Source organism: Mesotoga sp. UBA6090 (assembly GCF_002435945.1).
In the GTDB taxonomy this organism is placed as follows: Bacteria; Thermotogota; Thermotogae; order Petrotogales; family Kosmotogaceae; genus Mesotoga.
In genome coordinates, this window is the sequence record NZ_DIXC01000069.1 from 1 (window position 1) to 56,693 (window position 56,693).

63 protein-coding genes (1 of these 63 running past the window's edge) are annotated in these 56,693 nt (G+C 46.9%); 37 read left to right on the plus strand and 26 right to left on the minus strand.

Features of this window, described 5'->3' with window-relative positions; genetic code table 11:
- From B3K42_RS11045 to B3K42_RS11090, 11 genes are all read left to right on the plus strand, one after another.
- Positions 1-968: hypothetical protein (locus B3K42_RS11045; protein WP_292598798.1), on the plus strand; the 968-nt coding region annotated here is incomplete at its 5' end.
- Positions 969-1,023: 55 nt separating this feature from the next.
- Entirely contained in the window at positions 1,024-1,155 is a 132-nt protein-coding gene (locus tag B3K42_RS11050) for a hypothetical protein (RefSeq protein ID WP_258367213.1), read from the plus strand.
- A 293-nt stretch (positions 1,156-1,448) separates the two neighbouring features.
- On the plus strand, positions 1,449-1,724 hold the full coding sequence (locus tag B3K42_RS11055) for a hypothetical protein (protein ID WP_110990258.1): 276 nt from the start codon (positions 1,449-1,451) through the stop codon (positions 1,722-1,724).
- Positions 1,725-1,754: 30 nt separating this feature from the next.
- On the plus strand, positions 1,755-1,907 hold the full coding sequence (locus B3K42_RS11060) for a hypothetical protein (RefSeq protein ID WP_181419044.1): 153 nt from the start codon (positions 1,755-1,757) through the stop codon (positions 1,905-1,907).
- Positions 1,908-2,074: 167 nt separating this feature from the next.
- Complete coding sequence (locus tag B3K42_RS11065) at positions 2,075-2,371, plus strand: DUF3467 domain-containing protein (protein WP_110990259.1); 297 nt, start codon at positions 2,075-2,077, stop codon at positions 2,369-2,371.
- A gap of 4 nt (positions 2,372-2,375) precedes the next feature.
- Positions 2,376-2,705 (plus strand): hypothetical protein, encoded by a 330-nt coding sequence (locus B3K42_RS11070; RefSeq protein WP_110990260.1) that lies wholly within the window; start codon positions 2,376-2,378, stop codon positions 2,703-2,705.
- On the plus strand, positions 2,689-2,967 hold the full coding sequence (locus B3K42_RS11075; protein WP_110990261.1) for a hypothetical protein: 279 nt from the start codon (positions 2,689-2,691) through the stop codon (positions 2,965-2,967). The genes B3K42_RS11070 and B3K42_RS11075 overlap by 17 nt, the downstream gene beginning before the upstream one ends.
- 16 nt (positions 2,968-2,983) lie before the next feature.
- Entirely contained in the window at positions 2,984-3,409 is a 426-nt protein-coding gene (locus tag B3K42_RS13870; RefSeq protein WP_181419045.1) for a recombinase family protein, read from the plus strand.
- A gap of 67 nt (positions 3,410-3,476) precedes the next feature.
- Positions 3,477-3,848, plus strand: coding sequence for a recombinase family protein (locus B3K42_RS11080; RefSeq protein WP_110990263.1), 372 nt, complete (start codon positions 3,477-3,479; stop codon positions 3,846-3,848).
- A gap of 13 nt (positions 3,849-3,861) precedes the next feature.
- On the plus strand, positions 3,862-4,455 hold the full coding sequence (locus tag B3K42_RS11085) for a hypothetical protein (protein ID WP_110990264.1): 594 nt from the start codon (positions 3,862-3,864) through the stop codon (positions 4,453-4,455).
- A 408-nt stretch (positions 4,456-4,863) separates the two neighbouring features.
- A complete protein-coding gene (locus B3K42_RS11090; RefSeq protein ID WP_258367214.1) occupies positions 4,864-5,130 on the plus strand; it encodes a hypothetical protein in 267 nt (88 codons plus the stop codon).
- On the opposite strand, the gene B3K42_RS11095 is transcribed toward B3K42_RS11090, so the two are convergent.
- The 4 genes from B3K42_RS11095 to B3K42_RS11110 all read right to left on the minus strand — a co-directional run bounded on the left by B3K42_RS11095 (position 5,127) and on the right by B3K42_RS11110 (position 9,767).
- Entirely contained in the window at positions 5,127-5,588 is a 462-nt protein-coding gene (locus tag B3K42_RS11095; RefSeq protein WP_110990265.1) for a GNAT family N-acetyltransferase, read from the minus strand. The two genes, B3K42_RS11090 and B3K42_RS11095, sit on opposite strands and share 4 nt — an antisense overlap.
- 141 nt (positions 5,589-5,729) lie before the next feature.
- Positions 5,730-7,577: an ABC transporter ATP-binding protein gene (locus B3K42_RS11100; protein ID WP_220026577.1), complete on the minus strand. Its 1,848-nt coding sequence runs from the start codon at positions 7,575-7,577 to the stop codon at positions 5,730-5,732.
- On the minus strand, positions 7,570-9,294 hold the full coding sequence (locus tag B3K42_RS11105) for an ABC transporter ATP-binding protein (protein ID WP_110990266.1): 1,725 nt from the start codon (positions 9,292-9,294) through the stop codon (positions 7,570-7,572). The genes B3K42_RS11100 and B3K42_RS11105 overlap by 8 nt, the downstream gene beginning before the upstream one ends.
- 50 nt (positions 9,295-9,344) lie before the next feature.
- Positions 9,345-9,767, minus strand: a complete 423-nt coding sequence (locus tag B3K42_RS11110) for a MarR family winged helix-turn-helix transcriptional regulator (RefSeq protein WP_110990267.1) — start codon at positions 9,765-9,767, stop codon at positions 9,345-9,347.
- A gap of 192 nt (positions 9,768-9,959) precedes the next feature.
- Between B3K42_RS11110 and B3K42_RS11115 the strand changes: the two genes are divergently transcribed.
- The 11 genes from B3K42_RS11115 to B3K42_RS11165 all read left to right on the plus strand — a co-directional run bounded on the left by B3K42_RS11115 (position 9,960) and on the right by B3K42_RS11165 (position 22,181).
- Positions 9,960-11,204 carry an MFS transporter gene (locus B3K42_RS11115; protein WP_110990268.1) on the plus strand — a complete coding sequence of 415 codons (1,245 nt, stop codon included), beginning with the start codon at positions 9,960-9,962 and terminating at the stop codon, positions 11,202-11,204.
- A gap of 125 nt (positions 11,205-11,329) precedes the next feature.
- Complete coding sequence (locus B3K42_RS11120; RefSeq protein WP_110990269.1) at positions 11,330-11,620, plus strand: hypothetical protein; 291 nt, start codon at positions 11,330-11,332, stop codon at positions 11,618-11,620.
- Complete coding sequence (locus B3K42_RS11125) at positions 11,613-12,050, plus strand: GNAT family N-acetyltransferase (RefSeq protein WP_110990270.1); 438 nt, start codon at positions 11,613-11,615, stop codon at positions 12,048-12,050. The genes B3K42_RS11120 and B3K42_RS11125 overlap by 8 nt, the downstream gene beginning before the upstream one ends.
- Positions 12,047-13,024, plus strand: coding sequence for a 2-hydroxyacid dehydrogenase (locus B3K42_RS11130; RefSeq protein ID WP_110990271.1), 978 nt, complete (start codon positions 12,047-12,049; stop codon positions 13,022-13,024). Before B3K42_RS11125 ends, B3K42_RS11130 begins: the two co-directional genes overlap by 4 nt.
- Before the next feature lie 110 nt (positions 13,025-13,134).
- Positions 13,135-15,513: an HD domain-containing phosphohydrolase gene (locus B3K42_RS11135; protein WP_292598807.1), complete on the plus strand. Its 2,379-nt coding sequence runs from the start codon at positions 13,135-13,137 to the stop codon at positions 15,511-15,513.
- A gap of 61 nt (positions 15,514-15,574) precedes the next feature.
- Entirely contained in the window at positions 15,575-16,519 is a 945-nt protein-coding gene (locus tag B3K42_RS11140) for a decaprenyl-phosphate phosphoribosyltransferase (protein WP_181419046.1), read from the plus strand.
- Positions 16,520-16,532: 13 nt separating this feature from the next.
- A complete protein-coding gene (locus B3K42_RS11145; protein WP_110990273.1) occupies positions 16,533-16,904 on the plus strand; it encodes a DMT family transporter in 372 nt (123 codons plus the stop codon).
- Positions 16,905-16,917: 13 nt separating this feature from the next.
- On the plus strand, positions 16,918-18,000 hold the full coding sequence (locus B3K42_RS11150; RefSeq protein WP_110990274.1) for a DUF362 domain-containing protein: 1,083 nt from the start codon (positions 16,918-16,920) through the stop codon (positions 17,998-18,000).
- A gap of 24 nt (positions 18,001-18,024) precedes the next feature.
- The gene (locus B3K42_RS11155) at positions 18,025-19,323 is read left to right on the plus strand and encodes a hypothetical protein (RefSeq protein WP_110990275.1); all 1,299 of its coding nucleotides are present in this window, start codon (positions 18,025-18,027) and stop codon (positions 19,321-19,323) included.
- Between the two features lie 16 nt (positions 19,324-19,339).
- A complete protein-coding gene (locus tag B3K42_RS11160; protein ID WP_110990276.1) occupies positions 19,340-20,647 on the plus strand; it encodes a hypothetical protein in 1,308 nt (435 codons plus the stop codon).
- A 166-nt stretch (positions 20,648-20,813) separates the two neighbouring features.
- Positions 20,814-22,181 (plus strand): hypothetical protein, encoded by a 1,368-nt coding sequence (locus B3K42_RS11165; protein ID WP_110990277.1) that lies wholly within the window; start codon positions 20,814-20,816, stop codon positions 22,179-22,181.
- Here the strand turns inward: B3K42_RS11165 and surE are convergent.
- From surE to B3K42_RS11240, 15 genes are all read right to left on the minus strand, one after another.
- The gene (gene surE / locus B3K42_RS11170; protein WP_110990278.1) at positions 22,178-23,005 is read right to left on the minus strand and encodes a 5'/3'-nucleotidase SurE; all 828 of its coding nucleotides are present in this window, start codon (positions 23,003-23,005) and stop codon (positions 22,178-22,180) included. The genes B3K42_RS11165 and surE overlap by 4 nt on opposite strands.
- A 68-nt stretch (positions 23,006-23,073) precedes the next feature.
- Positions 23,074-25,125, minus strand: a complete 2,052-nt coding sequence (locus B3K42_RS11175; protein WP_258367218.1) for an ABC transporter permease — start codon at positions 25,123-25,125, stop codon at positions 23,074-23,076.
- Positions 25,109-26,212 (minus strand): sugar ABC transporter substrate-binding protein, encoded by a 1,104-nt coding sequence (locus B3K42_RS11180; protein ID WP_110990280.1) that lies wholly within the window; start codon positions 26,210-26,212, stop codon positions 25,109-25,111. Before B3K42_RS11180 ends, B3K42_RS11175 begins: the two co-directional genes overlap by 17 nt.
- Before the next feature lies 1 nt (position 26,213).
- Positions 26,214-28,526, minus strand: a complete 2,313-nt coding sequence (locus tag B3K42_RS11185) for a xanthine dehydrogenase family protein molybdopterin-binding subunit (RefSeq protein ID WP_110990281.1) — start codon at positions 28,524-28,526, stop codon at positions 26,214-26,216.
- The gene (locus tag B3K42_RS11190) at positions 28,519-28,992 is read right to left on the minus strand and encodes a (2Fe-2S)-binding protein (RefSeq protein WP_110990282.1); all 474 of its coding nucleotides are present in this window, start codon (positions 28,990-28,992) and stop codon (positions 28,519-28,521) included. The genes B3K42_RS11185 and B3K42_RS11190 overlap by 8 nt, the downstream gene beginning before the upstream one ends.
- Positions 28,989-29,825 carry an FAD binding domain-containing protein gene (locus B3K42_RS11195; protein WP_110990283.1) on the minus strand — a complete coding sequence of 279 codons (837 nt, stop codon included), beginning with the start codon at positions 29,823-29,825 and terminating at the stop codon, positions 28,989-28,991. The genes B3K42_RS11190 and B3K42_RS11195 overlap by 4 nt, the downstream gene beginning before the upstream one ends.
- Positions 29,815-30,651, minus strand: coding sequence for an FAD binding domain-containing protein (locus tag B3K42_RS11200; RefSeq protein ID WP_110990284.1), 837 nt, complete (start codon positions 30,649-30,651; stop codon positions 29,815-29,817). The genes B3K42_RS11195 and B3K42_RS11200 overlap by 11 nt, the downstream gene beginning before the upstream one ends.
- Before the next feature lie 32 nt (positions 30,652-30,683).
- Positions 30,684-31,274: a nucleotidyltransferase family protein gene (locus B3K42_RS11205; protein ID WP_110990285.1), complete on the minus strand. Its 591-nt coding sequence runs from the start codon at positions 31,272-31,274 to the stop codon at positions 30,684-30,686.
- Entirely contained in the window at positions 31,267-31,740 is a 474-nt protein-coding gene (locus B3K42_RS11210; protein ID WP_110990286.1) for a (2Fe-2S)-binding protein, read from the minus strand. Before B3K42_RS11210 ends, B3K42_RS11205 begins: the two co-directional genes overlap by 8 nt.
- A complete protein-coding gene (thrC, locus tag B3K42_RS11215; RefSeq protein WP_292598815.1) occupies positions 31,737-32,969 on the minus strand; it encodes a threonine synthase in 1,233 nt (410 codons plus the stop codon). The genes B3K42_RS11210 and thrC overlap by 4 nt, the downstream gene beginning before the upstream one ends.
- Positions 32,966-34,045 (minus strand): 4Fe-4S binding protein, encoded by a 1,080-nt coding sequence (locus B3K42_RS11220; RefSeq protein ID WP_292598817.1) that lies wholly within the window; start codon positions 34,043-34,045, stop codon positions 32,966-32,968. The genes thrC and B3K42_RS11220 overlap by 4 nt, the downstream gene beginning before the upstream one ends.
- 12 nt (positions 34,046-34,057) lie before the next feature.
- Positions 34,058-35,356, minus strand: coding sequence for an amidohydrolase family protein (locus tag B3K42_RS11225; protein ID WP_292598819.1), 1,299 nt, complete (start codon positions 35,354-35,356; stop codon positions 34,058-34,060).
- Positions 35,347-36,729 carry a dihydroorotase gene (locus B3K42_RS11230; protein WP_292598821.1) on the minus strand — a complete coding sequence of 461 codons (1,383 nt, stop codon included), beginning with the start codon at positions 36,727-36,729 and terminating at the stop codon, positions 35,347-35,349. Before B3K42_RS11230 ends, B3K42_RS11225 begins: the two co-directional genes overlap by 10 nt.
- Positions 36,726-37,715 (minus strand): ornithine carbamoyltransferase, encoded by a 990-nt coding sequence (locus tag B3K42_RS11235; protein ID WP_292598823.1) that lies wholly within the window; start codon positions 37,713-37,715, stop codon positions 36,726-36,728. Before B3K42_RS11235 ends, B3K42_RS11230 begins: the two co-directional genes overlap by 4 nt.
- Before the next feature lie 16 nt (positions 37,716-37,731).
- Positions 37,732-38,937, minus strand: coding sequence for a YgeY family selenium metabolism-linked hydrolase (locus tag B3K42_RS11240; RefSeq protein WP_349680973.1), 1,206 nt, complete (start codon positions 38,935-38,937; stop codon positions 37,732-37,734).
- Between the two features lie 204 nt (positions 38,938-39,141).
- On the opposite strand from B3K42_RS11240, the gene B3K42_RS11245 reads away from it, so the two are divergent.
- Positions 39,142-40,065 carry an ABC transporter ATP-binding protein gene (locus B3K42_RS11245; RefSeq protein WP_292598827.1) on the plus strand — a complete coding sequence of 308 codons (924 nt, stop codon included), beginning with the start codon at positions 39,142-39,144 and terminating at the stop codon, positions 40,063-40,065.
- Positions 40,066-40,192: 127 nt separating this feature from the next.
- On the opposite strand, the gene B3K42_RS11250 is transcribed toward B3K42_RS11245, so the two are convergent.
- The gene (locus B3K42_RS11250; RefSeq protein ID WP_292598829.1) at positions 40,193-41,119 is read right to left on the minus strand and encodes a glycerophosphodiester phosphodiesterase family protein; all 927 of its coding nucleotides are present in this window, start codon (positions 41,117-41,119) and stop codon (positions 40,193-40,195) included.
- Between the two features lie 71 nt (positions 41,120-41,190).
- Between B3K42_RS11250 and B3K42_RS11255 the strand changes: the two genes are divergently transcribed.
- From B3K42_RS11255 to B3K42_RS11270, 4 genes are all read left to right on the plus strand, one after another.
- Positions 41,191-42,321, plus strand: coding sequence for an MFS transporter (locus B3K42_RS11255; protein WP_292598831.1), 1,131 nt, complete (start codon positions 41,191-41,193; stop codon positions 42,319-42,321).
- A 280-nt stretch (positions 42,322-42,601) separates the two neighbouring features.
- The gene (locus B3K42_RS11260; protein ID WP_292598833.1) at positions 42,602-43,897 is read left to right on the plus strand and encodes an ABC transporter substrate-binding protein; all 1,296 of its coding nucleotides are present in this window, start codon (positions 42,602-42,604) and stop codon (positions 43,895-43,897) included.
- Between the two features lie 64 nt (positions 43,898-43,961).
- Complete coding sequence (locus tag B3K42_RS11265) at positions 43,962-44,843, plus strand: carbohydrate ABC transporter permease (RefSeq protein ID WP_292598835.1); 882 nt, start codon at positions 43,962-43,964, stop codon at positions 44,841-44,843.
- Positions 44,844-44,859: 16 nt separating this feature from the next.
- Complete coding sequence (locus B3K42_RS11270) at positions 44,860-45,690, plus strand: carbohydrate ABC transporter permease (RefSeq protein ID WP_292598837.1); 831 nt, start codon at positions 44,860-44,862, stop codon at positions 45,688-45,690.
- A gap of 180 nt (positions 45,691-45,870) precedes the next feature.
- Here the strand turns inward: B3K42_RS11270 and B3K42_RS11275 are convergent, their stop codons facing one another.
- Together B3K42_RS11275 and B3K42_RS11280 are read right to left on the minus strand one after the other, a co-directional pair.
- Positions 45,871-46,113, minus strand: coding sequence for a hypothetical protein (locus tag B3K42_RS11275; RefSeq protein WP_292598839.1), 243 nt, complete (start codon positions 46,111-46,113; stop codon positions 45,871-45,873).
- A 56-nt stretch (positions 46,114-46,169) separates the two neighbouring features.
- Entirely contained in the window at positions 46,170-46,643 is a 474-nt protein-coding gene (locus tag B3K42_RS11280) for a flavodoxin domain-containing protein (RefSeq protein WP_292598841.1), read from the minus strand.
- A gap of 233 nt (positions 46,644-46,876) precedes the next feature.
- On the opposite strand from B3K42_RS11280, the gene rpsF reads away from it, so the two are divergent.
- The 10 genes from rpsF to B3K42_RS11330 all read left to right on the plus strand — a co-directional run bounded on the left by rpsF (position 46,877) and on the right by B3K42_RS11330 (position 53,105).
- Complete coding sequence (gene rpsF, locus B3K42_RS11285; RefSeq protein ID WP_292598843.1) at positions 46,877-47,368, plus strand: 30S ribosomal protein S6; 492 nt, start codon at positions 46,877-46,879, stop codon at positions 47,366-47,368.
- Between the two features lie 3 nt (positions 47,369-47,371).
- Positions 47,372-47,833 (plus strand): single-stranded DNA-binding protein, encoded by a 462-nt coding sequence (locus B3K42_RS11290; protein WP_292598845.1) that lies wholly within the window; start codon positions 47,372-47,374, stop codon positions 47,831-47,833.
- A 15-nt stretch (positions 47,834-47,848) separates the two neighbouring features.
- Entirely contained in the window at positions 47,849-48,082 is a 234-nt protein-coding gene (rpsR, locus tag B3K42_RS11295; protein WP_292598847.1) for a 30S ribosomal protein S18, read from the plus strand.
- 48 nt (positions 48,083-48,130) lie between these two features.
- Positions 48,131-48,586, plus strand: a complete 456-nt coding sequence (rplI, locus tag B3K42_RS11300; protein ID WP_292598849.1) for a 50S ribosomal protein L9 — start codon at positions 48,131-48,133, stop codon at positions 48,584-48,586.
- A 1-nt stretch (position 48,587) separates the two neighbouring features.
- Positions 48,588-49,439, plus strand: coding sequence for an MBL fold metallo-hydrolase (locus tag B3K42_RS11305; protein WP_292598851.1), 852 nt, complete (start codon positions 48,588-48,590; stop codon positions 49,437-49,439).
- Between the two features lie 33 nt (positions 49,440-49,472).
- Positions 49,473-49,916, plus strand: a complete 444-nt coding sequence (locus tag B3K42_RS11310) for an NfeD family protein (RefSeq protein ID WP_292598853.1) — start codon at positions 49,473-49,475, stop codon at positions 49,914-49,916.
- Between the two features lie 21 nt (positions 49,917-49,937).
- Entirely contained in the window at positions 49,938-50,870 is a 933-nt protein-coding gene (locus B3K42_RS11315) for an SPFH domain-containing protein (RefSeq protein ID WP_292598855.1), read from the plus strand.
- Between the two features lie 8 nt (positions 50,871-50,878).
- Positions 50,879-51,427 carry a hypothetical protein gene (locus B3K42_RS11320; RefSeq protein ID WP_292598857.1) on the plus strand — a complete coding sequence of 183 codons (549 nt, stop codon included), beginning with the start codon at positions 50,879-50,881 and terminating at the stop codon, positions 51,425-51,427.
- 62 nt (positions 51,428-51,489) lie between these two features.
- Complete coding sequence (gene pdo / locus B3K42_RS11325) at positions 51,490-52,134, plus strand: protein disulfide oxidoreductase (protein WP_292598859.1); 645 nt, start codon at positions 51,490-51,492, stop codon at positions 52,132-52,134.
- A gap of 11 nt (positions 52,135-52,145) precedes the next feature.
- Positions 52,146-53,105 (plus strand): NAD(P)/FAD-dependent oxidoreductase, encoded by a 960-nt coding sequence (locus tag B3K42_RS11330; protein ID WP_292598861.1) that lies wholly within the window; start codon positions 52,146-52,148, stop codon positions 53,103-53,105.
- A 52-nt stretch (positions 53,106-53,157) separates the two neighbouring features.
- Here B3K42_RS11330 and B3K42_RS11335 read toward each other — a convergent pair whose 3' ends face one another.
- From B3K42_RS11335 to B3K42_RS11350, 4 genes are all read right to left on the minus strand, one after another.
- On the minus strand, positions 53,158-54,102 hold the full coding sequence (locus B3K42_RS11335) for a S66 peptidase family protein (protein WP_110990288.1): 945 nt from the start codon (positions 54,100-54,102) through the stop codon (positions 53,158-53,160).
- Between the two features lie 175 nt (positions 54,103-54,277).
- A complete protein-coding gene (locus B3K42_RS11340; RefSeq protein ID WP_292598863.1) occupies positions 54,278-54,607 on the minus strand; it encodes a hypothetical protein in 330 nt (109 codons plus the stop codon).
- 816 nt (positions 54,608-55,423) lie between these two features.
- Entirely contained in the window at positions 55,424-56,170 is a 747-nt protein-coding gene (locus B3K42_RS11345) for an amino acid ABC transporter ATP-binding protein (protein WP_292598865.1), read from the minus strand.
- On the minus strand, positions 56,167-56,693 hold the 3' portion of the coding sequence (locus B3K42_RS11350; protein ID WP_292598867.1) for an amino acid ABC transporter permease. Its footprint extends 208 nt past the window's final position; only the last 527 of its 735 coding nucleotides appear in the window; its start codon lies off the right edge, out of view; the stop codon is at positions 56,167-56,169. The genes B3K42_RS11345 and B3K42_RS11350 overlap by 4 nt, the downstream gene beginning before the upstream one ends.

Consider the following 56,693-nt stretch of genomic DNA (forward strand, 5'->3'; position numbering starts at 1 on the left):
GGGAATTCACTCTTGCAAAAAACAAAAAGGGGGCGAATGGTATGAGAAAGATTGTTTTGGCTATTGTTGTCGTACTCATTGCTATCTCAATTAGCTTTGGCTTGACCTATGCAACAACCGATGAAGGAGACAGAGTTCTGCTGTTTTCGGATGGTACATGGATTTATTCAGCACAGACATCGCGCTGGAGAGAAGTGCTTACTGTTGCAGGATCATCTTCGAAAATGTCAAGGACGTTTACGGTCAATTCTGATTCTTGGAGAATCAAGGCAAGCACAGATAAAGACTTCTTGACTATCTATCTTCGAGACTCCAATGGAGACATATTGAGTAAAGTTCTGAGCTTCAATGTGCCAGGATCTGATGTTTCTTACAGATATGAGAAAGGTACCTTCATGCTAGATATTATCGCAACTGGAGAATATTCAATTGTCGTAGAAGAAGAGAGAAGTGAAACAACTGACTCAAGTACTTCTTCTTCCCCAGAATCTGGCAACAACCCTTATTATAATCATGATTCTCTCTTGTACTCGATTATCTTCGATGGTGATCTTCTCAATAATATGAACGCGATTTTTGGTAAACCGCCAGAAATCATATTCCTCGAGGATTCAATGGGAAGTGTCTATAAGATCGAAGAGGGGGTTTACGGAATTGTATATGACTCTTTCTGGGAACATGAATCAGAAAGCGCGTTTGCATTTTACAGGTTCTCCGATAATGGACTGTGTTATTTGGGAATAACGATACACGTGCCAGAAGGATTCACAAAGGCAGAGGCTATGTTCGGAATTCTTGATCGGTTTCTTTATGAGTATGGCGAACCGGAGTTTGGAGATTATGATGGGATGTTTTTCGCATGGAAAATTGCAGGCGACATTTCTCTGCTATTTGACTACTCTGAAGCAACCGAGCAAGACGAGAATGACGCAATAGGTATCTTTTACTTCAAGGATGATGAGCAATGAGAGTAGTCAAGAAAGTACGGATTGTTTTTCATTAGCAGAAAGAGGAGTCTAGTAGATGGGTTGTATATTTTGGAAGTTCGTGATTCTTGGAGTCATAGCGGCTTTCTTCAAAATACTAGCTGGAGCCCTTCTCATAATAATCGGAGTGTTGCTGGTAGTGTTCACCAATCAGAATTCAATAAGATAAGGAAAGAGAGCATTCGGGAAATGATGAGGACAGAACAGAGAGAAAGAGAGGTGACTATTGATTATGAGCAAAAGCAATATGACACCTTCGGAGTTTGCGTGCAACCTGCTTAACAATGTTGAGTATTTCGTCGCCACGCAATACAAGATTATTAGTTCTTTGAGATTCACTCCACAAAGACAGAATTTCTGGGCTCGATCATAAAGCTCAAGGGCGAGTTTCAAAAAAGAGTGTATCAGTGGGCATTTCCTGAGGGGTTGACAATCATTTTTCTGAGTAACGGAGAAGTATCAATGTTCAGAATTGATGGAAAGTTGCTTGAGGAAATAAAGTCGCAAGGATACGAGCCTCCAAGATTCTCAAGCTATGAGATGCACAAATTGGCCAATATTTATCAGGAGAGGGTATATAAGGTTGTAGAGAAGGATGAGGACAGCAATATTGTTATGAGATATTTGTTCGATTTTGATAACGTTCTGGCCGCAATTGAAATTGGATGTGTTGATAAGTTCATCTATGAATCTCGCATACTGCTCGAAACAGACAAAATCCGAATAGTCTGGATATGAGGAAGAATGCCATTGTGGTGCGGCGACTTAATGAGAAAGTTAAGAGCCGTGAACGGGGTTCTGGCAGTAACTGTCGATGAGAAAGGCGACAGTGTACCGGGAGGTGTCGGTCATCAGCAAATTGCCGCCATAGACAATGTCTCATTCCACAAGATCTGCAATATTTGCGCAAGGGAAGTCTAGAGCTGGAAGTATTGGAAGGTGGTTTTCTACAATAGAAGGGGCAATAAGATTCTATAAGATGGAGAAGTTTTGGAAAAGACTCTCCAACGATGAATAGCAATTGGGTAGGTAATACAAGAAGACTGTTTCAGTAATTAAGCTTGTCGAACAAAAACTGGAGGTGTGAGATGGAAGAGAAGAAACCAACAGCAAAAAAGGAAATTGGAGCGCCAGAAGTCCCCGCAGAAAGGACATTTTATGCAAATTTTGCCGGATTCAAGGTAGGCTTATACGACTTCATTATTGATTTCGGTAGGAATGATTTTTCTGGAGGTGTTATTGAGGACAGCGTTATTAGAATCTATTTCAGTCCTCAACACGCAAAGTCTTTGCACATGATCCTAGGTAAGCAGATTCAGAAATATGAGGAACGGTTTGGACAAATCATTTTAGAGGAAAAGAAGAAGGACAAAAAAGAAGGTTAGGCTTATGCCTCGCGAGAAATTCGGAGGAAGACTAATATACTGGAAGACTGGGCCTCATAGTCACACAAGAAACGTTCCGGTTGTTCTATTCTATGAAAGTTGGGACCATGTTATAGGTGGACATGATGAAATGTATGGCAGAGAATATGAGATCATGGATGTTATTGATAATCCGGATAAAAAAGCTGAATCGTGGAATCCTAACGCGAATGTCTACATCAAAGTTAATCGAACAGAGAACTTAGTGATCTCTGTTGTGGTAGACTTTGAACATGAGGATTTTGGCTATGTCAAGACCGCTTATGGAGATGACTATTATGAAAACGATGATTGATGGCTACAACATTATCTATGACGATTTTTCTGACGTTCTTTATGTGAAAGAGCATGGGAAAATCTCGGATCGTGGGAAGTCATTTGATGACGATTTCATAATTCTCAGAAGGAATTCACGGACTGGCGAAACGGTCGGACTGACTCTGATTGATTTCTGTAAGCTATACCGATCCAGCTATTTCAATGATAAGAAGTTGCCATCGCCTTTCAGTTTAGCACTCATTGATAAGATCGCTTCAAAACTTGTCGAAGGAAAATGAATCAGAGATTACAGACTTGGCATTCAAAAGGAAGCGTGCGGCTACTTATGCAAGATACTCGAGCCAGCATCAGACAGAGCTTTCGGTTGAAGGTCAAACCGAGAGGATACTCGAATACTGCAAGAAAAACGGTTTCGAGATCGTCAAAGAATACGCCGACCGCGGCGTTTCCGCTTTTCTCATTGAAAAGAGGCTCGACTTTCAGAAACTCATCCAAGATGCCCTTGAATCAAAATTCGATTACGTCATCGTCTGGAGCACAGACAGATTTGCCCGCTCCCCCTCGATGCCCAGAAATATAAGGAGCTTCTCGCTGAATACGGAATCAAAGTCATATCTGTCTCGGGGCCTTCGATCGAGGGCCCGGAGAACATCCTTCTCGAATCGAACCAAGAGATGCTTGCGGAATATTCTGCCGGCAAGCTGGCGAGGGATTCAATGAGGGGAATGATCACAAAGCGAAGAAGGGTCAGTATCTGGGGGGGATAGTTCCTTTCGGCTATCGAAAAGTGAAAGTCTCTAAAAAGGACTTGAGCTTCGAGATAGACGAGAAAGAGGCGAAGGCCGTCCGCAAAATCTTTGAGATGAGAGCCGAAGGCGTCCCCATTATGCAGATAGTGAGGAATGTCAATCTGGCGGGGTGGAAGACTAGGCGTGGCAAGGCCTTCACAAATGCATCCATCGACTGGATCCTTTCAAACGAGAAATATAAAGGCATTTACTCCTTTAACGATCGAAAAAAGAAAGGCCGGTTCAATTACTACAAAGGCGAGGTCGTCCGGGTGGATTTGCCCGAATTAGCGATAAGCCCCGCGACCTCTGGCAAAGAGTTCAGAAAATGCCGGGTGTTCAGAAAGAGTCAAAACTCCTCTATCTCCTGAAAGGCAAATTGATTTGCGGCGACTGCGGCTTCACTCTTTCGGGGGTTCTTACGGAGGCGGAAAAAACAAAGGCGGTTCTTATTACTGCTGGAACTGCCGGAAGCGCCACAACAAATACCTGAAAATCGGCAGGGACAAGATAGAAAACGTGATCGTTCACTATCTCAAAGAACAGGTCTCCAATGTTGACGTTGGGGAAGTCACGGATATGGCGAATGAAAAGATAGAATCTCAGTCGCAGAAAGGGAGAGCGGAAGAGATTGCCAACGAACTCCAAACAATTGAAACGGCCATTCAAAACATAACAAGAGCCGTGGAATCCGGTACTTACTCCCAAAGTCTCTTGAATCGTCTTTCGGAAATCGAAAGAGACAAAGAAAAGCTACTAGAGGAAAGAACGAAGGTCAGACTTCAGCTGGTGCGCTTTTCAAAGGTCACCGTCGATGAAATGAAGGACTTCCTTGATACCTTCCTCGGCGATGATTCATTTGTCGCTCATGAAGATTTCGTCGATTTTACGCTTTCAAGTACAAAGATAATATGGAAAGATCCTCGGATCGTTGAAATGGTGTCGATCTTCGGCACTCAAAAAATCCCGCTCCCTTAATCCGTGGTGTTGAAGGTGCAGGGCTTCCTGACCACCTGTTTATCCACTGACACATATATCTAAGCCCGATTTCAAGGTAATCTTGGAATCGGGTTAGTTTTTATGTTAACAGCCGGACTTGAACCCGAATTTGCCCGAATTTCGGGCGCGTTTGAAAGTTCTCGGAGCGCGTCCTGTTTTGCGTTTTGAGGCAGGTCGTCTACACCGACCTCACTTACCGCAATTCTACAAAACCGGTAATAAGAGAGCTTGAGGAGTCGCTGTCGGGGGCGGCTCGTCTGGCTTCACTGTCAATTTCAGATCTCGATCTCTACGCTGCGAGCTGGAGTATGAACAGGGATTTTGCAAGCATGAGAAGTGAAGTTATGGGCCCTCTACAAGACTGGTCGTTCGAGGTGCTCGGAGAGCATGAGAGAATCGACAACTGGGAAAACTATCCTCGAGATCTTCGAAGAGACGGTTCCTCTGATTGTGGAGCTTCTGAGGCTAATGGAGTACAAAAACCCCGTTCTCGGCGATATTGCAGAGGAGCTGTCGAAGCTCTCTTATGTGCTCGATGCGGTTGGTTTGCTTACTCTTGCATATGAGGTTTCGTTGAAAGCCGATAAGCTTACAACGATGGCAGGAAAGCTCGATAGAGTCAACGAATATCTCTTTTCCGAAGCTGGTTACTAGAGGTCTCTCATCAGTATCTTTTCATCATCGTCCCACTCGCCGGTATCGACAAAGCCCAGCTTCAGGTAGAGCTTGAGCGGGGAAGGGTCGCTGACGGCGCACGAGATGAAGAGCTTCTCGTAACCCTGGGCCTTGAGATATTCAATCAACAAGAGGATAGCGTCTCTTCCATATCCCATCTTCTGATACTTGCCCCCGATCATGAAGCGCCATATGGAGGCGTGCTTGACATCTTTCATTCTCGGATCAGGCGTGAAATCCAGCATAATGAAGCCCACCATTTCATCTCCCGCATAGATCGCCCGAAACCAGGCGTTCTTCGCGAAGTGGGCTTGAGCGATCGAAACTGCATTTGAGGCTACGGCCCTTTCCTGTCCTTCGAGCAGCGTGCCACTCAAGCGGATAGCGTCGAGCACCGTCTCCTCCGTTATCTCTTCGAATCTAACCTTATGTTGCATAGTTCCTCCCGATGTCGCGGCTATTGCCTATGCTCCAGTCAAAACGTAAGAGACACATGGGCAAAGCCATGATCTTTTTTTTGGTCGGTTGCAACGACCGGAAAACGCTCTTCCTTGCAGCATTATATCATCGGGCTGCACTCAAGCCACATCAAGTCCTGGAAGAGCCAGCTGGGTTGTGTAGAGGCTGTAATAGAAACCCTTCATACTGATCAGTTCATCGTGAGTGCCGCTTTCTATTATCCTTCCATTATCGATCACGAAAATTCTGTCTGCGTTCTTGATTGTACTGAGTCTGTGAGCCACAACGAAGCTGGTGCGGCCCTTCATCAGATTCCGCATCGCCTCCTGAATGTGCATCTCCGTTCTGGTATCGACATTGCTAGTAGCTTCATCGAGTATTAGTATCTGGGGATCTATTAGCATTATCCGGGCGATCGCCAGCAACTGCCTCTGCCCGCGGCTGATGGTGTCCCCGCTAGAGGATAGAACCGTTTCATACCCTTCCGGCAGTCCCATTATGAAGTGATGGGCGTTTGCCATCTTTGCTGCCTCTATTATCTCTTCATCTGAAGCGTCCTGTCTTCCATAACGAATATTGTCTTTAATGGTGCCCATAAACAGCTGTGTATCCTGCAGAACAATGCCGAGCTCTCTCCTGAGCTGCTCTCTGTCGAAGCTCGATATATCATGACCGTCTATCATAATTTTTCCGTCCTCTATGTCGTAGAACTTCGTAAGAAGATTCACGATTGTGGTCTTGCCCGCACCCGTAGGTCCCACCAGCGCGACGATCTGCCCTGGCTCGGCCGTGAGAGAGACATCCTTCAATACTCTGGTCTTGCCGTCGTAACTGAAGTCAACTTCTTCAAGCGTTACTTCTCCCTCGATTTTCTGCGGGAAGAAGGTCTCTTCCGCTCTCTTTTCCCCTTTTTCGTCAAGGATTTCGAAGACCCTCTCGGCCCCCGCTAGAGCTGCCTGAATCGCATTGAACATCTGTGCTATCTGATTTATCGGTCGGTTGAACTGGCCGACATATACGATGAAGCTGGCGACCAATCCAACAGAAACTATCCCCTTCACGGACATCCACCCTCCGGCAAAGGCGACTATTGCATAACCAAAGTTGTTTACCATATTCATTATCGGTCCGAAGGAGCCTGCGAATATCTGGGCCATAATTGCAGACCTGCGATAAGACTCGTTTATAGTCTGGAATTCTTGAACGGTCGACTCTTCCCTGCCGTAGGCTTTCACGACTTTGGCTCCGGAGATCCTCTCTTCGACGTAACCGTTGAGTTCGCCAAGAGCCTTCTGTTGAGCGAGGAAGTTCTTTCTGCTCTGTTTCGCTATTATGCCCGTCACAACCAAAACGAATGGAACGGTAGACATCGCGACCAGTGCCAGGATCGGATTGAGAAAAAACATGATGACTACTATCCCGACAAGCGTCAGAAGACTGCTCACAAGCTGAGTAACGCTTTCACTAAGAGTATGGGATATGTTGTTTATATCGTTGGTCAGTCTGCTCATCAGTTCTCCGTGCGGCTTGGCATCGAAAAATTTGACCGGCAGCGTCTGAAATTTGTCGAAGAGGTCTTGCCTGAGTCTCCTTATGCTTCTCTGCGCCACTCCAACCATGGTGTAGCCCTGGAGCCAGAGGAAGAAAGATGAAGATATGTAGACTGCAGCCATGACAATCGAAATCATTGCGAGACCGGCCGTGTCGCCCACGAGCATATATTTGTCGATAGCTACTCCCAGAAGAAAGGGACCGAAGACGCTGGCACCGGTGGCCAGTATCGTAAATGCTATTGCAAGTATCAGACCTTTCTTCTCATTTCTGAAGTATCCTACTAGTCTCAGAACGGTCTGCTTCGAGTTCTTAGGCTTCTGAACGGGTCGCGCTCTGCCTGCTCCAGGTCCGCCTCTCCCCGGGCCGGCCGGCATGGTAACTTCGGGTTGAGTTGCTTTCTTCTCTTCATGCATTCGCTTCACCTACCTCACCAAACTGAGACCTGTAGATATCCCTGTACAGATCGCTTTCCTTCAGCAGTTGTTTGTGGGTTCCACTTCCTGCTATCTTTCCATCATCTAGGAGGAATATCCTGTCGGCATTTACTACTGAGCTTATCTTCTGAGCAATGATTATCTTTGTGCAATCCAGCTCTTTGCCAATTGCCCTCATGACCTCGGACTCCGTCTTTGCATCCAGAGCACTCGTGCTGTCGTCAAAGATTAGGATTGGTGATCTCATCGCTACGGCCCGCGCGATCGCCATTCTCTGCTTCTGGCCGCCAGAGAGGTTCGTCGCCATCTGGCTCAGGTGGGCGTCGTGTTTCTCTGGAAGAGTGTCGACAAAACTTGCGATTCTTGCAACTTCGGCCGCCTTGGCGATTTCTTCGTCACTGGCACCCGGCCTTCCGTAACTTATGTTGTCCTTGATCTTACCTGAGAAGAGAACGGCTTCCTGGAATACCATGGATATGTTCTTTCTCAACTCGTGGCGTGAAATCTCCTTTATATCTATTCCATTCAAAAGAATTTTGCCGGAATCTACTTCGTACAGCCGGGGAAGAAGACTGACCAGGGACGATTTGCCCGATCCCGTGTCGCCAAGAAAAGCGACCGTCTCACCTTGATTGATCGTGAAGTTGAGATTGTGGAGAATCTTGTTGCCTCCCCCATCGTAGCTGAAGTCAACATTCTCAAAGACAATCGGACCCCTAAGGTCATGGGATATGCCTGCCTTCACATCTTCTTCTTCGCTCTCTTCAAGGACTTCGGCAACTCGTTTGGCGGAGGCCTGCGCTCTGGAGACAAATACGAGCATCATTCCGATCATCATCATCGACATGAGCATTCTTCCCAGGTAGTTTACGAATGCCATTATCTGGCCCGTCTGCATCCCTCCGGCTTCGACCTGAATGCCTCCGAACCAGATCACTGCAACGATTCCAAGGTTCAGTATCAGAGAAAGAAGAGGCATAATGATTACCATGGTCCTCGCAGCTTTCATAGCTATCTGTGTGTACTTCTCGTTTGCATCTTCAAACTTGCTAGATTCAAACCTGGCGGATGCGAAGGATTTGACGACTCTTATTCCCAGGAGATTGTCCCTGACCCGTGTATTGACATTGTCCATCTCCTGCTGAACGCGCGAAAAGAGAGGCAAGACTCTTTTCATGATCGCGAAAGTCAGGTAAGTTACGAGCGGAATGACAACCAGGAATATGAGAGAGAGTTTCCAGCTAATCAGCAAGGACATGATCAAGCTTCCAATGAAAAGCATCGGTGCCCTCACAAACATTCTCAGCAAAATCATTATAAACTGCTGAAACTGAACTATATCGTCTGTGATTCTCGTAATAAGTGAGCCGGTGCCGAACTTGTCGAGTTTCGCAAATGAGAGATACTGAACCTTTGTGAAAACACTTCGCCGTATATCTGCCCCGGCATTCTGAGCAGCCAGGGAAGAGAATATGACGCAGGCGATTCCTCCCAGCACACCGATGAAGGTAATAATCAGCATCTTCGTTCCTGCGCTCACGACTACGTCAAGATTCTGATTCATGATACCTACATCTATGATTTCCTCAAGAAGCTTTGGCTGAAAAAGATCTATCGCAACTTCGAGAAACATTGCCAGAGGAGCCAGAACGACGAAGATCCAGTAAGGCTTCAAAAACTTGAACAGTCTTTTCATCTAGTCTTCCACCCCGCATTTCGTTGTTTAGGTAGGTCAGGTCAAGATTATCACTTCGAAAGGCTTTCTTTGAGCTTCTTCAAGAACCGCTCGAGCAGGTCGCGCTCCTCTGCAGAAAATGCAGAAAAGGTTTGTCTTTCTACGTCGAGCATCGTTTTCTCCAGTTCTTCCTCGATCTCTCTGCTTTTTGCCGTCAAGTAGATCCTGAAGACTCTCATATCCGATTTATCCTGCCTTTTGTGGATAAAGCCAGACAGCTCCATCCTCTGAATCATCTTGCTAACAGTGGCAGGTGAAAGGCCCATCTCTTTTGAGATCTCCCCCACAGTTCTTCCATCCCTTTCGAAGAGAATGAAAAGCAGTGGAGGCTGGCCTCTGTGAAGACCAAACCTGGAGAAGATCAAGCGCTTCTTCATGAAGTTTGCCCTGCAGACGTCAATCAGTAGTTTATCCAGTTTTCCGGTCTCTTTCATCTTTCAATCCTCACACGAAAAGTATTTAGTCGGCTAAATAATTCTAACAGATCTCGATTCCTTTTTCATTGCTTCGAACGGGGAGATTCAAATCTCTGCAGGGTGACGGTGCGCTTTCGGTCGAATTGTCGTATGATATACTTTTCATTATCGGGCCTGGACGAATTGGCGGATTATATTTTGAGGTGAGAGTTGGAGAGCGATAGAGGACATTATTTAGGCTTTATTTGGCACGCCTCGTTTCTTGCACTGACAATGGCCTTTGTTGAGGTGAATACTGTCCTTCCATCGATGATCTTGGCGGCAGGAGGAGGGAGCTTTGCAATAGGTCTCGTTACTGCAATTTCGACGGGGATTCCTCTTCTGGCTCAATTAACATTCGCTGGATACCTTATGTCGAAACGGATGAAGAAACCATATTTGCTTCTTGGCATCTATTTGAGAGTCGGCGCCCTCTTCTCCATAGGCTTTCTATTGCTTTCGCCTATCGGAGGCATCGCTCTTCTCGTACTCCTTTTTTCCGTAATCTCCGTCTTTTCCTTTGGAGGCGTCTTCGCGGGAATCAGTTACACTCATCTGCTCGGTCAGTCAATACTGAAGCAGGATAGACGCGGGTTCATGTCGTACAGACAGATTGCTGGGAGCGCATTGTCACTTCTCGGAGGCTTCGTCGCAAAGTACATAGTTGGAAACGTGAGTTATCCGGTCAACTATTCGCTGTTGTTCTTCATTGGAGGGAGTTCGCTGTTGTTCTTCATTGGAGGGAGTTCGCTGTTCGTTGCTTCGCTTGGATTCGCGGGAGTACGGGAGAGGGAGGTTCAGGGAAGTGAAATTCCCGGATTCTGGAAGATCATGAAGAGCATTCCAAAAACACTGAAGGACGATGCGAACCTGCTTAACTACATTGTCTTCATCAACCTCACCGGTTTCGGATTGGTCTTGATCCCGTTCTATGTACTCTTGGCAAAGGACAGCTTCGGGTTGAGCGGAAGCGATGTGGGCAGTTTTCTCCTGTTTCAGATGATAGGTATGCTTGGAGCCGGGGTTCTGTGGAATCGCTTTCTCAAAAGGAGAGGTTTGAAAAGACTGCTTATAACCTGCGCAACGATTGGCAGCTCGATTCCACTAATTGCATATCTTCTCTCAACCACCTCGCCGAACTTCTATCTGATAGTCTTTTTCCTTTCAGGGATCACGCTGAGCGCACGAAAAATCGGATTTGAGTGGCTTCTTATAGAAATCTCCAGCAATACGAACAGGGCTTTGTATACAGGTGTATCGGGCGCGCTCAGTCTTGTGACCGCTCTTCTTCCTTTGATCCTGGGTAGTGTGCTGCGGCTTTTGGGCTTTCCGGTCGTTCTGGTTATCTCCAGCATCGCTATCGCCTCGGGAATGTATTTCATTAGGAAGATCGATATCACTGATGACCTGGGATGAAAGAACTGCTGCTTTGCGCAGCTATTATCCTCGTTTTAGCGCTTCCCCATGACCGACCAAACACCTTAGTAAAACTGCAGTTTACTTACTGCGAGCGCGGAACTGCCGGACCTGGAGATTACGAAATGAGAAGAATCAGAAGGAGAGTGATCACTGCAGTCTTGTGTTGGCTACCCTATTTGGCCCTAGGGGAGCCCGGTTCACTCATTTTGAAGACAAATGCCTTGCTTCACATGTTTGGCCCAATATTAGTAATGATAGATGAGATACAATTGAATGTGAAAGTGAAGCTGGTTCTGCTTTGTCTTCGCCAAGATGTGAGAGACGCAGATGAGAGCAACTACGAGATATCGCTTGAGAATGCTTCCGATTTCGGGCGGCAGATCCAGAAAGTAAGGAGTTGGAAAAATGATTAAGGAAGTAGAGTTAGATAATCTTCCCGGAAGGTTCAGAGAGATTTTTTCTGGTTGTCTGGGAAGACCGGAGCAGTCCGACGAAGTATTGAAGATGTATCAGGCTCCGGAGAGAAGGCTCTTTGTGATGAGACAGGGAGGAAGCATAGTTGCTGTAGCCGGTTTGAAGCTCCATGAACTTGAAGAACCCGAGCTTCTGCATCTTGCCGTCAGGAAAGACAAGCGAAGGAGCGGTTTCGGCAGCACACTCATAAAAACAATGATAAATTCCTTCATGATAGATACTCTTGCAGTGTGGACAGACGAAGATGCCGTCGGTTTCTATGAAAAGATAGGGTTCGATATTGTGAATGAAATTCAGACTCAGAACGGACTGGTTCGCTACAAACTCCGATTTTCTCGCTTTAAATCCCCTGGGAGGTTAGAAACGTGAAGATCTTATTCCTAAATAGATTTGACAGATACTGGGAAGGAAAGGTTGAAGAGCTTGCAAGAGCATTTCCCGAACATTCCTTCATCTCTTACTCCAGCAACAGTGATCCGAAAGCCCATATTTCCGATGCCGAGGTAATAGTAAAAGGGAATCTTTCGCAAGCCGACCTCGATAAAGCCAGGAATCTCAGAATGGTTGTCGTTCCCTGGACTGGCGTTGATGGTCTGCCACTTGAACGGCTAAGAGAACGTGGCGTCATCGTTTCAAACACCCATGAGAATGCCGAGGTCGTTGCCGAAAGAGCCGTAGCTCTGGCCTTAGCTGTTACGGGAAGAGTGGTCGAACTTCATAATGATCTTGCTCAGGGAGTATGGTTGGGTCGGCCGTCCAATAAGGAGGCGACCTGGTACTCCATCATCGGGAAGCGATGCTCTATTCTCGGCCTGGGCAGAATTGGGCAGGCGATAGCAAAACTGATCAGCGGCTTTGAATGCGAAGTAACGGGATTCAAAAGAACGCCCGGCGGCGAGTTTCCTTACGTGAAGAGAATAACAGACGATATTCACGATGCCGTTCGGGCCGGTGATCTTGTCTTCGTTGCTCTTCCGCTAACGAAAAAGACAGCTGGGATTATCGGTTCCGATCTGCTAAGTCAGATGAAGGGCAAGTACCTGGTCAATGTGAGCAGGGGAAGAGTAATCGAGGAGCGGGCACTGTACGATGCTCTGAAGAGCGGAACTCTCGCCGGCGCGGCAATAGATGTCTGGTACGAGTATCCCTCAAGTGATCGGCCCGCAACACTTCCATCGAGATATCCAATTCATAGGTTTTCCAATGTAGTCATGTCGCCTCACGTCGGAAGCTGGTCGGTGGAGAGTATGCAGTCAATGGTGAATGGCGCCTTAAAGAACATTGAGAGTTTTCTTCTTAAGGGAAAGCCGGAGGAAGAGATCGATCTTGACGAATTGTACTAGCCGTCTGGTGAAGAGAAGTCGCTATTTCTTCACCAGTGCACGTTTCGGCTGAAGATAAATTGTGTGTTAAAATCTGGTTGAGAAAGCTTTTCGATGAGGGGTGTCCTTGAATGCCTTTAATCAGAGGTCCCGGCTTCAGCCTTTCCAGAAGATTGACTGGCTTTGCTGCCAGCCTGTCAGGCCTTGCTGGTGTTATTCTCGCCGTGGTTCTGATTCTTCTTCTGGGGGTTCTACTTTCATTTGCCGAGATAGCCAGGGGAAGAAGGGAGTTTTCGGACAGGCTTTTGAGACAGGGTAGATTTGTCCAGAGCGGTCTCAATTTGGACGAACTCTCGAGGCTTTCAGGGAGCATAGAAGATCTGGACAACCCTGAATACTGGAGACTCAAGAGCCAACTGGAGCAAACTAATGCGCTATTTCCTCAATACCGCTTCATCTACCTGATGGGACAGAAGGAAGATGGAGAGTTGTTCTTTTTCATTGATTCCGAGCCGCCCGGTTCAGATCACGAATCTCTTCCAGGAGACATTTACGCCGATGCAAAAGAGTACGATCTCGAGGTCTTTCGGGAGAAGAAGGCCAGGGTGCTGCCGGTAATTACTGACAGCCGGGGAACCTGGGTATCCGTAATGGTTCCCGTAATTGATGAGAATTCGGGCAGACTGCTTGCCATGCTCGGCATAGACGTTGAAGCCGATGACTTCTGGAAATCCGTTCTGTCTTATGCGATTAAGCCCGTAGTTTTCTCTCTGGTTCTGGTATTGATGGCGATACTCTCGGGATTCTTCATCATCCGCAGAGACAAACTGGCACCTGAGAAAAAGGAAAAGAGAGTTCAAAGGTACCTTGAGGCGATCGTCTTTGCCGCATTTGGACTCGCTGCCACTATCATGGTCTCATCTCTGGTTCATGACAGGCAAGTGGCTGCTCGGAACGATGCCTTTGCCGATCTGGCCGCAAGTCATGTAACTTCGCTTTCCAGAGCGATGAAGAATACTAGAGACTTTCAGGTCGAGGCTCTTGCCAGGTTCTTTGAGTCAAGCAGCTTTGTCGACAGGCAGGAGTTCTTGAACTACGTCGGTTATCTCTCGAAAAACAACGGATTGATTTCCTGGTTCTGGATTGAGAGAGTTTCGCCGGGCGGGATAGAGTCGTTCGAAGAAGGTATCAGAAGGGAAGGCTTTCCGGACTTCTTCGTTTGGGAACCGGGTAAATCTGGCGGAAAGGAAAGAGTTCTAGATCGCGAGTCATATTACCCGATACAGTACATTGAGCCTCTAGAGAGCAGCAGGAATCTGCTGGGACTAGACCTGGGATCTATCGGGTCGGTAGGCGAAGCAATTGAAAAGGCAACTGCTTCAAAACTGATGAGGGCAAGCGATCCTGTCGTAATTCCGACGGACGAAGAGAAAGCCCTCCACTTCTTTGTTTTCAGACCGATTCTCGCGGAGATAGCGGAAGGTTATGCAGGGTTCGTAGGGGCTATCTTTCATTCAGACGCATTTCTAAGCGCCGTTACCAATACCCTCAATACCGGAGATCCAACCGTTGCCCTGGGGCTTTATCAGATCGACTCGGACGGAAAACCTGTACTGCTGTTTTCTACCGCACAGGAATCGGATTCTCATGTTTATGAGTCTGCAGAGACTTCCATATGGCACTATCCGGAAAGTCAGCACAGCATTGCCGTTCCGGTAATGCTGTTCGGGAGGCTTTTTGTGATTCTTGCCCATCCAGGGCCGGACTTTGGAGTCGTGTACCCCATAAACAATTGGATCTTCTTTCTCGCGATCGGACTGACTGTAACTCTGTCGCTTGCGATCCTGATCGGGTCACTGAGTAACAGAAGCTTCCATCTTGAAAGAGAAGTCGAGAAACGCACCGAAGAGCTAAGAGAGAGTCTGGAGATTGTTTCAAAGACGATGGAGGCATCGGTGAATGTTCTCGCTTCGGCCGTAGATCTCAGGGATCCTTATACCTCCGGTCATCAAAGGAGAGTGGCAGAGCTTTCGGTTGCAATCGGCAGAAAGCTGGGATTCGAAGAGAACAGGCTAACAGGACTGAGGCTTTCGGCGATGATTCATGATGTGGGAAAGATACAGGTGCCCGCGGAGATACTTAACACACCAAGAAAGCTGACCAATCTGGAGTTCGATTTGATCAAGCTTCACCCGACTGCGGGACGAGAGCTTTTCAAAGATATCGAATTCCCCTGGCCTGTGGCGGACGCAATCTATCAGCATCACGAGAGACTTGACGGAAGCGGATACCCGGAAGGCATCTCCGGGGATCAGATAATATTGGAGGCCAGAATAATCGCCGTTGCCGATGTAGTTGAGGCGATCTCCTCTCACAGACCGTACAGAGCTTCGCTGGGTCTTCAAGCTGCACTCGATGAAGTTCGAAGCGGTAAAGGCAAACTCTTTGATCCCGAAGTCGTGGACGCTTGTCTGGAGGTATTCGATGAGGGCTTTTCCTTCTCGGACTGATTCTTAATAAGTGTCGGCGTTTTCGGTATTGTATCCGGTTATGTTAATATATGAGGGCTTGATGTTCTCTGCAGAAGATTCACCTGGAATAGGAAGCGCAGATTTCTTGTGGGAGATGTTAATGGTCGATTTCGCGGTAGTTTTGAGGCTTATAAGAATACGTCACTGGCTGAAGAATCTCTTTGTTTTCGCTCCACTGGTCTTTTCATCTAACCTTACTGACTCGACCTCTCTTCTGAGAGCTTTTCTGATCTTCATTGCCTTCTGTCTAATTTCGAGTAGTGTCTACATTTTCAACGACATCCGAGACCGAGAAAGCGATAGTCATCACTCAAGAAAGAAAAATCGACCTGTGGCTTCCGGTGAGATCAAATTGAGAGATGCCTGGATACTTGCAGGCATTCTGGCGACACTTGCCGTCCTGGTCGCTCTCTTTCTTCCTTATCTGGCACTGGTCTTTCTGTTGCTGTATGTTGTCGAGAATCTCTTCTATACACTGAAAGGCAAGGACATGGTCTTGATAGACGCCTTCTGCATTTCTGCCGGGTTCGTGATAAGAGTAATGGCCGGGGCGTATGCTATTGAGACAAGCCCGACTGGCTGGATAGTAGTTACGACGTTTTTCCTCTCTCTCTTCCTAGGTTTTGGAAAGAGGAGAAACGAACTGCTTACCCTGAAAGAAGAAAGCAACAACCATCGCAAAGTACTCACATTGTATGACCACAAATATCTTGACTATCTTATGATCTCAACCGCATCTATCTCGATAATCTCATACACACTTTACTGTCTCGATCCGCAGGTGATAGGGAAATTCAGCACGGATAAGCTGGTTTACACCGTGCCCTTCGTAACTTATGGAGTCTTCAGGTATCTTCTTCTCCTTTTCAGAAACGGCGAGGGTGATCCGACAGAAGTAGTGACCAGAGACAGAGGAATAGCTATAACCGTTTTACTGTGGATTGTGTCTGTAATGCTTGTGATTTACTTTCCTACCTGGATGTAAAGAGGGAGCAATGATGAATATTACCGAAGGTATAGTACTTCTAGTAGCAATAGTATTCAATGCCGTGGCAAACATCCTGCTTAAACACGGAATGCAGAACGCGCCCGACATCAACAGCGCTGGACTCCTTGGGATGCTCATCAATTCAATCACAAATATCAGCGTCTGGTTGGGGCTTTTCTCATTCGGGGTGGCCTTTATCTTCTACAGCGTAGTTCTTACGAGGATGAAACTGGGAGTGGCCTATCCAATAATGACGAGTGCCGGATTTGCAATAGTGACCGTGGTCGCAGTATTTCTCTTTGATGAAAGGCTTAGCGTAATGAAGATAGCGGGCATTGCCGTAATCGCCCTTGGCATATGGCTCGTTGCAGTGGCGAAATAATGGAGGCATTAAAATGAAGAAGACGAAAGTTGCAGTTATAAAGACGAGTCCGGAGAGAGTTCTCGACGACTATAGAAGGCTTGCAAAACTGGCCGGAATGAAAGAGGCCATGGACGGAAGCGCCACTACAATCTTGAAAGATAACATATCCTGGCACCTTCCAATGCCCGGCGCAAATAGTACGCCATGGCAGCTCGAGGGGGCGGTACTCGCTCTGAAGGAAGAGGGCTTCGGCGAAATAGTGGCCGTGGAGAACAAAACCGTTGTCACGAGACCGAAGTACGGAGAAAAGCAGAACAAGTATGATATCGTCTACGAGAAGTATGGTATCCCGATCCTCTACAACTTCGAACCGGAAAATATGTCATGGGTAGAATACACGCCTAAGAGCAAGCTGAGAATACTTCCGAAGATATATCCTGAAGGACTTCGACTGCCGGACTACTTTTTCGGAAAAAATATCGTTCAGCTTCCGACGATGAAGTGCCACATCTATACGACTACCACAGGCGCAATGAAAAACGCATTCGGCGGTCTTCTCAACGTGAAGAGGCATTACACCCACTCATGGATACACGAGACACTGGTTGACTTGCTGAAGATACAGAAGGAGATACATTCGGGTCTGTTCGCTTTCATGGACGGCACGACAGCAGGAAATGGGCCGGGACCTAGGACAGTGATTCCTGTGAAGGCAGACTACATACTGGCCAGCGAAGATCAGGTGGCAATAGATGCCGTCGCGGCAAAGTTGATGGGCTTCAATCCGATGGACTTGAAATACATAAGGCTGGCCGATGAGGAGGAGCTCGGAAATGGAAGGCCAGAGAACATAGAACTTGTCGGAGACGACATTTCCGGTGTCAACTTGAAATTCCATGTGGGAGACAACTTTGCGAGCAGAGTCGGAGATCTGCTCTGGTTCAGTCCGTTGAAGGTCTTTCAGAAACTTTTCTTCCATACGCCGCTTGTGAAAATCTTTGTGGCCGCTTCGGACACTTATCATGACAAGTACTGGTGGAAGAAGCATGGTGTCAAGATATTCGAGGAGTGGAAGAAAGAGAGTCCCTGGGGCCGTTTGTGGGATAGTTACTAACTGACAGCAGCATGGGAGGTATTTATGAAATCGGAATCACAGCCTTTTTCTGGGTCAAGTAGACTGAGAATGTCATTCATTGTACTCTTTGTTGCGCTAATTCTCGGATACATATTCACTTCCGTTACTATATGGACTACCGATAGCAGATTTCTGACCATCTCGAGGTATTCGAGAGTCAGTATACACAGAGATCTCGTGTCGGGAAGGGGCACTGCACCCGAGCAATATCGAATAGGCGGTTTCATGCTTGTTGAGCACTTTTTTAAGTATCTTCCTCTAAAGTGGTTTGATAACTATAACGAGAACCTCTCAAATCTCCTGACCAAAGACGCTGCTTGGACGCCGGAAATAATGAAGAGCGCTAATTACATGTATACTGACGAAGACAAGCAAGAACTGATAGCTTCTATCAACAATTCTATAGACAGTATATTGAAAGACTTGTTCAAGGACAGTGTCTTGGCGCAGAATCTGCTCAAAGGTGTTGTGGGTGAGCTAGGATGGCAGAATTATGTATCTGATGTAAAGCGCACTGCGTTGCTAATAGGTGACTTGCTTCCTTCAGACATAAGAGCTTACCTTGATCCAGACAGCGATGAAACAAGAATCATGAACGGCTATTTTAATTCCAGGTTCTTTTTCAGTGCACTTCTCTACATTCTTATATATTTCTATGCTCGGTGTTTCGTAAGTCGACCCTTATCCATCTTTTCTATGTTTGCGTTTGCCGCGATTCTTCCCTTCGTAACTCAGGAGTTCCTTCAGGCTGAAGCTCTGTACTCGGTCTGTATTTTCACAGCATCATTACTAGCTATGCTCAGACACAGAACAGGAATTATGCTTACTCTGCTAGTTATTTTGGGATGTACAGCGAGACCAGATCATGCTCTCTTCATTTCAGCTATATTCTGTCTTCTTTACGGGCTTGATGCATTGAGAGTAAGAAAGATCTCGACACTTGTCCATGGAATAGTACTTCTCGGCATCCCGGTCATAGCTACATTGTTGCTGAAAAACATTGTATATCCTGATGCAGAGTACTACGTTGATGTTTTTCAGTTTGCGTTCAATTTCTCATTCATCTGGTCTTGGATCTTTCCTTTGATCTTCTTATGTATCCCGCTTGTCTTTTCATTCAAGTTGAGAGAGATTGAATGGTATAGGAAGACATGGAAATGGGTTATACCCTTTACGGTTCTCAACTTTGCAGTGGGGAAAACTTTTGATGTAAGACTCTTCTTACCAGTCTTGGTCTATTTTATCCCGCTGACAATCGTCGGAATTGTTGATGCAACAAGAAACTGTGATGAGGCAATATGAGAGGAGTTAGTTATCTATGAGAGGTAATGGAGCTCTTTCATCAAGAAGAAAGTGGCTACTTATGGTATTTTTGTTGATCGTGATTCTCTCCTATGTTTTTGCATCGATGACCGTATGGACTACAGATAGTAGACTTCTGACATATTCAAGGTACTCACGTGTAACCTGTCACAGAGATGTAATTGCAGGAAAGAGCGTTGCACCTGATCAATTTCGGTTCGGAGTCTACTATTTGATTGAGTATTTCTTCAAAAACATACCTCTGAAGTGGTATGACATCAACAATCAGTATTTGTCAAGATTGCTCTTGGAAGAAGAAGCTTGGGATGAAGAGTTCCGCAGGAGCTTCGATTTGTTCTTCTCTGTGGAAGAGCGGATGTCCATCCTGGATGCGATGAATGAGAATGTTGACAAGCTACTGTCTTCTGTGTTTGGCGAGAATCAACTAGTCAAGAACATCGTGAAAGCAAACATTCAGTCTCTCAAAATCGAAGAGTATGCAATGGATCCGGCTAGGTTGCTTCTTACCATCGGGAGTCACATCCCTGAAGAACTCAAGAATTACTTGATAGACTCCAGTGATGAAAGCAGGATCTACTATGGGCATGTGACGGCTAGATTCTTTTTTTCCATTGTCTTCTTCATCCTGTTGTATTTCTTCGCTGAGAACTTTGCAGGCCCTTCTTCATCTCTAATGGCAGTTCTTCTATTTGCTGGTCTCTTGCCGTTTGCGACTCAGGATTTTCTTCAGGCGGAAACAATGTTCTCGCTGTCGCTTTTTACAGGTTCCTTGATTGCAATCGTTAGAAGGAGCTCTTTCGTAACAATGATTTCATTGGTTCTGCTAGCATGCACTGCTAGAACAGACCACGCTTTATTCATCGCAGTCATTTACTCCTTGTTTCAAATGTCGAACAAGCCGAATTTGAAGAAACTTCATACTTGGCTTAAGATAGCAGTGTTAGTAATGATTCCACTGGGCTTCACGGCAGTGCTGTCTAAAGTACTATTTCCTGAAGCTCAATACTATCTGAATTTCTTTCAATATGATTTTAACCTTAACAACATCTGGTCTCTAGTTTATCCAGTCATACTGCTTTCGATTCCGTCTGTTTTTACTCCTTTTGCTTGCAAGATTCCGTTCTACAAATCAACTTGGCTGTGGGTAGTACCTTTCATCTTTATGAACTTCATGATCGGTCGGACGTCAGAAGCAAGGCTTCTCTTACCCGTCTTAGTGTATTGTTTGCCTTTTGTTGTGAAGGGAATCGAAGATCTGACTCACAGAACTGAGCCTGAAATAGATAGAGGAGGCGAAGCGTGAGAAGGCAAAGATGTTGGATTCGCATTTTGGAAGATCCTGTCGTGCTCTTCAGAAGTATCTGCATCGTTTAGAACCTGTAATCTTAATTTGCTTTAATTAGAAGAACTATCGGGTTACGAGCATGCTTATTTTCGAGCAACCTATGTGGTGATTGAAGGTGGAGGTTATGAGAAATAAATCAATGCTTCTTATTTTGCTCTTGTTTCCGATTATAGGCGTTTCTTGGTCAGAATTCCGATTTTCTTTTTCACCTGTTCTTTCAGTGAATAACATGCCTCTTCTGGTTGACTGTAACAAGGCTACAATGAGAGAATTCGAAAGATACTTGTCTATGCCGCCGTTTGCAGACTTCTCAATAGAAATGAGTCTCCCAAAGTGCGAATTGGTGCTACGTTTTGATATTAGACAGGTTCCATCAACGTTTCTGAAAACAGGAGGGAAGAGCAACCTCCCTTATACTGAAGGCTATATTCTTCCGACTATTGATCTCAATTTCCCGAGAGTTGGTTTCTTGGAAATGAACGAGGATGTACTTTCTTTCTCTCTGGGAAGAAGGAAAATCGCCTATGGAAGTTCTTTCTATAGCTTCATTTTATCGGAGAGGTTTCCTTATTTTGATCATTTGTGGATCAATCTGACAACAGGAAGTGTTCTCGGAGACTTGTCGTACGGATTCTACGCGATTACTTCTGATAGGAGCATCTATAATGTCCCGAGGACACTCATAGGACACACAATTCAGATCCTCAACGAAAATGTTCTCATATCTGTGCTGGAGCAAAACCTTGTACACGGTGCATATCCTGATTTGGAGGACCTTGCTCCTTTCATTCTGCACCACAACGCCTATCAGATAGGCTCAAACATAATGGGTGCAGTTAGAATGGAGATGAGCATAGGCAATGTCCTTGGTTACGGGGAGTTCGCACTTGACGACTTGATAACTGGAGTTGAGAGCAACTCTACTGAATCAAACCCAAATGCATTTGGTTGGTTGGTAGGAGGAGTGATTAGTCTCCTTGAAGGAGACGAATTCTTAGGTCCCCGCATGATGGAAGCAGATTATTCAGTAAGGAAAAGCTCTCTTTTGCGAGGTGGAGGTCTAAAACTTAGATTTGAGTACTATCACTCAACAACTTATGTGTACAACAGAAAGGAAAAAGAAGGCAGATTTGTGAATCCGCTTTGGATTGAGGAACTAGGAGTAGTCAATGGATTCTTTGGCTTTCCGTATGGACCAGATGCAACTTTGGGTTTGGTGGGTGCTGAATACGAGAATTCGATTATGAAACTAGATGTTATGATGGAGTGTCTCAGAAAAGGTACTATAGACATAGACTCGGAATACGCTTTCCCCTACAACGAAAATTGGTATGGACTTGTGATGCCTATCTCACATGAATTTGTGATATCTGCTCAAGCTAGGTATCTTGTGAATCCAAAGCTAGTCCTGCTAGCAAGAGCGAAAATCCATCTCCGTGAATCTGTCAAATATGATCTCAGTGTGGGCTTTTCTACTTCTATAGACTTCTAGGTTTTGCCTTCAGCAATTCCTGCAAGATAATCGCCGGCATTGCTATTGTTGAGCCAATGACTTGAAAAACGCCTTAGGTCCTCTTCGAGAGTAAATTTGAAGTCTGCGTCACATGAGCCAAAGAAGTCGATCGGGCTTACAGAGATGAAGCCCTTGTTGACATTCACAAAGTCTAGGTCTTCATCGTGAGAATCGTGAAGGATCTCTTTTTGCATCCAGAACTCCTCTTCACCCCATTCGTTGACTTTTTTCTCGAACCAGCGCCTTTTAATAAGACCTCCCGGTCTCGTGCAACTGATTCCCCGGATCTTGTCTCTGGGTATCGCAGGCACGTTAACGTTAAGAACGGTATGCCTCGGCAGCTTGTTCCAGTTGTACTCTCTCACGAAATTCTCAGAAAAGTCTGCTGCGGCGACAAAGTCTGCATTCTCCTCGCTGACAATGGAGATTGCTATGGCCGGTATACCCTGAATTCTCGCTTCAAGTGCGGCAGAGAGCGTACCGGAATATCTTATGTCAACGCCAAGATTCTGGCCGTGATTGATTCCGCTTACAACGAGGTCGAAGCTGTTGATGCCCTTGATTGTAGTTGCGGCAATAACACAGTCGGCCGGTGTCCCGCTGGTACAGAACGAGGAAACATTCTCTATAGTATTTGTTTCCCGTATCCTCACTGGAGTCAACCAGGTTATCGAATGACTTACCCCACTTCGATTGCTCTCGGGTGCAAATATCGTTACTTCGTGAGACCTTGAGAGTCTCTTTGCAAGAGACCTTATTCCAGTCGCCTGGATTCCATCATCGTTAGTCAAAAGTATTTTCAAAAGAATTCACCACCATTCATATTGTAACGTAGATTTCCAATTCTTTCCTGGCCTTCGGATTTGAGGATTCAATCGTACTCTATTCCCTGATCCCGGAGATTCGAACTGTAAATAAGTTTTAATGAGCTTCTGAAGAATAGGAGCAGTGGAATTATCCCGATTGTTGAGGCGGCTCCAAAGAGATTCCAGGAGGTGTAGAAGCTCCTAACCTCTCCAACGTAGCTATAGATCTTGAGAGAGAAAGGCATAAGCTCCTGGCTGTTAAGGAGGATTAATGGCATGGAGAAGGAATTAAATGATGATACGAGAATATAAGTCAGTAGTCCGCCGATTATCGGCAATGAGAGGGGAATAAGAACTCTCAACAAGTAGCCGGTTTCCGACAGTCCCTCAAGCAGAGAGACTTCCCTGAGCTCTCTTGGGACAGTTGAAAAAAAGCCGCCAAGCAAAAGAATCGTTAGTGGCAATGCCTGGATACATACGACCATGCCAACTCCGAACAAGTTGTTCACCAGACCAAGCTTGTCGAATACGAAGTACATCGGGAGCAACGTATGCATTCCCGTATAGAGGCTTCCAAAGAGAATCAACGAAGCGATAGCCTTCACAAACAAATTCCTCTTCAAAGAGAAGAGATAGGAAAAGGGAACTCCGGCCAGAAGTACCACAGCAAAAGCCCAGAAAGCGATCTTCAAAGTATTGAATATGTTTCCCAGTAGTCCGTCTGAGATCACTCTGCCATAGTTTGCAAGGGTCAGTTCGCTTTGAAAAGGCAGAATGTCTGAATCTGAAGCGAAAGAGAGATAACAAATGTATAGCACAACTACTGCGGTAGGAACAAGGCAGATTATGAGAAGCGCTCTCTTAAGCCACCCAGGAACGGTAAAATCGAAGTTAGGGAGCCTGTATCTAATTGACAAAAGGATCATCGGCACGCTCAGAAGAGTGGCAGGTATGACACCACTAATGCCTTCTTGAACGATACTCAGAACAAAAACGACGACTTCGTATATCAACAGAACCCCCACTAACCGTCTGAAAGGCTTCCTGAAGCGAGGGATTATTAGCGGCAGGATCGAGTATCCTACGACAACCGGTAAAATAAGCCAGTTCCAGCCTACGAAAAGCCCCAGTACAACATGAGCGGCGCTACTTAGATAAAGAACCTGTCTGTGTCTTCTAGGCACTTCCCCTCTAGAAAAGAGCGCACCCAGGATCCATATCAGCGCGAAGACTCCGACGAATACCGCGTAAGCAGAGAGAAGTCCATAATCCTTCGCAGTACTGAATTTCCTGAAAAGCACGATTCCGAGAAACGTAGTTGAGCCGGTCAGGGTGTGAGGAGTGAACCCCTCAGGAAGCAAAGGACCGTTTCCTGTCATAAGGAAGACTGAGGTGAACTCTTTCATCGATCTCGCAAGTTGAAACAAAAAATATGGGATCAATAGATACCTTATCTGTCCAAACAGAATGGAAGAAGTCGCGAGATCTCCCGCGCCGTCTATCTTCATTACATCATCCAGTTCCTTGGAAACTTTGCCAAGCATTCCGAGAATCACCATGGTTGAAAGAGGTATAGAAAGCCACACACTTACAAGTAGAGAAGAGGAGAATGCGTGCAGAGGGTTGAGAGTTACGTCAATACTTGTGCCAAGGAGAGTATTCAACAAAGAGTACCCTCCGTATCCCTGAACAAAGGCCCTCCATCCGGAAACGGTTATGAAGGAAGGTATGAACCAGCCGACCCCCAGTAGAAGAAGAGCCGCCTTACTGCGTCTTGTCGCCTTTCTCAGCCTGAGTGCAATGAAAAAGGATATCGCGATCTCCAGTGTCGTCTTAAGAGTCGACCACAAAGCCGTGAGTCTTAGGGAAAGCTTGAAGCCGGAATCTCGAATCACTACTTCGTAGTTCTTCAGACCGGCAAAGACCGGAGCCGTTTGGAAAACTCCATATTCTGTGAAAGAGACATAGAGAGCCCACGCTATCGGCGCAATTGTAGCGATTGACAGAATAAAAGCTACCGGGAGCGCCATGGGCCACTTTCTTCTCAAAATGAAGGGAAGCAGACCCATGGCAAAGAAGATCGGTATTACAACCGACATGTCACCAAACAGATTCAATATACGACTGCGCGCCTTCGAGGGCCTGATCGACTGTCATAGCACCACTATATATAGCCTGCAAAGCTGGCTCCAGGGCTTCGAACAAAAGGGATTGGTACCCAGGACGATTGGGCATAAATCTTCCTTTCCCAATAATCTCTTCCATTTCGGGAAGCCAGTCGGAACCAAAGAGCGGGTATTTGTCGCATTGAAGGAAAAACTCCTTGCTGTGCTCGTTAAGGAAGTTTATGAAACTCAAACACTGGTCGCGAGTTTCGCCATTGAAAAGAGCAAAGCCCTTCGAGTCTATTACGCCTTTGATCTCTATGCCCTCGAGATCGGGAAAGGGCAGCATTGCGAACCTTGGCCCCTTCTCTCTGAATTTCTCGGCCATGTAACTTCCCTGGAGCATTATCCCGATTTTTCCCTGTCTGAAAAGGCCGTTCATTGCAGCTCTCTCTAGTCTCGAGATTGTCCCCTCGTCGAAATACTTCTTAACCTTCGATACAGCTTCTATACTCCCGTGAGATCCCAGAAGAAGATTCTGCATCTCTTCCTCGGAATGCAGGGCCGAAACGTACGGAAACATTATGTAAGGAGATGTGAAATCGAATGCTATCGGATAATCGACAACGCCGGCGAGCCTTTCTTTTATCAGTCCGAATTGAGAGAAGTCAAGTCTTTCTTCGAGACTCAACCCGGCTTGTTCAAACGCGTCGAGATTGACGAAGGCAACCTGGCTGTCAGCATAGTAGGGAACTGCTCCGACAACACCATTCCAGATAAATGGATTCAGATATCTTTCCGGGTAGTCTTTAAGCGCATCTCCAGGAATAGGGAGGCTCATGTTTGAAGAGGCAACATCTCCGACATAAGTATCTTTTATCAAAGCGGCATCGGGCAGATCACCTGTCTTCAGACTGATGTTCAGCTTTTCCTCGATCTTGGGGAAGTAAACGATCTCGACAGGTATGCCAGTCTGGTTATAGAAATCGTCTGCAGCCTTTCTGTAGAAGGCCTCGCCTTCCCAGCTCACCCAGAAAGTTATGCTTAAGGCTGCCGAACAGAGCAAAACAACAAAAGCAGATGCAAGCAACTTTTTCATTTCACACCTCCATACTCAATATCTCGAAGAGAACTCGTTCACTCTTAAATGGTGCATGCCGCAGGCGGATGCCGGTAGCGTCGAAAATCGCGTTGGCTATTGCCGGAATCGGCGTGTCTATTCCGATTTCGCCGATGCTCTTCGCCCCAAAGGGGCCCGTCGGTTCGTAGCTGTCTACGAGTCCGCAGGTAAGCTTTCCGTAATCCATCCTCGAAGGGACTTTGTAGGTGAAGAAATCATTTGTCAGCATTCTTCCGTTCTTTGCGTATATTATGTCTTCGTATAGAGCCCATCCGATACCCTGCATCGAGGCTCCTTCAAGCTGACCCACTGCCTGGACTGGATTTAACGCAAGGCCGCAATCGGCGTAGGAGACGTAATTGATCAGGGTGATCTTACCGGTGTCTGTGTCGACTTCAACCTCGGCGAAACTTGCCGCGAATGGCGGGGGAGACTCTTCACCGACATAGGATGCCGACTCGGAAATCTGCTGCTGGTTGAACGTGTACATGTGCATTGTACAGAGTTCCGATAGCGATACGGAAGAACCGTCTTTCCCGCGTACCACTCCGGATTCAAGTGTAAGTTCCGATCGATCCTTTTCCAGATACTCGGACGCAAGATCAAGTACCTTTTCCTTTACCTTCTCTGCAGCAAGCCTGACGGCGTTTCCAGAAACGTATGTGGTGCTCGAGGCGTATGCACCAACATCAAAAGGAGTAAGGTCCGTATCCGAGGAATATACGACGATTTTCTCCAGAGGAACGGTTAGGACCTCGGCGGCTATCTGACCGAGAATGGTGTCGCTTCCAGTGCCGAGGTCCGTTGCTCCCACAAGTAGATTGAATGAACCGTCTTCATTCATCTTGATGGTCGCCGCCCCCATGTCGATTTTCGGGATTCCCGAGCCTTGCATTGCCAGGGCGCAGCCCACGCCACGAACCTTCGTTCCGTTTCTCGTCTTCTTTCCCCGTTTGCTATCCCAGTCGATTGCCTTTTTTCCGAGATCGATGCATTCCTGAAGCTTACAGCTCCTCATGATCTGCGGGACCCCTTCTCTTCCTTCACCCATGATTTCGAATATAGGAGAGGTCTCGCCCTCCCTTATGGAGTTCATCTCTTTGAGCTTCAGCGGATCCATTTTCATTTCGTGGGCCAGTTCGTCGATCGCGCAATCAAGCGGGAAAAGTCCCTGGGGCGCTCCATACCCTCTATATGCCCCCGCGGGAGGAAGGTTTGTGTATACTATGTCGCCGCCGAAATGAACGGCGTCCACCTTGTTGTAAAGCGGCAGTGTCTTTGAACCGGCGACCATGAAGGTAGTGAGACAGTGTTCTCCATAGGCGCCGGTGTTCGATATGCCTTGCAGAGATACGGCTCTGATCTTCCCTTCCTTCGTTGCGCCGACGGCAACGTCGAAACTCATCTCGTGGCGAATATTGGTTCCCATTGAGACCTCTTCTCTGCCGTAGACGATTCTTGCAGGCATGCCTGTCTTGATAGTTACAAGAGCCGCATAAGGTTCAACGATAATAGACTGCTTGCCTCCAAAGCCTCCGCCGATTCTCGGTTTTATCACGCGGATATCCGCAATTGGCTTTTTCAATATGCGGGAAAGAATTCTCCTACAATGAAATGGCACCTGAGTTGAAGAAACGACGGTAAGTCTGCCAACCGAGTCGAAGTAAGTCAGAGCATTGTGTGGCTCAAGTGCTGCATGAAGCTGTGTATCTACGTGATAGGTCTTCCTTACTACGAAATCACAGCTTTCCAGAGTTTTCTCTACATCTCCAATATCCATCACAAAGTGCGCGGCTATGTTTCTTGATTTATCGAAGACACCCGAACAATCGTCCTCATCATGAATTACTGGAGCCCCCTCTTTCGAGGCCTCTCTCATATCGAAGACCGGATCGAGGATTTCATATTCGACTTTGATATTCTTCATAGCCTCTCTTGCAGCCTTTTCGCTTTTCGCAGCCACAACCGCCACCACGTCTCCAACGTATCTTACCTTGCTGTCCAGAAGATACGTATCGTAGGGTGAGGGCTCCGGATATCCCTGACCTGCCCTTGTGAAGGGTATTCTTTCGACATCTTTGAATGTGAAGACGCCCACTACATCGTGAATCGCCTCGGCCTGTCCGGTATCAATGCTCTTGATTAGCGCGTGGGCATGTGGAGAGCGTAAAAGCTTCACGACAAGAGCGTCAGGCGCATCGTAGTCAGGAGTGTATACCGGTTTTCCCCTGACGAGCGCCAGACCGTCGACTTTCTTCTCTGGCCTTCCTACCGTTATGAATTGCTCACTCATCGGTTTCACCTCTCATTACTCCGGCCGCCTTCTTTATCGCTCTATTCTGAGGTTCATATCCCGTGCATCTGCATAAGTTGCCGTTCAAAGCGAGCCGGATGTCTTCATCGGTCGGATCGGGATTTTCTCTCAGTAGAGCTTCGCCGGTCATAACAACACCGGGAATACAGTATCCGCACTGGGCGGCTCCTTCCTCAAGAATCGCTTCTTGAATTGGATGGAGCTTATCGCCATCTGCCATTCCTTCAACCGTCTCAATGTTTTGCCCATCTACAGAAGCGGCGAAAGTAGAGCAAGAGAGTATCGGTTTTCCGTTCAGGAGAACTGTGCAAGTGCCGCAGCTCGCCGAACCACAGCTCCTTCTCACGCTCTTGTAGCCGATTCTTCTGAGAACTTCGAGGAGATATTCCCCGGGCTCGATTTCGAGCTCATGAAGTCTTCGGTTCACAGTGAATGCTATTCTCATTCAATCATCCCCTTCAGCTTTTCGGCAGCTCTCTGAGCAAGGACTGACGCAAGGTGCTTTCTGTATTCGAAGGAAGCAGTCATATTAGACCCTCCAACAAAACTCTCGAAGAGAAGACTCCTTACGATCGAAGGCATGACATCATTTATCTCCAAATCAACCATGGCGCTCTCGACGGTTTCGAACCTCGCCGGGTACTGCGGTCTCGATCCGCATACAACTCTGGCGGCTTTTATTCTGCCCTGCTCTGGCCTGATTGAAAGACCGACATTGACGGTCGCAATGTCGAAGGTAGTTTTAGAGAATTTTTCAAAGGCCGAAAACCAGCCGTCTCTCTTCAATATTACGTGAGTTATCAACGGCTTTTCGCCTGCAGGGAGGGAAAAGAAATCGGATATCAGCATTCTTTGATAGCCGTCTACTCCGTAGACCATAAGGCTCGAGCCTGTGACCAGGAGGCAGGTGCTTACGTCCGACCATCCTAGTTTTGGGGCTATAGACCCTCCGATAGTAGCCATATTCCTGATTTGCCATGAACCAACGAGAGATAAAGCCTCATAGAAGAACTCTCCGAACTCCTTTCTTATTAGCGGGTCCTTCCTGAAGGACTCAACGGTTGTCGTTGCGCCAACGACAATCTCGTCTTCGGTCACAGAGACCGTGTCAAGTCTGAGCGATTTCAGATCGATGACTTTTTCGATGCGCGATGACTCCATCAAAGCCACAATAGTCCCTCCGGAAAGGAATATCGAATGTTCTCTGTCGCTCTGCATGAGTTCGTATGCCTCTTCAACGGTCTGCGGTCTGAAGTACTCACTTACGTTAGTCAGCATCATATCCCCTCTTTCTCCAGACTTTTAAGGTTCTCGAAATGAGATTTTTGATCACGGTAGTTCTATACCACGAGCTTGCACGAACATCATCGATCGGTGTGACGTATTTCATTGCGAGCTCGATGAACCTGTCTTCGTCAAAGGCCTCTCCAGATCTCGAATAGTACTCGCAGGCTTCGACGGGAACGACAACTACGGGAGCGACCGATCCGAAGGCCATCCTGATCTCCGATTCGGAGATTAGAGATCCTACGGAAGCTACTGCAATTGCCATTGCGTTCCTCTGGCCGACTTTGTGGAACTGAGGAAAGAAAGCTCCGGTCTTTTCGAACGTTATGGACTTGACGAATTCTCCATTTGCAAGAGATGTCAATCCCGGGCCTTTAATGAAATCGCTAATCCTTTCGACTCTCTCTCCTGTTGGGCCACCTATCGACAGGCTTGCATTGGAAAGCAACATAGAAACTATCGAATCGCCCGCGGGAGAAGCGTTGACAATGTTTCCAACCAGTGTGGCCCGGTTTCTGATCTGTGGACTTCCAATCTCTCTTAAAGCCATCTCCAGTATTTTGCCGTGCTTAATAATCGCATCGTTGTTCAGAAGTTCGGACATGGTGACCTTACAGCCTACTCTAAGCGAGTCACCCAGGTCTTCTATGGTATCAAACCCCTTGAGATGCCTCAGGCTTATCACCCTATCTGGGATTACTCTCTTCAACCTTATCTTCACCAGCAGGTCGGTGCCGCCGGCAAGAATGCAGCTTCTCTCAGAAAGGAGTGTTTGGAGCTCCTCCTCACTGGTCGGCATAAAAACCCTAAACGACATCTCACTTCACCTCCAAAATCCTCTCTCGCTATCTAAAAAGAATAATCGTGGTCTGACTGAACTATCTTCTCCGGAACATCAATGTCAAAGACATTGTGTCCTCCGCCCTCAATTTCGCGAATCGATGCCAAGTTTCTTTTCACCAGCTGATAGGCACCCTGATCACCGGAAATTCTGGACAGTTCAGGGAACAGCTTCTTCGATATGAATGTCGGAAAGCCTTTCTTACCCTGAAAAACGAAGGAGACCATTTCATCTTCTGGTCTTACGGAATGGAGAAGACATTCGACGTCTTCTCCGGTAATCAAAGGCATATCTGCAAGCAACAAGACGATTCCTTCAATGCTTTGGGGACACTCTTCCATGCCCCTAATTATGCTTGTCGAGATACCGCTTGAATAGTTCTCGTTGACAACCGTTCTGAACGCACCAATCTTGAATTTCTCAATTTCGAAGCCCGGCTTCAGGACCAGAATCTTGTCCAGAGCAACGACGCTTTCAAAATTGTCGAGCGACCATTGTAGAAGAGGTTTTCCCCTGAAATCCGTCAGCAACTTCTCACCGCTGAAACGACTGGATTCTCCGGCCGCAAGAAGTATCAGTGCAACCGATTCACTATTCATTTGCTTTCCTTAGGTTCTCAGCTGCCGTTCTTATTGCCTGAAGTATCTTGTAGTAGCCGGTACATCTGCAGAGGTTTCCCTCTATCGCTTCCATTATCTCTTCATCGCTTGGATTGACCTTCCTGTCGAGGAGCGCCTTCGTTGACATAATCATTCCCGGCGTGCAGAATCCGCACTGAACTGCTCCTTCGTCAATGAAGGCCTTCTGAATGGGGTCTAGCTCGCCATTCTTAGAGAGCCCTTCGATCGTTGTGATCTTGGAACAGTCTATCTCTGGAAGAAGAACGAGACAGGAATTGACTGCTTTGCCGTCGATTATTACGGTGCAGGCTCCACACTCTCCTTCGCCACAACCTTCCTTTGTCCCGGTGAGCCCAAGTTCGTCACGTAAGAAATCCAGCAACCTGATATCTTCCTTAATGTCCATCGTTATAGTCTCATCGTTAAGTGTGAAGGTGATCTTCATCTAAGTGCCTCCTCAATAACATCTTTCTCCGGAGGGAGGGTCTTTACTTCGGGAAGAACAGCCGACACATTCTTGAGATCTTTCAAGCCATTGCCCGTAACGACGACCAGAATCCTGCTTCGTTCGTCGACAATCCCGATTTCTCTCGCCTTTCTGAAGCCGGCAAATGCTGCCGCTCCGGCCGGCTCGGCGAATACACCTGTCTCCCTTGCAAGTTCAATTATACCTCGAAGAATTTGGCTGTCTGAAACAGATAAAAAGAGACCGTCATGTGCTTTGGTGTAGCGACAGGCCTTCACGACATCTCTAGGTTTTCCAACACAGATGCTGTCGGCAACCGTCGATGCCTCGAAATCGACCGGGTCGAAGGGATAGCCCCGTTCGTAGGTTTTCATAATCGCCGCGGAGCCCTCTGCCTGTACTCCTACCATGGTCGGCATTTTGCTTATGAGACCGAGTTTGATGAGATCATCAAATCCCTTGTAAAAACTTGAAAGCACAGTTCCATCTCCTACCGAAACAAAAACGAAATCCGGGAGATTATCCCGCATCTCAAAGGCAAGCTCAAGCGCGCAAGTCTTTTTTCCTTCGAGAAGATATGGATTTATTGCGCTGTTTCTACAATACCAGCCCATTGACATTCCAATCTCCATTGAGAGATCGAATACCCTGTCGTAACTCGCATCAATTGCCAGAATCTTCGAGCCGTAAACCTGGAGCTGAGTAATCTTTGCTGTCGGGGCCGTTGCTGGCACAAATATCACGCTCTTCATACCTGCCACGGCAGAAAGCCCGGACAGAGAACTTGCTGCGTTCCCAGTTGAGGCACAGAAGATCGTGTCGAATCCCTTCGCTTTAGCCTTGGCCACTGCGACTGCGCTCGCTCTGTCTTTGAAAGAGGCCGTCGGGTTTCTTCCGTCGTCCTTTACAAACAGCTCGGCCACGCCATACTTTCTCGCAAGAGAATCGCTTCTATACAGCGGCGTGTTTCCAACTAGAAGCTCCGGAGGATCGACCTCTTCTTCAAAGGGTAGCAGAAAGTCAAAAGCCCAGATTCCCTTTCTGTGAAGCGATAATGAACTGGATCTGTATTGCTTTCTCACCTGCTCGAAATTATAAACGACTTCCAGTGTTCCCCTTCTCTCACCGCAATCGGGGCAGTAGTAATCAACTTCATCTTCCTTGAATTCCTTGCCGCAACTGATGCACTTTAGAATGTATTTTCTCAAGTCAGGACACCGCCGATCGCGCCAACGGGGCAACGTGATTCGCACAGCCCGCAACCGAAGCACTCAGCCGTATCCACTTCCACCTTTTCATCCAGCCTCAGTGCAAAGTAAGGGCAAACCGCAACACACAGCTCGCATCTCGTACATCTCTCATAATCGATTACCGGATTTCTCACTTCAAAGGACTCTTTCTGTCTTTCTGCAGAGTCGATCGCATCTTTCACACTCTCGAATCCTCTCTTTTCGAGAGCCGACGGAAGAGCGTCTACTATCCTTTTGTAGAGCTCTTTGCCTTTTATCAGAGCTCCAGAAAGCATCTGCACTGCCGATGCGCCGCAAGAGAGAAAGTCAATGACATCATCTGCGCTTGCAACGCCACCGACCCCTATTATCGGCAGAGAACAGCCCTCGCGAATTCTCCTTACGGATGAGAGGGAAAGCTTCTTGATCACTGGACCGCTTATCCAGCCGAAGCCATCCCCGCTTCCCATCAAAGAACGATTGGCTTTTCGATCGAAGGGATAAACCGGACCAAGTGAGTTTATGGCAACGATCCCGTCGCCACCGGACTCCTGGACCGCTCCGGCCATCTCGGCGGGATCTGGCACCGAAGGGTCGAACTTGAGAAAGACCGGCTTGTCAGTTCCTTCTTTGACGGCCGAGATCAATTCCTTCATTAGAGCCGGATCATCTGCAACGTAATGAGTCGACAACTCAAAACCATCTGCAAATTCTGAGAATAATGGAACAAGCTTTCTCAGATCTTCAGGTGAGTAGCCGAGACTAATTATCAGTGGAAGACTGGAATGCTTCTTGTACTCTGGGAGGAACTCCTCAAGCCATCTGTCGGGAGAGAACTCGCTCCATAATTCCGTGTTCACTACGAAATCCCTTTCTGCGATTATGCAGGGTCTCGGGACCTTCGCGGCAACGGTGGATATGGTTTTGGTCACCATTGCCCCGACTCCCATCATCTCGATGGCGCGCATCTTTCTGTGATCTCCTGTGAGCGGACCGGAAGCAGGCATCAATGGATTCTTCAGAAAAATCCCGGCCACTTCTGTCGAAAGATTCATCTCAGCACCTCCTCAGAACCTCTTCTCAAAAGCTTTGTATAGTCTTCGCGCCTCTTTGTATATGTCCTCTTCATCTATTCTTACAGGTCTTCCTTCCGCGAGTATTCTCTCTCCACCCACGAATGCGTCGCTTACCGAAATGTTGTCGCAGATTCCAAAGAAGAAGTGATCCATAAAGTTTTCTGCAGTGATCTCCGTTGGGCTGCGGTAGTTCAGAATTATGAAGTCTGCAGAGCTTCCTTCCCGGATTGTCCCGAGATTCACACCGAATGCACTCGTTGCTAGATCGTAATTAGAGCCAAAAAGCGAACGGGTGAGATCGCCCGAATAGCTCGCTGCCGGATCACGATAAACATAGTGGGGGCAGAGAATCATGAATCTTGCATCGTGACAGAGGTTGAAGCCGTAACCATCGTTTCCCATCAGCAAGTTCGTGCCTTCATCGTTGAACTTCTTCCATTCGGGGAAGCCCACACCGTTGTTGATATTCGACTGGCAGTTGACCACTATATAGCCTTTCGTGTCTTTTATGAGAGCCCTTTCAGATGCCGTCGTGTGAATGCAATGCGCATACAGCGAGTTCTGAATCATGAGCCCGGCTCTGTGAAACCGCTCCAGTATTCTCTGGTCGTAAAGGCTAAATGTGTGTTCCTGATCCTCGGGGCCCTCGGCCACATGAACGTGTATTGGAAGCCTTCCGGCTATCTCCTTCGAGGCCAAAGAGAGAGTTTCCTTCGAAAGAGTGAAAGAAGCGTGAAAGCCGAAGATCCCTTTCTTATAGGCAGTGTTCACTCTGCTAAAATCGAGATTTTCGCGTATTCCCCCGTCTCGTCGTTCGATTCCGTCTCGATCGGAGACTTCATAAGCTCCGCAATATCTGAGGCCGACAGCATTTACTGCAGAGGAGATCTTCTCAAGAGAGCCCTCAATAGCATTCGGGGAGGAATTGTGGTCAAAGAGCGACGTCACTCCTCCTTTCAGAGATTCGATAGCGGCGACATATGCAGAGAGTTCCAGATCTTCATGAGTCAACGCTTTATCCAGTCGCCACCACAAGTCCTCCAGTAGTTTGGTGAACGACGAGGGATTGAAGGGTGACACTTTCAATCCCCTTGAGAAAGTCGAGTAAATGTGAGTATGCGCATTTACCAGCGACGGCATCAGCAGTCTGCCCTCGAAATACAGATTCTCGCCGTCATACTTACAATCGCCGGGAGAGACTTTCACAATCTCTCCATTTTCAACTCTCACGTACCCTCTTTCGATGAACTCTCCGTCATTTGTGAAGATCGAAACACCGTTTATCTGCATGAACCTTCCCCCCAGCGTACTCTTCCCCGTTGGATAAAGCGTCCTGAAGCCTTTGGAAGCAGCACATCGCCATCCCTGAAGGCGATCTTTCCCTTGTGGATTACCGTTTCAACGGAGCCCTTGAGCTTCATTCCCTCATACAGCGAATGGTCTGACCTGGTGAACGGCGACTTCGATGCTGTAATCTCCGCATCTCTGTCAACCACTGCAATATTGGCCATGCTGCCGGGAGCCAGTAGACCTCTTTTTGGAAAGAGACCGAATATCCTGGCGGGATTCTCGGAAAGAAGGGCAGAGACTTTCACAAGATTCCCATTGAGCAAGGTGTTTAGCGCGGCAAATGAAAGCCCCAGCGATCCCGAGCCGTTTGGCATTTTCGAATAATCGGCTCGATTCTCAGATTTTTCCTGAACGAGGAAGGGGCAGTGGTCCGTGCCAATCGAGGATATCTCGCCCCTTTGCAGAGCAGAAACCAATAGCAGACGCTCATTCTCGCTCCTGGGCGGGGGACAGTAAGTGTTGAGGTACCCTTCTTCTCCTTCAAGCGGTTCGTTGTTCAGAAGAAGATATTGTGGACAGGTCTCGAGTTTTGTGAAATCTCTCCAGTCGACACCCATTGAAGATAGCGCTCTTATGGTCTCTCCGCTCGAAACATGAACCACATATAGCTGCCCCTTTCTATCGAGCGAAAGCAATGCGAGCTTGGCGACTTCGGACAGCTCGCTTATGGTGGGCCTGAGAGACGAGAGCTCTCTGAAGGTCGGGCTTGTGTAATCAGAAGAGATTTCGTTGATTATCTCGTCGTTTTCCGAATGGGCCAGCAACACGAATCCGAGTTTCCTTGAAAGCGAAAGCAATCTGTAAATCATCCCGTCGCCCGTTCTGCGACTTGAGGAACTATAAGTTGTGAAGATCTTTATTGATGGCATCCTGGCCTCTATCGCCGCCTCCGCTATCTCTTCTGCAGAGAATCCTGGACTCCCGGCAAGCGTGACGTGAAAAGCATAATCTATCCTGCTGTCTGCTGCCGTCTGCATCCGACTCTTCTTCGCTTTCTCAAAGTCTGAAAGACTGGAGACGGGATCGAGAAAATCTATCAGGGTAGTGACTCCCCCGCTAAGGGCAAGAGCCGATCCCGAATCGAAATCATCGACGGAAGTGTATCTTCCAAGATTGAGACTGAGATGCACATGGGGATCGATAAACCCTGGAAGCAAAAACAACCCCGAACAGTCCAGGGTTTCCCTTGCGGGGAACTTTTCTCTGATTGAAGATATTACTGCGACTTCCTCGCCCGTCACATAGACATTTGCAGGAAAAAGCCTGTCACCGGTACAGACAGTTCCATTTTCAAGGGCGAGGTCGAAACTCACGGTCTTCCACCCATTGTGAGAGCCATGACCGCCTTGGAGGTGTGAAGTCTGTTTTCAGCCTCGTCTATTACGATTGATTGCGGACCGTCGATCACTTCATCAACGACTTCGCGTCCTCGATCGGCTGGAAGCGCGTGCATGTAGACCGCTCTCTTGTTTGCCAGCTTCATTCTCTCAGGGGTGCAAATCCAGTCTTTATTCTTCCTCACCTCCGTCATGATCTCCTGAGGATCATCCGATACATAAAATCCTCCCCATGACTTCGGAATCACAATATCTGCATCTTTGAATGCCTCATCCATGTCGTGAAGTATGTCGAACTTGGCCCCACTCTCTTCTGCGTTAAGTCTTGCCTGATCAACTATGTCGGGCATCAAATCGAAGCCTTTCGGATATGCTAACTTCACGTCCATACCGTATCTAGTGAAGAGAAGAATCTGAGACTGCGGAACGGAAAGAGGCTTGAGATGGCTCTCGGCGTAGGCCCAGGTTATTGCGACTTTAAGACCGTTCAAGTTTGTCCCGAATCTTTCTCGAATTGTCATCATATCTGCCATAACCTGCATAGGATGATAGACGTCATCCTGGAGATTGAGAACTGGGACATCTGCATGTTCGGCAAGAGATCTCAGGTAAGGATTCCCCGCCTTGAACTTGCAGTGCCTGACGGCAATAGCGTGGCCGTATCTCGAAAGAATCATGGCCGTGTCTCGCGGAACCTCTCCATGAGCCGTTTGCATCGTTGAAGGATCTAGATAGTGAGCATGACCACCAAGCTGGGTTATTCCCGCTTCCATCGAATTTCGAGTTCTCGTGGATTGATCGAAAAACATCAAGAATACCGTCTGATAGGGAAGCAAAGGTGTGGGATCATTCGTTGCGAATCTTCTCTTCAGATCAGCAGACAGATCGAGCATAAGGTCAATTTCCGTTCTTCTGAAATCCTGCGTAGTAATGAAGTCTTTGCCTCTCAGAATGCTACTCATCTTGTTACCTCCTAATCTATTGTGAAAGCCTTAATGGAAGAAGGGCATACATTGCCGCCGCCCTTACCAGATGATCGACAGGACATTGATCGTCTGGACTGTGTGCGAAGATCTCATTTGCTGGGCCAAATCCAATTGTTGGGATCGAGAAAACACCGGCGGTTGCGATTCCATTAGTTGAGAATGTCCACTTGTCAATGAAAGGCTCCTCACCGAAGACTTCTCTGTAGGTGTTTACGGTCTTTAGAACTATTTCGCTGTCCTCTTCCATTACCCACGTTGGGAAGTACTTCTCGACGGGATAAACGGTTCCCGTATAGGAAGGCCTTTCATAGAAGAGTTCGACAATTTCCGCCTCTTCTCCGGCCATTTGAATGACCTCTTGCAGCTCTCTGATAACCGTCTCTTTTGTCTCTCCGGCTGTAAGCCTCCTGTCGAGCTGAATAGTGCACTCGTCGGCAACGGCGTTCTGCGAAGGGGATTTGAAGAATATCTGTGTTACCGCTATCGTTCCCTTTCCCAGGAAGAAATCGTCCGTGAGCCTTTCATTTAATCTCTCGATTTCTGCAATGATTCGGCTCATCTTGTAGATTGCGTTAATCCCGCGCTCGGGAGCACTCGCGTGACAGGAGAGTCCCGAGGTTCTCACTTGCAGCTCCATTCTTCCCCTGTGCCCCCTGTATATGTTCAAGTTTGTCGGTTCGGTAATGACGACATAATCCGGTCTTATGCCGTCTTCCTTGATTATGTATCTCCAGCAGAGACCGTCGCAGTCCTCTTCCATTACCGTCCCTGTAACGTAGAGAGTGAAGTCTCCCAGAAGCCCCTCTTCTTTCATTATCCTGGCTCCATAGACCATTGCCGCCATTCCGGCTTTCTGATCGGAAGCTCCCCTTCCGTAGATTACTCCGTCAGAGACCACTCCTCCGAAGGGATCTACTTTCCAGAGCTTCTCGTTTCCAACCTCGACGGTATCGATGTGGGCGTCCATTGCAATCACTCTCTTGCCGGATCCGATTCTGCCCAGAATATTCCCCAGTCCATCTATCCTAACTTCATCGAATCCAACCTTCTCCATCTCTTTTCGAATTCTCTGGACCACTTCTCTTTCGCCGGCGGAGAAACTCTTTATACTTACAAGGTCTCCAAGAAATTTGGTTAGTTCCTCGCGGTATGTCTCAGCCTTGGTAAGAAGATCTCTCGACACTTTTGTCACTCCCATGCATTCGTATTTTCTTCATTATAACTTCTTGCATATTGTAAGAAAAGCAACACAAGAACCGGCTAACGCTTTAGTAATAGTATAGCTCGACTCGTTCCGGTTCTCAAAGGGCAGTGGGCAAGTACGAGGGCATACAGGTAAGGGAGTCTTGGGATGAAGCGCTTTGATGTGCTCGGAAGATATAATCATCTTGGGGGTGATTGTATGAAAACTCTCGACGTGAAGAATCTGACCAGTAAGATCGGAAAGTTCGATCTCGGGCCTATCGATCTCTCTGTGGAAAAAGGGGAGATTGTAGGTCTTATAGGACCTTCAGGCTGCGGCAAAACGCTATTATTAAGAACTATTGCCGGACTCCAAGAGCCGCTCTCTGGAAAAGTGGCGATTAACGAGGAAGATGTGACCTTTCTGGAACCGCATCTACGGGGACTCGCATTTGTGTTTCAAGATAACGCTTTGTTTCCTCATATGGATACCCACGATAACATTGCATTTCCACTCTCGGTGATGAAGGACAGGGAGGCCGATGCCAAGGTCAGTAAAAGGGCAGGAGAGCTTGATGGCCTGTCTCACTACCTTGACCATTGGCCGAAGGAACTCCCGGCAGGAATGAAGAAGCTTACCGCATTTGCGAGAGAGACGGTGAAGAAGTTCAATATTATAATGCTGGATGAACCGTTCGAGAGACTCGACAAAAAGATTAGAACTGAGCTGAGGCTGATGATCAAGAGACTACTGATGGCGTTAGGAGAGTCCGTTCTTATAGTGTTGAACGACCCGGAAGATGCAATGGCCATTACAGATAGAGTTTACATTATGGATCTCGGAACCATAGTGCGACAAGGTTCTCCGACGGAGATCTATGATGAACCGGATTCTCTCTTTGTCATGGAGCTCTTCTCTGTCATGGGAATCAACAGAGTTGGTGGAAGAGCATTTAGACCTCAGGACGTCCAAGTGGACGGCGAGGGTGAGGAGTTCACTCCAGAACATTGCGGACCCTACGATTCGAAGCGAATCATCTGCAACGGGAAGTTAGAAGGAGAAGACGTCACTTTGATGCTGCCAATTGAGTGCAGGGACATGGACTCGATCTTCATTAGAATCACCAGGTTTTTCGATCTGTAATCTGCCGTCGCATCTTTGCCTTTGTTAAGTGTGATTTGAGCCAATTATCGGCAAAATGATGTATAATAAATAATGGTGATGTGTAAAACGTTTTTATGAGAGGCCTTTCTCAAAGAGAAAGGCTTTTCTATCGCTTCGAAAGCAGCTCAATAAGCCTATCGGGATAATCGGTAATGATCCCGTCAACGCCAAGATCAATCAATCTTTCCATCTCCTGGGGATCATTGACAGTCCAGGGAACAATCTTTAAACCGGATTGATGAGCGCTCTCCACCCAGCCGTCAGTCATCAACGAGTAACTGGGTGAAATTACACTGCAGCCGATGCTGACCAGCATTCTTCCGATGTCGAATCCGAAGTTTCTCAATCTCAGACCGGCAGTCCAGATCGGCTTGTCCAGATTAGTTTGCGACACAAGAGCGACAGTATGAACTGAGGGTTCAAGCTCCTTCGAAATCTTGAGCGCCTCCCAGTTGAAGGACTGTATTGTTGCTAGCTCCTCAAAGCCTTTTTCAGAAAGTATTTCCAGGACTTTCCGAACATGTTCTGTCAGGTCGATTGTGTCTGAAGGCCTATCGGGGAAATGTTTGATCTCAATGTTCACCTTAACCGATTTTTCGTGTGAACTGTTATATTCATGAACCAGAGAAAGCACTTCTTCCAGCGATGGAACTCGCTGTCCATCCAGCTGGGTCTGCTCTGGCCAGACTTCCGGTTCGCTAAGCCTTCCAATGTCGAACTCTTTGAGCTCTTCGTAAGTAAGATCCTTTATGAGAATCTTCTCTAGTATGAATTGCCCGTCTTTTCTTGTCCGCTGTGGATTGAGATACGCTTCATGATTGATCACCACGACACCGTCCTTGGTGACTACCGTGTCAAGCTCTATGGTGTCAACAGGCAGTTTCAGAGCGTAGGTGAAGGCGGCTATAGTATTCTCGGGCATGAGACCCCTGCAGCCGCGGTGGCCCTGCACATCGAACTCTGCGTTCGCGTAAAGCGCCGTTGAAATAGAAAGAAGAACGATAATTGCCATAGATTTCAGGATAACTCTCATAATCACACTCCATTCAGTCTTTTTGAATTGCAGGTTGTATAATTTTCACCAGTTGCGCGGAGGAGATTGCGTTGAATCTGAGTATTTTCTTCTTTGAAGTTCTAATTTATGCGAGTCTGGCGACTAAGAATCTGCTTGGTCAATATTTCGACATCTCGGGTTTTTCCTCAACCGAAATCGGGATACTGATGGCGGTACTGCCTGTCGTCTCGCTAGTTTCCAGTCCTCTGTGGTTCAAAATCAGCTCTAGACTGGGTCAGAATAGAATCTATTATATCGTATCTCTTTCTTCAGCCGTATGCATCTGGCCCATATTTGCAGCAAGCGATTTCATGACATCCTTGCTCTTCATGATCCTCTTCTCTCTCTTCTTTTCGGGAGTCGTTCCACTCGGTGATTCGATAATAATGACGATTATCAAGAAAACTGGGGGCCGTTTTGATCGCGTGAGGCTTTTTGGCACGATGGGGTTTGCAGCTACCTCTCTGTTGTTAAGCAGTCTCGTCGGGATTAGTTTCTTCTGGTTATTTGCTGCCACATCCGTTGTTCTCGCCTTTTCACCGATATTTCTAGAGAAAAAGCCCGGCGAATCGAGAACAGCAGCCCCGGAAAACTCTACCGGTGCAGGTTCCCTTCTTCAATTTTCTATGATGACTATCGGAATGTTTTTTGGAATAACGTTGAACTCCTTCCATAATTCTTTCATTGCGGTCTTCACAAGGCAGAACGGCATGGATCCCTCGGTCGTTGGGATTGTCTTCGCAATTACCGCTCTTTCAGAGATTCCCTTCCTGTTGGTTGCCGACAGGATAATCGAGAAAATTGGCAGTATGAAGATCCTGCTATTCGGCATGGCAGTAATTGGGGTCAGGATGATTCTTGTCTCCTTTGCGACAAACGTTTACGCGCTCTATTTGGTGGAATCGTTGCACGGTTTGACATATATTCTAATGTATTACTCCCTTTTTCACTTCATCCATTATGGACTTTCCGGCAGGCGACAGATTTTCGCTCAAAGTGTCTTCTGGATTGTAAGGTCGGGACTAACATTCATCGTGGGGTCAATCGGAGGCGGAATAATTATCGATACATTCTCAGTTTTCATTGCCTTCAGGCTCTTTGGATTTGTCGGGCTCTTATCCGCAATCATTATGACGGTCGTTTACTTTGCGGTTCGAAGATCGGAACCGGATTCAGGATGAAACCTATCGGAACCGGGAAATGCGAACTCTCTCTCCGAATAGTATTTCATTGCTTCAAGTGGCAGTCGGAAACAACCACTGGAGTGAATAACGGTTCAGTCTTTCAAAAGAGTTTGTGAGCGATGCTTTTTTTCGAAGAACGAGAACGAAGCGATATACGGGGCTTGGCGTGCAATATCCGATTCTGTTAGCTTCTCAGGGAGGTTTTTGAGGGGATCTCTTCGTGCTATAATTATTTCTGTTCTGCAGTTTTCAATTTCTGAAAAAGGGAGGGTTCTGTATGAAAAAGCTACTTGTACTGCTTCTTCTGTGCCTGTCTGTCTTTGCTTTTGGAAAGACCACTATCAACTTCTGGCACGCTATGAGCGGTAGCAGATTGGGTGCAGTCGATGCAATTGTAAAGGGTTTTAACGCAGAAAATCCCGACATTGAGGTAGTTGCTCAGTTCACCGGCTCGTATGCCGAGACTCTTACCAAGGCTATAGCTTCTTATCGAGCGGGAGATCAACCTCACATTGTTCAGGTTTATGAGGTCGGTCTTCAGACGATGCTGGACAGCAACGCTATCAAACCGGTTTTTGAGCTTTCCGGTCCCGATTTTGATTGGGGAGACGTGATTGGCCCTATTCTTGATTATTACACAGTAGGCGACCAGCTCTATTCAATGCCTTTTAACTCTTCAAGCGCCATTCTCTATTACAACAAGGATATTTTCAGGGCAGCCGGACTTGATCCCAACAAACCCCCTTCGACTTTTGATGAATTATACGAGATGGGAAAAACAATCGTAGAATCGGGGGCGGCACAGGGCGGAGTTTCCTTTGGCTGGCCCGCGTGGGTCTTTGAGCAGATGCACTCGGTACATGGCCAGTTCTACGCGAACAATGAGAACGGTAGAGCCGCCAAAGCAACAGAGGTTTTCTTTAATAAGGATTTCGGTGTCAAGGTCCTTGCGGAATGGATAAAGTGGGCTCAGGCGAAAGTCTTCATGTACGGTGGCAGGGAGTACGATGCCAACCAGGCTTTCCTGACCAAGCAGGTTGCCATGTTGATTCAGTCGACATCATCGGTAAGTTCTATAGAGTCAAAGGCCGATTTCGAAATGGGAACAACCTTCCTGCCGGCCATGCCCGGGTATCCGAAGGGGAACTCTGTCATTGGCGGAGCAACTCTGTGGGTAATGAAGGGCCATACCGACGAAGAATATGAGGCGATCTGGAAATTCTTCCAGTACCTTATGAGGACTGAAATTACTGCCGAGTGGCACAAGTCGACGGGCTATTTCCCAACCACCAATAGCGCAGTCAAGAAACTCATGGACGAAGGTTGGTTTGCCGAAAATCCAAATCACCTGACGGCCTTCCTTCAGATTCTTTCGGGAACGAGAATTCCTGAGGCTCAGGGAGTGAGACTCGGTAATTTTGTCACCATCAGGGATATCGTTGACGGGGCTATTGAAAACGCAATTCAGTACACCGGAAAGGATTTCGAAGCAGAAGCAAAGAGAATTCTCGACGATGCTGCAAAGAAGGCAAACACGACACTTGAAGAATACACATTGATGTACGGTAAGTAATTCTCTTTTCGATCCCCTGACTTCAAGTCAGGGGATCTCAATTCTTTTCGGACGGTGATAAGGCATGCATAATCGTTTTCCAAATAAGTTTCTGCCGTATCTGTTGCTTCTGCCTTCAGTAGTTGTAGTGATTGTCTTCCTTATCGTTCCAACTATTCAGTCGCTTTATCTGAGCTTCTTCAGGGTTTCCCCTTTCGGTGACAGGCTGATATTCGTGGGTTGGTATAATTTCTCCAAACTCTTCACATCTTCAGATTATATCAACAGCCTTGTAATCACGCTTATTTTTGCGGTTTTCGTCGTACTGATCGGTCTGACTGTGGGAATGCTGCTTTCGGTACTTCTAAACCAGAAGCTGAAGGGGCTTCAAGTATATCGAACTCTTTTCATCTGGACTTATGCAATTTCACCGGCCATTGCAGGTACGATCTGGGCACTGATGTTCAGCCCTTCGAGCGGGCCGATCACGTTTTTGCTGAAGGCGATCTTTGGAGCTAACGTTAACTGGATGATGGATGGAAAGGTTGCCCTCGTTGCAGTAATCATAGCGGCTTCGTGGAAAATGCTCGGTTACAATATTATCTTTTTCTTGTCAGGACTCCAAACGATTCCTCAAGAACTGATGGAGGCTTCTGCTATAGATGGTGCATCCAGCGTTCGGAGATTCTTCAAGATCACATTTCCGCTGTTGTCGCCGACCACTTTCTTTCTGCTGATAATGAACATGCTGTACGCTTTCTTTCAGGTCTTCGGGCTGATCGACATAATGACCAAGGGCGGCCCGGGCGATGCAACTCAAGTCCTGGTTTACAAGTTGTACAGGGATGGATTTATAAATCTTGATACCGGCTTCGCATCAGCTCAATCAATAGTACTTTTCGTTTTTGTAGCCATTTTGACGGTCCTGCAGTTCAGATTTGCCGAGCAAAGGGTCTTCTATGGATGACGGTGGGGTGGACTAGATGAAGCAGAGAAAATCATCGATCTTTCTGAGCTATCTTTTTCTGACAATAGCGCTCATAGTGATAATGTTTCCGATTTACTACGCCTTCACGATGAGCACCTTCAACGAGAAGGAAGCCTACTCATTCCCTCCTAAGTTCATCCCAAGCATTCACGCATTCGATAACTATGCGACGGCCTGGAAGACGGTCAATATGGGAAGATTGATCTTCAACAGTGCATTCATTTCGATTATTGTGGCACTTTCAAAGATATTTCTTTCGATGCTCGCTGCATTTGCTTTTACCTATTTCGGCGATTTCAAAGGAAAGTATTTCTTTTTTGCGGTTATATTGATAACCCATATGCTGCCGCTTCCGATCAGAATCGTACCGACTTATGAGCTGATGAGAACTTTTGGCTGGGTGAACACATATAGAGCTCTCACGATACCGTTTTTTGCAAGCGCGACCGGAACTCTGCTTTTCAGACAGCTATTCATGACCGTTCCACCTTCGCTTTCCGACGCTGCGAGGATCGATGGAGCAGGACCCATGAGATTTCTATTCAGTGTGTTGATCCCGCTTTCAAAGACCAACGTCGGGGCGTTGTTCCTGATTGAATTCACTTATATGTGGAACGAATACCTGTGGCCTATGATTGTTACCAACAGCAACAATATGAGGGTGGTTCAGATAGGAATAAAGATGCTTCTTGCAAGTGAAGCTCAAGCGGCCGAATGGAATATCATTATGGCTGGAGCCATAATCGCCATGATCCCCCCGCTAATCATGCTGCTGATTTTCCAGAGAACCATCATGGAAGGATTCAGTCTGAAAGAAGAGAAGTAGACCTGTCAGATAAGTAGTCTATTATCTGTTTATGGAATTTTCTTTGGCTTTCAAAATTACTTTGCTACTGTAAGTGTCGCCCGAGATTACATCTACCTCGACAGATTGATTCTCTATTACTGAGGCGGTAATTGCCTCTGCCGGTTTTCCTCTGCCATGATTGTTTCTCACGATTTCAATCTATTTGATTTCGTGTCCGGAGACCACAACGCTTACTGTCGCTCCTACTATCCCTGCCTCAAAACTTCCTTCATAGTCTCCATCAGGTAATTGAGAGAGATTGAGCGGAGCGAATTCGAGTGTGTCTAGCTCTTTCAGTCCGGCCTTGAGTTTTGGAACAACAAATACAAACATAATTATTGCCAGGGCGGCTATGGCAATCCCGATCGGTACAAGTACTTTCATAAGGGTCCTTCTCTTCACTTTCTTTCCTCCTGAAATGTAGTATGACTGGATGTCTCCAGGAGCAGATTAGCCGACTAATCTTCAAAGTCTTTTGCAAATCTGTCAATATTACTCGGGATGAAGTGAGGCTGGGGCTTACCCTTTGAGGCGGCTTTCAACATCATCTTTGAAAGGAATCCCAGTCTCTCGAGATTAAACTCACCTCCAAAAAAACCTTTCGCTTTGCATTTGTCCAGAAATTCCTTAGGGAAGTTCCGGGACAGGTGTTCGCTGAAGTTTTCTTCTCGAGCACCCATGCAAAGGAAGACGCCCTGGCGCTTTTCCTTTAGTGTTTTGAGATTTTTCTGTACGAACTCGGAAATCTCTTTCTGTACTTTGCCGATTCTGATGAATGTTCCGACGATAACTGCATCATATCCAGATAAGTCCGGCGAAGAGACTTTCTTGATGTTGATGACGGTGCTTTCGCCGGCGAGCATATCAGAGAGTTTTTGCGAGCAGTTTTCGGCTGTTCCGCTTCTCGTTGCATAGATTATTGCGGTTTTCATGCAGCACCTCCTCTTATTATTACCGATCAGATTATGCAGATGTTTTCGGTTTACATCAGAAATATTCTCAATTGTGGTTGTGAAAATGATAACAGTGTTCTGTTTTTCTCTTTGAGAAAGCATTTTTCAGGTAGCCGCTCTTGAAGAATTCTGTCATTGTGTTATAATTCTATGCGTTGAAATCCCGCTTTGCCACAGAAGGCAAGGCCACAGACCAAGGGAGGAGGAAGTTAATGAATAGGATTTACGAAACGATGTTCATAGTCTCGCCAAAGCTTGATGAAGAAGAGCGTAACGCGATGGCTGAAAAGGTAAGAGACTACATTGTTGAACGGGTGGGAGGAACCATCGAAAAGTTCGACAGATGGGGTGTTAGAAAGCTCGCTTACAGAGTTGCAAAAGGCTTCAGTGAAGGTGACTACACGGTAATTCAGTTCAGGGCCGATCCCGAAACGGTAGACATTCTTGAGAGATTCTATGGTATTACACCCGATGTTTTCAGGTGGCAGACCTTCAGGAGAGAGGATCTTGAGAAGGCAGAAAAGAGGGCCTCGTTGAAACCGCCTGAAACCGTAGAAGAACCGGAGAGTGTTGAAGCGGTGGAAAGTGTTGAAGCAGCGGAGAGTGTTGAAACTTCAACCGAGCCCGTCGTAGAAGATGTTGCTTATGAAGCGGTCGACGCAGAAACTGAAACGGTTGAAGAAGTAAAGAAGACGGAGGAGTAAGAAATGTCTATTAGCTACAATCATGTTGTCCTGATAGGTAGACTGACTCGCGATCCTGAGATCAAGTTTGCTGCAAGTGGTACCCAGATAACGACATTCACTCTTGCGGTAGACAGGAACATTCCATCGTCCAACAATGACAACACTGATTTCATAAGGATTGTAACTTTCGGGAAGACGGCTGAGTTTGTTGGAAACTACATAACCAAAGGTAGACTGATACTTGTTGAGGGTTCACTGAGAATTAACAAGTGGAAGACCCAGGATGGGGAACCAAGGTCGAATGCGGAAGTCGCGGCTTCCAATATTCGATTCATGGAAACCAAAGCCCAGGCTCAACAGTCTTCCGGAGGTTTCGACAGACCGTCGCAGGATACCGATGTGATTGAAGCCACGGGAAACGATGACATTACTTTCTTTGGAAACGAGACAGAAGATTCCGGGAGCGACGATATCCCATTTTAATGCAGGAGGAAGATTATGGTAAGAGACAACAGAAGAAGAGGAAGAACCAGAAGAAAGTGTAGATTCTGCGGTACAAAGACGACATACATTGATTATAAGAATATTTCTTTGCTCCGCGATTATGTGACAGAGAAGGGCAAGATAATTCCAAAACGAATTACGGGAAACTGCGCGAAACATCAGAGGATGGTGAAGGAAGCGATTCAGAGGGCGAGATTCATGGCGCTGCTTCCTTATACTAAAGAGTGATAATCAATTCGGGAGGCGAAGATCCTCCTTTTTTAAAGGAGGTTTTCTATGAAGGTGATTCTTCTCAAAGACTTAAGTAATGTTGGAAAAGTCGGTGAAGTAAAGAATGTGTCGGACGGTTACGGTAGAAACTTCCTGATTCCTAAGGGTTTTGCGGTTGAAGCCAATGCAAAAGAGATGGCGAAACTTAAGCAGACGCAGAAACAGAAGAAAGAAAAGGAAGAAAGGATAAGGAAGGCGAGCGAGGAGCTGCTTCATGAGCTTCAAAAGCATCACTTTACAATAAAGGCAAAATCAGGTGTGAGTGGCAAGCTATTTGGAGCCGTAACCTCGGGTGATATTTCCAACCATATAAAGGCCGTAATAGGCGTTGATATCGACAAGAGAGAAATAGATCTAGAGGACCATATCAAACAGACTGGTGAATACAAAGTGGATGTCAAGCTTCCAGGCAATGTAAAGGGAAAGCTCGCTTTGAAAGTCGAAGGCCTGGAGGAAGAATAATTTGGAGTTTCAGATATTCTCGAAGGCGCTCTATTCTACATGGATTCTATATAGACCCGAAAGGGTACTCTTCGATGTAGGAGAGGGTATATCGACTGTTCTTGGAAACAGTGTATATGGTATAAAGGAAATCTTTCTTACTCACGGGCACGTCGATCATATCTCGGGTCTTTGGGGTCTGATCAATACAAGAAATACAGCCATGGGAGACCGGAACAAGCAGTTGCAAATCAATTTTCCTTCGGGGAATCGAGCTATAGAAGCTTATTTGGATTTCATTATTGGAATGAATCCCAGGCTGAGATACAACATGATACTGAACCCGCTGAAAGTTGGGGATGAAGTATATCTAAGAACGGCTGGCAGTTTCAGAAGGCACGTCACCCCATTCAAAGTGAAGCACACTATCGGTGAAATCAGTTATGGTTATCACATCTATGAAGAAAGAAGGAAGTTGAAAGAGATCTACGGCGGTCTTTCTTCAAAGGAAATCGCCAGTGTTGTGAAGGAAAAAGGCAGAGAAGCTGTTACTGACACCTATCTTCAAAAAATCGTGACTGTTAGCGGCGACACATTTGCGCTCCCGCCGGAAGTCATTAGTAATTCGGAGACGCTCCTTCATGAGTGTACTTTTCTCGATGGGAAAGACAGAAGAAATCAGAACCATTCCAGTATAGACGAAGTCATCTATACAGTGAGGCAGAGCAGCGGGATAAAGAGATTGATATTGTATCATATATCTGGGCGATACACCTCGAAGATAAAAAAATGGCATAATATAATTAAGAAGGAGCTAGAAGGTACCGGAACTGAAGTTTTTCTTGTTCACCCGGAACATGTTTTCGAATTGTGAGGCTGTTCTGTGTACTCCGGGAGGAGGTAAAGAATGGGTTACATAGGCTGGATGATTTTTGGTGTTGTCTTACTCGTGGCAGAGATAATTACTCCTACGTTCTTCTTTCTGTGGTTTTCGATCGGTTCCTTTCTTGCTGGCCTTACGGCAATGTTTAATTTTAGCTTTGGCTGGCAGGTAATCGTATTTGCGCTAAGCAGCTCCTTGCTTGTGCTTCTTACCAGGCCAATTGCCAGGAGGCTTTCCAAGGGTGATTCGCCAAAAAAGATGTACATAGACGGTCTTGTAGGTGCAGAGGGACGTGTGACCGTGGAGATAAATCCACAGCTGGAAAAGGGATTGGTCAGGATAGAAGGAGAGGACTGGAGAGCGGCCTCGTTAAATGGCGAAACAATACCGGTTGATTCTTTGGTCAGGGTGATAAGACTTGAAGGCACTCTGATCTACGTCGAGAGAATAGCCGACAACAGTAAATAACGATAGAAAGGGGGATTAACAATGATTTTCTGGTTGATACTTGCAGTAGTACTCTTCATTATTGCAGCTTCAGGAATAAAGATCATTCGTCCTTTCGAAAAAGGACTTGTCGAGAGACTTGGAAAGTACAGAAGAGAAGCAGAACCTGGTCTTCAGTTCATAATTCCGTTTATTGAAAGGATGGTAAAGGTTGATCTCAGAGAGACAGTCATCGACGTGCCACCTCAAGAGGTCATAACTAAGGACAATGTCGTGGTAACTGTCGACGCTATCATCTACTACCAGATAACCGATGCATTCAGGGTCGTATACAACGTCGCTAATTTTGAGATCGCAGCTATCAAGCTGGCTCAGACAAACCTAAGAAACGTTATCGGTGAGATGGAGCTGGACCAGACACTTACCTCAAGAGAGCGAATAAACGTTACTCTGAGAGAGGTTCTTGACGAAGCCACGGACAAGTGGGGAGTCAAGGTAACTAGAGTTGAGATCAAGAAGATCGATCCGCCTCAAGACATAATGGATGCCATGTCCAAGCAGATGAAGGCCGAAAGAACCAAGAGAGCCGTCATTCTTGAAGCAGAGGGTTACAAACAGTCAGAGATAACCAAGGCCGAAGGCGACAAGATGTCGGCGATTCTTCAGGCCGAGGGTCAGAGCGAATCGATAAAGAGGGTGGCAGAAGCCAACAAGTTCAAACTGATAGCAGAGGCCGAAGGTCAGGCAATCGCGACAATCAATGTCTTCAAGGCAATTCATGAGGGAGATCCCACAAAGGACTTAATTGCTATCAGATATCTCGACGCCTTGAGGCAGATCGCTGACGGCAAAGCAAACAAGGTATTCTTACCATACGAGAGCAGTGCAATGCTTAGCTCACTGGGTACTATGGCAGAAATCTTCAAGGATGGAAAAGATAGTTCAAGTGTCAACGAGAAGGACAGCAAGAAGTGATCTGATTGTTGATTAGTGAGACTCTTCACGTCTTTTTCAGCGTCATAATTATTACTCTGTTGGCCACCGTGTTATCGGTGGCCTCAGTTTTTGCATTTCAGCGTCAAATCAGGAAGCCGGCTTTCTTCCTGCTGTTCATGAATGTTGCCTTCGCCAGTGGCGTAATATTCTTGGTCAATATTGTACTTGTACACAATGACAGGCTCTTGAATGTTGCTCTCTTCTTCATTGCGTATCTTTACGTATATGGATCACTGGGAAAACACACTTCCAGATATGATGACACCTTCAGAATGTTGTTTCTTTCGATGGGATATACTCGCCAGGAGTTCTTCAAGAACTATCTCATTTTGCAGGGAAGATGGAAGCTGGTCGACTGCGTCTTTACCTTTTCAGTTATCGCCACCGTAATAAGACTTGTGTCTGTTCATTTCAAGTACTTCTATCCTGGCGAGTGGTTGCAGATTATGCTTCTTTTCATGGTCATTTGCATGGTTGTGGGAATCAGCAGATGGTTCGGAGACAAATCTGTAAACAAGTTGTCAAAGGAAGAGTAATATACAGGTGTTATGATACCCCTAGTGGGTATACAGTTATTTAATCCTAGGGAGGGATAGTCATGGCGAAGTTATTGCCAGATAATGTAACAAAGCAAGTGAAGGAGATTTTCAGCAACATGGAAGGTTCGGTGAAAGCTCTTCTTTTCAAGAGTGAGAAAAACTGCGATTACTGTTCGACTGCAGAGCAAATGCTGCAGGAGCTCTCGGAACTAGAAGCAAAGATCGGCTATGAGGTTCATGAGTTGGATTCCGAAATGGCACACAAATACAGTGTTGAATTGGCTCCAAGCATAGTTCTTCTCACTCCCGACGGAGACGACAAGGGTGTAAGGTTCTTGGGAATTCCTGCCGGCCATGAATTTGGCTCGCTTCTGCAGGATATCGTCTCATTTTCCAAGGGAGCCATTCCCGAGTTGTCTGAAGAGTCTATAAAGAAGATTGAGAAGATTAATTCTCCAGTAGATATAAAGGTCTTTGTGACCACCACATGCCCTTACTGCCCGAAGGCGGTTCTTACAGCGCATAATATCGCGATGGTCAACAATAACGTGACGGCCTACATGGTCGAGGCAAACGAGTTCCGGGACCTGTCAAAGAAGTACGGTGTCTCATCCGTTCCGCAGATCGTTATCAATGACAAAGTGACGTTTGTCGGCGCTTATCCCGAAGGACAGTTTGTTGATCAAGTAATGAAGGCTGTTTGAGGAGGCGTGAAATGTCGTTCTTCGAACTTGGGAGCGCGAAGAAATCAGATCTGAAAGAGTATTACGATGTCACAATTATTGGAGGCGGTCCAGGGGGAATTACAGCTGGAATATACGCTGTCCAGGCCGGTCTCAATCCAATAATAGTTGAGAAAGCTCTTGATGGCGGTCAAATGAACAATACCCAATCTGTTGAAAACTGGACGGGGTTCACAAGCATCAGAGGAATGGAACTGAGCGAGAAGATGGCCGACCATGCGAGAGCCTTTGATGTTCCCTTCACATATGCGGAGGTTGTAGACATCGAAACCAATGGACTCGAGAAAGCAGTGGTGCTTGACAATGGAAAGAAAATAAAGTCCAGGGTAATAATAGTAGCCACAGGATCAGTTCTCAGAAAGCTCGGTGTAAAAGGTGAAGAGGAGTTCAAGGGCAGAGGGATCAGCTACTGTGCGACTTGTGACGGTCATTTCTTCTCCGATAAGCACATTGCGGTCATTGGCGGCGGAAACAGCGCTCTTGACGAGTCTCTCTATTTGAGCAAGATGGTGAGTAAAATAACAGTGATTCAAAATCTTCCGAAGCTAACCGCCGACAAACTCCTGCAGAGGAAACTGAACGAAACGGGCAAGGTCGAGTATATTTACAGTTCTGTTGTGGATTCGGTGGAAGGTGATTCACAAGTCAGGAAGGTAAACATAAGGAATGTCGATAGCGGCGAGATAACTTCGTTGGGGGTCGATGGAATCTTCGTGTTCATAGGTTTGATTCCGAACTCTCTGTTCTTGAAAGGAAAGGTGGAGCTCAACGAGTTCGGTTATGTCAAGACAAACGATTTCATGGAGACAAACAAGAAGGCCGTCTACGCAGTTGGAGATGTTAGAGAAAAAGAGGTTCGACAGATAGTTACGGCAGCGGCCGATGGAGCAATAGCGATTTATCACGCGGCAAGAAATCATTTCAATGACTGAATAGACGTAGATTCCTCAGTATAGAAGAAAAGAGCGCGTGGCGCTCTTTTCTTTATTTTATTTTTGCTTCGGGAACCGGTACTATCTCTATTGTCCCCTTTTCCATGTCTATTTCCACCCACTGACCTACGGGAAGTACGACCTTTGGGAAGTCCCCGTGGTAACTTGGCAAACCGATCCAGACAGGAATCTTTTTGTCCAGAAAATAGTCGTGTATGATCCTCTTTATGTCGTCCAGATCGCCATTCCTGATCTCCGTGAATCCCGCAAAAACAACACCTCTGAGAGATGAAAAGTCATCCAGATGCGCGATATTCCAAATCATTCTCTCAAGTGACTCTTTTGTCTCGCTTACATCCTCAAGCACCAGGATAGCGTCCTTCAGTGAGCCCAGATATTCAGTTCCTTGAAGGGCCTGGAACAATGAAAGATTGGCTGGAATTAGTCTGCCAATCATCTTTCCTTCGATTACCGGTATAGACTGATAATTGAAGCGAATCGTTCTTTCACCATTGAAAATTGCAGCGATGTTATGGACGGATTGGGTATCCGATCCAAGCTCAACGGCAACCATTGGACCGTGAAATGTTGTTTGACCGGTCTTGAAATAAATGGAGAGGAGCAAGGCCGTGATATCACTGTAACCCACCAAAGGCTTTGGATTAGAAGCAATCACCTCCCAATCAAGCCAATCAAGGAGATTGTAGGAACCATATCCCCCTCTTGCCGCAATAATCGCATCGTACTCTGGGTTCGCAAAAGCGTCGTTCAGCTCATTAGCCTTTTCTCTAGGAGAGAGCGACACTTCGCAGCTTCTGCCGACTATGACTCTGTATCCCACATTTCTCAAGGCGCTTACGCCGGCTTCAAGCTTTGATCTTTCGGGAAAGCTTGCCGGTGCTGTAACGAAAATCGTTCTGATCTCTCTAGAAATCAATACGGACGAAGTCAAAAACATGCAAACAAACAACATAAGTATCAACCATACCCTTCTCATGAGTTCCTCCAACTTGATCTGCTAAGTATAGTTTGCCATTCATGAGGGCTAAAATCAACATGCAACATGCGATTCTCGAAAAAAACATGCCTTTGACAAATGAGATCGAGATAAGATGAGAAAAAGCATTGTCGAGACGTTCGCTGCGCTCACGAGAAAGCGAGAGAAAAGCCAGTCACGTTCGGTGGCCAGTCAGGCTTCGCCTGGCCAGTCTTTGCTTCGCAAAGGCCAGTTCCGCTTCGCGGGGAAAGAGCCGCTTGGCTAGAAAACGCTCATCGCTGTACGCTGCTAAGAACCGCTGATCGCTGGAAGAGTCGCTTGCTAGGAAACGCTGGTCGCTGAACGCTGTGAAAAAACCGTCCTTCGTTGCCCGTCCAAGATCATGGTTCCGTCCTTCGCCAAGACCAAAGCCCAGATCCTGACCAGAACCATTGTTAGGATGACGTGAAGGGGTTGGCATCCCGTTGAGCCTGCCCCAAAGTGCCTCTGTTCGGGGGGTCTGCACGGGATCTCCTTCTTCTCGTCGTTTCTCTATTCTTGTGCACTCCTCGTTTCGTCTATGGACCGAGATCCTGACCAGGAGCATTGTCAGGATGACGTGAAGGGTCTGTCATCCCGTAGTGTTCCTGCACGGGATCTCATCTCTTCTGTCTTGCTCTCTCTCTTCTTCTCACACTCCTTAACCAAGAACGAAGAACCTGGACACGAAGCGTCGGAACAAAGAATTGCTCTTTCCAAGAACAGTTCCTAAGGCTCTTGCCAGACCCTAGACCCCACAACCCTAGACCCGGCTCATACGCTCTCTCTCTCTTTTCGGAGGACGGTGGACCGTTGACGGTTGACTTTGTTCTTAATGCCCTTGCTCTTCCAAGCGTTCAGCGTCTCTTGGCAAGCGACCAGCGGATCTTTGGACGGAGAACCTTGTCTAATGTGACTAGCCTGAGTTAGCAGATTGGCTACTTTTTGCCTTCTGCTTTGGCCTGTGAGAGGGCTTCCCCCTCTTCGGGCGAACAGCCGTTCGCCCCTACAAGAACAAGATGATTCTGAATGGGATGACAGATGAAGAAGATCGGCCTGCGTAGCAGACTGGCTTTGAGGATCTTTCCCCGCGAAGCGGGCCTTGCGTCCACTGATGCTCTTCAGTGCATTGCGTCCCGCCGCAGGCGGCATTCCGTCTAATGTTTTATTCTTCCTCGCGCAGCGAGCCTTACTTCCCCGGATGTTCTTCCCAGCATCACTTCTGCTCTTGCCAGACCCTAGACCCCATACCCCAGACCCGGTTCTCGGAGATCACGAAGGAAGCCCTCGTTGCATGAAAGCACTAGACAATTGCCGAGAGGTCTGTCAAGAACTCTGCTATTTCATCCGACATTGAGTCGAAAAACTGGGCTGGACTACAATCCGCGGAGACTTCACCGTTCTTCAAGAAGATTACACGATTGGCAATATGCTTTGCAAATTCAACTTCGTGCGTGACAATAATCATGGTCCTGCCTTCCGAGGAAAGCCGTCTGATTACCCTCATGACCTCACCGACGAGTGACGGATCGAGAGCAGAAGTAGGTTCGTCCAGGAGTACGATATCGGGATTCATGACTAGCGCTCTGGCAATGCCCACTCTCTGCTGTTGGCCTCCTGAAAGCTGCGATGGGTGATTGTTAAGCTTGTCGGCGAGCCCGACTTGACTCAACTGAACCTCGGCTGCCTTTCTGGCATCGGCCCAACTCATGTTTTTAACTTTGACAAGAGGCAGCGCAACATTGTCGATGATTTTGAGGTGGCTTATCAAATTGAATCTCTGAAATACGAATCCAACTCTTGACCTGAAGGCCCTTATTGAATGCTTCGTTCGCTGCACCTGACTACCCTTAAAGAATACCTCGCCCTTGTCGGGAGTGATTAGATTGTTGATACAGCGGAGGAGAGTTGTCTTTCCTGCACCGGAAGCGCCGAGTACGGCAATCACGTCTCCCTCCTTGACTTCAAAGGAGACATCCTTAAGAACCACCTGGGTATCAAAGGACTTGGTCAGGTTCGAGAGTTTGAGTATTACTTTTCTTTCCTTCATGGAATGGCGAGCTTCCTTTCAAGTATCCTTCCTACGAGAGATACAAGGGAGGTCATTACGAGATAACAGGCGGCCAATAATATATACGCTTCAAAGACCGCCAGAGTTTGAGTTCCAACCTGTCTCGCTTTCATTGTAAGATCGCCCAGTGCGATTACCGATACGAGAGAGCTGTCCTTTATCAGAGTGACCAGCTGACCGATAAGAGGCGGTATTGAGATTCTGAATGCCTGTGGAAATACGATCGAAAACATTATCTGGCTCTTGTAGAGGCCCATCGCTTCTCCGGCCTCCTTTTCCCCTGAAGGAACGGCGTCAATTCCGGCTCGAAAGATCTCGCCAACGTAGGCTCCCTCAAACAATGAGAGGGAGATCACGCCTGCCCAGAATCTATCGACGTTGACCGCCGAGCCAAAGCCGTAGTAAACAAGAAGGATGATGACCAGTAATGGCATGTTCCTAAAAAACCAGACGTAGAGCGTACCGGCATCGCGCAACAGGTTGACCTTCGAGTCTCTTGCGA

What these genes read in the sequence shown, in the direction of transcription:
- B3K42_RS11050 (WP_258367213.1), top strand. Translation starts at nt 1,024, where the DNA reads ATGGGTTGTATATTTTGGAAGTTCGTGATTCTTGGAGTCATAGCGGCT.
- B3K42_RS11055 (WP_110990258.1), top strand. Translation starts at nt 1,449, where the DNA reads ATGTTCAGAATTGATGGAAAGTTGCTTGAGGAAATAAAGTCGCAAGGA.
- B3K42_RS11060 (WP_181419044.1), top strand. Translation starts at nt 1,755, where the DNA reads ATGAGAAAGTTAAGAGCCGTGAACGGGGTTCTGGCAGTAACTGTCGAT.
- B3K42_RS11065 (WP_110990259.1), top strand. Translation starts at nt 2,075, where the DNA reads ATGGAAGAGAAGAAACCAACAGCAAAAAAGGAAATTGGAGCGCCAGAA.
- B3K42_RS11070 (WP_110990260.1), top strand. Translation starts at nt 2,376, where the DNA reads ATGCCTCGCGAGAAATTCGGAGGAAGACTAATATACTGGAAGACTGGG.
- B3K42_RS11075 (WP_110990261.1), top strand. Translation starts at nt 2,689, where the DNA reads ATGAAAACGATGATTGATGGCTACAACATTATCTATGACGATTTTTCT.
- B3K42_RS11090 (WP_258367214.1), top strand. Translation starts at nt 4,864, where the DNA reads ATGAGAGAATCGACAACTGGGAAAACTATCCTCGAGATCTTCGAAGAG.
- B3K42_RS11095 (WP_110990265.1), bottom strand. Translation starts at nt 5,588, where the DNA reads ATGCAACATAAGGTTAGATTCGAAGAGATAACGGAGGAGACGGTGCTC.
- B3K42_RS11100 (WP_220026577.1), bottom strand. Translation starts at nt 7,577, where the DNA reads ATGCATGAAGAGAAGAAAGCAACTCAACCCGAAGTTACCATGCCGGCC.
- B3K42_RS11105 (WP_110990266.1), bottom strand. Translation starts at nt 9,294, where the DNA reads ATGAAAAGACTGTTCAAGTTTTTGAAGCCTTACTGGATCTTCGTCGTT.
- B3K42_RS11110 (WP_110990267.1), bottom strand. Translation starts at nt 9,767, where the DNA reads ATGAAAGAGACCGGAAAACTGGATAAACTACTGATTGACGTCTGCAGG.
- B3K42_RS11120 (WP_110990269.1), top strand. Translation starts at nt 11,330, where the DNA reads ATGAGAAGAATCAGAAGGAGAGTGATCACTGCAGTCTTGTGTTGGCTA.
- B3K42_RS11125 (WP_110990270.1), top strand. Translation starts at nt 11,613, where the DNA reads ATGATTAAGGAAGTAGAGTTAGATAATCTTCCCGGAAGGTTCAGAGAG.
- B3K42_RS11135 (WP_292598807.1), top strand. Translation starts at nt 13,135, where the DNA reads ATGCCTTTAATCAGAGGTCCCGGCTTCAGCCTTTCCAGAAGATTGACT.
- B3K42_RS11140 (WP_181419046.1), top strand. Translation starts at nt 15,575, where the DNA reads ATGTTCTCTGCAGAAGATTCACCTGGAATAGGAAGCGCAGATTTCTTG.
- B3K42_RS11145 (WP_110990273.1), top strand. Translation starts at nt 16,533, where the DNA reads ATGAATATTACCGAAGGTATAGTACTTCTAGTAGCAATAGTATTCAAT.
- B3K42_RS11150 (WP_110990274.1), top strand. Translation starts at nt 16,918, where the DNA reads ATGAAGAAGACGAAAGTTGCAGTTATAAAGACGAGTCCGGAGAGAGTT.
- B3K42_RS11155 (WP_110990275.1), top strand. Translation starts at nt 18,025, where the DNA reads ATGAAATCGGAATCACAGCCTTTTTCTGGGTCAAGTAGACTGAGAATG.
- B3K42_RS11160 (WP_110990276.1), top strand. Translation starts at nt 19,340, where the DNA reads ATGAGAGGTAATGGAGCTCTTTCATCAAGAAGAAAGTGGCTACTTATG.
- B3K42_RS11165 (WP_110990277.1), top strand. Translation starts at nt 20,814, where the DNA reads ATGAGAAATAAATCAATGCTTCTTATTTTGCTCTTGTTTCCGATTATA.
- B3K42_RS11180 (WP_110990280.1), bottom strand. Translation starts at nt 26,212, where the DNA reads ATGAAAAAGTTGCTTGCATCTGCTTTTGTTGTTTTGCTCTGTTCGGCA.
- B3K42_RS11185 (WP_110990281.1), bottom strand. Translation starts at nt 28,526, where the DNA reads ATGAGTGAGCAATTCATAACGGTAGGAAGGCCAGAGAAGAAAGTCGAC.
- B3K42_RS11190 (WP_110990282.1), bottom strand. Translation starts at nt 28,992, where the DNA reads ATGAGAATAGCATTCACTGTGAACCGAAGACTTCATGAGCTCGAAATC.
- B3K42_RS11195 (WP_110990283.1), bottom strand. Translation starts at nt 29,825, where the DNA reads ATGCTGACTAACGTAAGTGAGTACTTCAGACCGCAGACCGTTGAAGAG.
- B3K42_RS11200 (WP_110990284.1), bottom strand. Translation starts at nt 30,651, where the DNA reads ATGTCGTTTAGGGTTTTTATGCCGACCAGTGAGGAGGAGCTCCAAACA.
- B3K42_RS11205 (WP_110990285.1), bottom strand. Translation starts at nt 31,274, where the DNA reads ATGAATAGTGAATCGGTTGCACTGATACTTCTTGCGGCCGGAGAATCC.
- B3K42_RS11210 (WP_110990286.1), bottom strand. Translation starts at nt 31,740, where the DNA reads ATGAAGATCACCTTCACACTTAACGATGAGACTATAACGATGGACATT.
- B3K42_RS11220 (WP_292598817.1), bottom strand. Translation starts at nt 34,045, where the DNA reads ATGAATCTTTCGACAGAAGTGGCCGGGATTTTTCTGAAGAATCCATTG.
- B3K42_RS11225 (WP_292598819.1), bottom strand. Translation starts at nt 35,356, where the DNA reads ATGCAGATAAACGGTGTTTCGATCTTCACAAATGACGGAGAGTTCATC.
- B3K42_RS11235 (WP_292598823.1), bottom strand. Translation starts at nt 37,715, where the DNA reads ATGAGTAGCATTCTGAGAGGCAAAGACTTCATTACTACGCAGGATTTC.
- B3K42_RS11240 (WP_349680973.1), bottom strand. Translation starts at nt 38,937, where the DNA reads ATGGGAGTGACAAAAGTGTCGAGAGATCTTCTTACCAAGGCTGAGACA.
- B3K42_RS11245 (WP_292598827.1), top strand. Translation starts at nt 39,142, where the DNA reads ATGAAAACTCTCGACGTGAAGAATCTGACCAGTAAGATCGGAAAGTTC.
- B3K42_RS11250 (WP_292598829.1), bottom strand. Translation starts at nt 41,119, where the DNA reads ATGAGAGTTATCCTGAAATCTATGGCAATTATCGTTCTTCTTTCTATT.
- B3K42_RS11260 (WP_292598833.1), top strand. Translation starts at nt 42,602, where the DNA reads ATGAAAAAGCTACTTGTACTGCTTCTTCTGTGCCTGTCTGTCTTTGCT.
- B3K42_RS11265 (WP_292598835.1), top strand. Translation starts at nt 43,962, where the DNA reads ATGCATAATCGTTTTCCAAATAAGTTTCTGCCGTATCTGTTGCTTCTG.
- B3K42_RS11270 (WP_292598837.1), top strand. Translation starts at nt 44,860, where the DNA reads ATGAAGCAGAGAAAATCATCGATCTTTCTGAGCTATCTTTTTCTGACA.
- B3K42_RS11280 (WP_292598841.1), bottom strand. Translation starts at nt 46,643, where the DNA reads ATGAAAACCGCAATAATCTATGCAACGAGAAGCGGAACAGCCGAAAAC.
- rpsF (WP_292598843.1), top strand. Translation starts at nt 46,877, where the DNA reads ATGAATAGGATTTACGAAACGATGTTCATAGTCTCGCCAAAGCTTGAT.
- B3K42_RS11290 (WP_292598845.1), top strand. Translation starts at nt 47,372, where the DNA reads ATGTCTATTAGCTACAATCATGTTGTCCTGATAGGTAGACTGACTCGC.
- rpsR (WP_292598847.1), top strand. Translation starts at nt 47,849, where the DNA reads ATGGTAAGAGACAACAGAAGAAGAGGAAGAACCAGAAGAAAGTGTAGA.
- rplI (WP_292598849.1), top strand. Translation starts at nt 48,131, where the DNA reads ATGAAGGTGATTCTTCTCAAAGACTTAAGTAATGTTGGAAAAGTCGGT.
- B3K42_RS11310 (WP_292598853.1), top strand. Translation starts at nt 49,473, where the DNA reads ATGGGTTACATAGGCTGGATGATTTTTGGTGTTGTCTTACTCGTGGCA.
- B3K42_RS11315 (WP_292598855.1), top strand. Translation starts at nt 49,938, where the DNA reads ATGATTTTCTGGTTGATACTTGCAGTAGTACTCTTCATTATTGCAGCT.
- pdo (WP_292598859.1), top strand. Translation starts at nt 51,490, where the DNA reads ATGGCGAAGTTATTGCCAGATAATGTAACAAAGCAAGTGAAGGAGATT.
- B3K42_RS11330 (WP_292598861.1), top strand. Translation starts at nt 52,146, where the DNA reads ATGTCGTTCTTCGAACTTGGGAGCGCGAAGAAATCAGATCTGAAAGAG.
- B3K42_RS11335 (WP_110990288.1), bottom strand. Translation starts at nt 54,102, where the DNA reads ATGAGAAGGGTATGGTTGATACTTATGTTGTTTGTTTGCATGTTTTTG.
- B3K42_RS11345 (WP_292598865.1), bottom strand. Translation starts at nt 56,170, where the DNA reads ATGAAGGAAAGAAAAGTAATACTCAAACTCTCGAACCTGACCAAGTCC.